Origin of the sequence: Nitrospira sp., assembly GCA_016788885.1 — a bacterium.
Taxonomy (GTDB): domain Bacteria; phylum Nitrospirota; class Nitrospiria; order Nitrospirales; family Nitrospiraceae; genus Nitrospira_A.
In genome coordinates, this window is the sequence record JAEURX010000014.1 from 56210 (window position 1) to 113880 (window position 57671).

Genomic DNA, 57671 nt, shown 5'->3' on the forward strand with positions numbered 1-57671 from the left:
AGAGGCGAATGCCCGTGCTCTGCAGCAGGGCCACGATTTGGCTTGCGGTCGGTTGCGCGGGATGCGCGAGGCGAAGTTGCTGCAACTCCGATCGGTAGCGTTTCCGGCGACGCCAGGTGGCGTGAATGGCCACGGCCGCGATAAAGGTGAGCAGCAGGGGATTCGGGGCCATGGAGAACAACCACCGCCACCATTCGTACAGCGCGAGGAGGGCAAGGCAAAACGGAAGCGACAACGCATCGCCCCAGGCACCGTGCAGAGCGCGGATCTGGTCGTCGACGGACTGGTTGGTCGAACGGCGGGGAGTCCACTGCAGCGGCGCGCGGCGGTTTTTCGAACTGAACAAGCGGGCGGGGCGGAACATTCCGGGTACCTCCTGTCGTGAACAGCCTTCTCCTGAGAAGGCATTGTAGGACAGGTCGGTGGAACGGGATAGCAAAGACAGAATTTCTGCAGCGGCGCGCTCGGTAGTTTTACCCGGGTGATGGAGGCGAAATTCTCATCGATGTCGGGGACCGTCGACTCAGCGCAGTCGTTGTAAGATGCCCTCGGCCACGACGGAATTCGGATCGCCGCCGACCATGAGATCCTTGTCTCCGAAATGGCTGGCCGTGCGCGTGGTGATCCGCATCTTCAGTCCTTCGGGCACGAGCGTGTATTCAAAGAGGGCCGCTTCCTGACGTTGGTCCATATACCCCTGCCTCGCGCGTTCGAACGACCCGACGATACCGACCGACAATCGGCCGGGCCCTTGTGCGAAACTCTTCACCGTCATCCGTTGCACGCCACCTCCCGGCGGGACGTATTCGATGTGTTGGCCGACCTGCGATAACTCCAGCTGTCGCGTGAGGCCTTGATTGTTCGTGTATGAGTACAAGGGGAATCCCTTGGCGCTGAAATCGATTTGCACGTCGGCCTGGCTACCGTCGGCGCTGGCGAGTCGGCCTTTCCACGCGCCGGACATGTCCGCCGCGTACAGCATCGCGGAGACTGCCATCACGCAAAGCAGAGTGGTGGCGAGTGCGAGCCAATGTTTGCCGGTCATGGGGCCGACCTCCTGAACGAGCAGTGGACGCGGACCTTCGTCCCCAGCGTCAGACGCTGAATGGTTGCTGTCGCAAGAACTTTGCGACCGTCCCGAGCGTAAAGAGATTGGGCGTTTGGCTGGAAGGCAGCCCAGCTGTGACGGCCGCATGAAACTTGGCATAGTTCCCGCGATAGGCCGCGTGATTCCAAACCTTCAGCACCTGTTCGGTGAATGCGCCGTTGTGGTCGCCGTCCATGGAGGTCTGGTTGTCCTGACAGCCTGAAATCAGAATCACGGAGGCGTTGAAGTCTTTCGCGATTGCGGTCAGGCGCGGGCTGACGGCGAGTTGCGCCAAGACGCTGTCCGGATCCACGGCGGCAGCCTTGCCGGCGGCTTTGGCGACGTCGTGTTGGAGCTTGTTGTAGAACCGTTGGTGTTCCCGATAGGTCCGGATGGCGACCGCAGGAGGCATCATCTTCGAGCGGCCGGCCGTAGTGGCACCATCGGTGGGCCGTGGGATTGCACGGGTGACGGTGCCGCTATGGCAACTGTCGGACAGCACGAGAATGCGCACGCCTGCCGCAAAGCGGCTGAGTTCACAGTACAACTCATCGTCGATCAATTGCCCATCGTACAGACACCAAGTCTCATCCTGTTTGTCTGTCTCTTCCCCCGTGACATCGGGCACCTGTCCGCCATGACCTGAATAGGTGAGAAAAAACAGATCGCCCTTCTTCAACTGCTTGGCGGCCTTGCGAATGGCGGCCAGCGTCTGCGCACGTGTGCCCTTCTTGGTCAGCAACACCGTGGGCTTCATGCCCTGCGATTTGGCGATGGCGGCCATGTCCTTGGCGTCGAATTCACACGCCGTCAGGTCGCCGCTCCAGCCACCATAGGCAGCGGGGCTGACTGCGTTGAGGCCGATGTGCAGGGAGAGGGCTTTGGGCTTGCCGGACGTGGATGTGGGAGTGTTGGCCATATGGACCTCCTTGGCGGACGGGAATGGATGAGGATAAGAAGTGTGATGATCGAAAATATGCCGGTACGGTAGTCCTTGAGAAGACATCTGTCAACGGAAAGAAGGGGAGAAATGCTGGTATTTCAAGCGGGTCGGAGGGGGATGCTGTGACGTAAAAAAAGCGACTCGGCCTGAAACTGTGACCCCGGATGTCACACCGCAGTGATAGGGTCGGGAGCCACGATGAAGAGTGGATTGCGAAGGGCTGATGGCTGGAGGGGGAGACTGTGGCGTGTCGTTCGGGTATCTCGGGAATGTTCAGCGCTCAATTCTCAATGTTCAATCGAATCTCGGCTAGCAAGACGGGAGACGCGTCACCAGGCAGAGGCCCTAGGTGCAATCCTAGGGTCCATTTGTCGGTGTTCTCCGATGACGGCTATCCCCATCCTTGCTACAGTGCGGCGCATTGCGAGGGGGCATGAACTGGAACGAAGAAGCCCGAATCGATTGCCACTTCTTGTTCAAATGTCCGCAGCGATGGGACCGCCTGCAGCCGACGGCAGAGGAAAGAGTCCGGCACTGCACTGAATGTGATCGGGATGTCCACCTGGCGTTGACGGAAGAAGAGTTCATCCGGCATCGCGAAGCAGACCATTGCATCGCCGTACCGGTACTGTGGCCAGAAAGGCAGGTCGATCCTGACGGTTCGCAGTATGTCGTTGGCAGGGCAGATCCGCCATATGGGCCAGAGTCTGAGCCACGGTAGTAACGGGGAAAAGCGGCACGCTACGCAACTGAGAAAAGGAGGTGCACGTTCATGTCAGCACGAGAACTGAACCGACGAACTCTCGGCAAGACGATTGTGGCGCTAGGTATGCTGGCGGCCATACAGCCGTTTAGGCCATTGGTTGCGGCGGAAGAAACGAAGGTCCAGAGGTGCGCTAAGTCAGCTGATGCCGCGTCTAGCCAGAAGCTCCCGTTCGTCTGCTTCTCTAGGCGCACGGCCGAGGGGGACCTTGTGACGTTTTTGAAGAAGTGGCCGACGGCATAGAGCGATGTGATCGCTGCACTACCTAAGAGCTGAAAGAAGGAGATGAATTTATAGTCTCCCAATTGTTGGTGCCACCAAGATAGCAGTCAGCGAACACGTTGAATTCAGCAGCCGGCATGCTTGCGAATAGCACTCGAAAAGAACCAAAGATGTAAATCGATATATCAATGATGCCTAATTATCATAATGACGCTGAGGCTCAGCCGTGCCAGTACTTCGCACACAGCTCAAATGAGCATGGCGATTGGCATCGGTTAGCGGAGCATCTCACTAGCGTCTCAAAGATCGCAAGAGAATTTCTGCAAGGACGGAACGGCGCTGAAGAAGCGGCGCTCGCTGGTTTGTTGCACGATCTCGGGAAATATGGCGACCGCTTTCAGGCACGGCTGCACGGCAAAGATAAGGGGTTGGACCATTGGTCGCAAGGGGCGTGGGTAGCTTTGGCCGAACATGGTGCCATTGCGGCTGCGTTGGCGATTCAGGGGCATCATGTCGGCCTACAACGGGCCAATGTGGATGCCTTGCGTCGGATGAATCCCCAAAGTCTCATTCAAAACCACCCATTTCGTCTTGCCCTGAGCGATTCAGACCACATTCGTCTCAAGCAACGCGCTGAGGCAGAGGGGATATCGCTCAAGACTCCCGCACAAACAATCGTGGCACACCAAAATGGCATGGCACAGGCCGTGTCCGCCATGCTGGATGTGAGGTTGCTCTTTTCGTGTCTGGTGGATGCTGACTTTCTGGACACCGAGTCGCACTTCGATGGTGACGCATACGGGAAGCGTCCACGCCCTGAAGGACCGAAGCTGGATGTCAGTGCGGCACTCGCTGTGCTTGATGCATATATGGAGGCGGTGCGCGCCTCCACTAGTGCGCAGGTGGCGGTGCGGCAGGCACGGGAGGCACTGTGGAATGCAGCAGTAAGTGCAGGCCAGGCAGAGCCTGGCTCCTTTACGCTGACTGCGCCGACCGGTTCCGGCAAGACGCTAGTGATGCTCAAATTCGCCTTGGAGCATGCGAAGAAACACGGATTGAAACGAATCGTTTTGGCAGTCCCTTTCTTGACAGTCATTGAGCAGACGGCGTGTATTTACCGAACGGTGTTCAAGGCATTTCCGAATAATTTTGTGCTGGAACATCACAGTCTGGCTGGGCTTGGGGCTGAAGCTGAACAACGAGATGCGGAAGGAGTAAACGAACGTCAACGCCGTTTGCTTGCAGAAAACTGGGACGCGCCAATCGTGTTGACCACCAACGTCCAGTTGCTGGAATCGCTCTTTTCTAACCGGCCGTCCAGTTGTCGCAAGCTGCACAATCTCATGGAATCGGTTATCCTGTTTGATGAAGCGCAGAGCTTGCCGCAGCACTTGGCTGTACCTACCTTGGCTGCGCTATCTCACCTGTCGGCGGCCTATCGCTCTACCATAGTTTTTGCCACCGCGACTCAACCCGCATTCGATACTCTCAACGAAGCAGTAAAAAAACACGCCGTGCAAGGCTGGCACCCGATCGAAGCCATACCGGAACACCCGGCACTATTTGCGGCACTGAAACGAGTCGAAGTGAGTTGGCCAAAAGGTGGCGAAAAACGAACGTGGACTCAACTCGCTGATGAATTGGAAAAGGTGGATCAGGCCTTGGTAGTGGTTAACCTTAAACGCCATGCCATTGCTCTGCTCCATGAACTGACTGAGGCGAAAAGCGTGTTCCATCTCTCAACCAACTTGTGTGCCGAACACCGGCGGGCCGTGATGGATAAGGTCAGGGATCAACTTGCGGCCGGACGTCCCTGCCGCCTCATTTCAACCCAATGCGTTGAGGCAGGGGTGGATGTGGATTTCCCCATTGTCTTCCGTGCCGTAGCGCCGCTGGACTCAATCGCACAAGCTGCAGGACGCTGCAACCGAGAGGGCAGGCTCAATGAACAAGGCCGGCTTGGTAAAGTTGTGGTTTTTGACCCTGATGAGCAAGACGGATGGAGGAAGCGGTTTCCCACACATAGCTACTATCAGGCGACTCAAGTCACACAAACCATGCTCAATCTCCACGACAGCAATCTGGACATTAACGATCCCGAGGTATTCCAGGCCTATTATCGCCGGCTCTATGATCTGAACGATCCTGCCAGCCAGAACGTCGATCTTACAAGAGCGATTCAGGAGCTCGATTTTGTGGAGATTGCCAAAGCCTACCGTCTCATTGTTCAGGATGCCATTCAAGTGCTGGTGCCATGGGTGGGCAGATACGACGAGTTTTTGGAATTACGAACAGAAGCTGATCAACGAGGCATAAGCGCCAATTGGATGCGCCGCGCCCAAGGGCTTGCTGTCAGTGTCTATCGCACCAACGACGGCCCCCCTGCCTGGGCAATTCCGGCAAATCTTCGGCGCGGTGGTGTTTCTGACGAGTGGTTCATCCTTGAGGGAGAGTTTTACGACGATACGCTTGGGCTGAATCCGCCCAAGAGCGAACAGGTCTTCATCGCATAGGGGGAGTTATGGCTAACGGCACACATACATTGGAAGTCTGGGGCGATTTCGCATGCTTCACCCGCCCGGAAATGAAGGTCGAGCGTTTCTCCTATCCGATCATCACGCCTTCTGCGGCACGTGGCATCTTTGACGCTATCTACTGGGATGGCCTACGCGAACGGCAAGGCACGGGAAACATTATGCGTCCCTATTTCCACTGGCAGGTTATACGCATTCAGATATTGGAACTGCCGCATTTCATTGCTCTGCGGCGCAATGAAGTGAAAGGACGAGTGCCTGGTACAACGACGCTAAACAAGTGGATGGCTGGGAAGAAGTCACCAGAAGCTTTGTGGGCAGATGGAGACGATGAAAGTACTGGCCGCACACAGCGTCAAACTATGGCGCTCAAGAATGTGCGCTATCGGCTCACTGCGCAAATCGTTCCCAAGTCCGGTTTCGCCTCCGACTACGGCAAGTTCAACGCCTGTTTCGAGCGTCGGGCTAAGCAGGGAAAATGTTTTCAGCAACCTTATTTCGGCTGTCGGGAATTCCCCGCGTTCTTTGAGTATGTCGAGTCGTCGGATTCCAAAGTCCCGCCACCCGCTGCCCTGGATCAGCATCTTGGCCTCATGCTCTATGACGTGTACGACCTGCACAAGGATGCCGTGAAAGATAATGACAAACCATTCATCACGCTGTTTGACGCTCACATACGCAACGGTGTGCTGGAAGTTCCGCCGTTCGGTAGCTCGGCAGTAAAGAAACCGGAAAGGACATAGCCATGCTGCAAGCATTGATGAGCTATGGAGAGGGCCTCGACTCTGAGCCTGGGTTTAAGACCCGCGAAGTGCGTTGGTGTGTTGAGCTGGGCGCTGATGGACGTTTTCTGAATGTGTTGCCGCTGGGTGATGGCAAGCGCGGCGCATCGTATCTCCGTTGCCCTGATATGCACAATATGAATGCTGGCGGCAAATCACATTTTTTGGTGGAGATGGCCCAGACAGTCGTGCTTCTGTTCAAGGGTAGTGAAGGGCAGGACAAGATTGAAGGAGCGCACGCTAAACACCAATTTTTTGTTGAAATGCTGCGCTCGGCATCGAAGGTATCTTCGCATCTTACTGCCATCGCGAATGCACTGGAAGATGAATCCAGTCTGGGCGAAATACGAAAGTCCCTGTCAGAAAACAAAGCCAAGCCTGCTGACTGGCTTGGCTGGCGGGTAGACGGTATTGATCCGCGCGAGGATAAAACCATTCAGGCTTGGTGGCGAGAATGGCGAAAGAAGGATATGCAGAGAGGCCGACCTGGTTCAACGCCTTCTGGCGCGAGCGATATGGTTTGCTTCCTCACGGGTAATACCACACAACCCTTGCCGACTCACCCTAAGATTACAGGGTTATCTGGTGTCGGTGGCTTGAGCATGGGCGATGTGATGGTGGGCTTCGATAAAGCCGCGTTCGGTTCTTTCGGCCTGGATCAGTCGGCCAATGCTGCTATGAGCACCGAAGCAGCTCAGAAGTATGTGGATGGCCTCAACGACTTGATTCGCCACCATTCCCGCAAGCTCGCCAATGCTTTGGTTATTCACTGGTTCAAGGTGCAGGTTGCCCCACAAGACGATCCATTGGAATGGTTGAACGGCTTCGAGTCGCAAGAACAAACGGAAGCGGCTGCACTGGGGGCTGCGCGTCGTCTGCTTGAATCCATCCGCAAAGGCGAACGCGTTGATTTGGGCAACAACCGGTATTACGCACTGGCGCTTTCAGGCGCATCAGGGCGAGTGATGGTGCGCGACTGGATGGAGGGGCGTTTCGAGGATTTGGTGTGCAATATCGAGGCGTGGTTTGCCGATCTCGCCATTGTCGCTCGTGACGGCAGAGGGCAAGCTCATGATCCTAAGTTCATGGCGGTGTGCGGGGCATTAGTGCGCGAACTGAAGGACTTGCCCGCCCCTACCAGCGCTACATTATGGAAAGTTGCAGTGCAGCGGCTGCCCATCCCGCAACCGTTAATGGCGCAGGCACTGGCGCGATTCCGAACAGATCTGGTCGATAAAGACCAGCCCCCGTTCAACCACGCTCGCATGGGGTTTATAAAAGCCTATTTTGTTCGACTTCAACCTGGAGGTGCCCACGCCATGACCGCATATCTCAACTCCGATCATCCAGAGCCCGCCTATCACTGTGGACGGTTGTTGGCAGTGTTTTCTAACTTACAACGCGCCGCGCTTGGTGATGTAGGGGCAGGTGTCGTGCAACGTTATTATGCTGCTGCGAGCCAGACACCGGGACTGATTCTCGGACGCTTGACCAGCAATGCGCGTAACCACTTGGGCAAGCTCGAAGGCGGCTTGGCTTGGTGGTACGAAAATCAGATCGCGGATGTGATGGGGCACTTGGGCGATGGTGCGCCACGTATTCTTGACCTTAACGGCCAGGGTCTATTTGCTCTTGGTTACTACCAGCAACTTGCCGCGCTGCGGTCAGGCAAGAACAGCAACGAGACCGAACAAGGAGAAAACCAATGAGCGTCATTCAGAACCGGTATGAATTCCTCTATCTCTTCGACTGCGAAAACGGCAATCCGAACGGCGACCCCGATGCTGGGAACTCGCCACGCATTGACCCGGAAGACATGCACGGGCTGGTTTCCGACGTGGCCATCAAGCGGCGAGTGCGGAATTATATCCAGATTGCATTTGGCAATACCACGCCGAACGCCATCTTCGTAGAACACGCGACCAATCTAAACAAGCCTATTGCACTGGCTCACGAGAAGGCGAACGGTGGTGTTCCGAAAGATGGAGAATCTAATAAGGCACAGGTAAAAGGAGCGCGTGAGTGGCTATGTAGCAACTTCTTCGACATCCGGACATTCGGTGCAGTTCTCGCTACTGGCCCGAATGCCGGGCAAGTGCGAGGCCCGGTGCAGGTGGCCTTTTCTCGCTCCGTTGATCCAATAATTCCGCTTGATCTTTCTATTACACGAGTCGCGAAAACTCCGACGGGAAAAGAGATTAAATCAGACGCGAGTTACGAGAAACACGTTGAGTGGGAAGCTGCGCAGCCGGAAGATTCCCTCCGCACCATGGGTCGCAAGGCCCTCATCCCCTACGGCCTCTATATTGCCAAAGGGTTCGTGTCTGCCAATCTCGCTCAGGGAACCCTATTTTCAGACGACGATCTCATTCATCTGTGGGAGGCTCTGGCAGGCATGTGGGATCACGACCGTTCTGCCTCCAAAGGCATGATGTCCAACCGGGGGCTGTATGTGTTTAAGCATGTGGGCACGGACAACAATGTCGAACAGCGTAAGCGTCAAGCCATGCTTGGCTGTGCCCCTGCACAAGCGTTATTAGACCTCGGCCGCGTCATCGACGTGAAGCGCAATGAATCGGCGATGAAAGAAGACAAGATTGGAAGCCCTCGCAAGTTTGCGCATTACACAGTAACAACGAATACGGCCAACCTGCCGAAAGGTGTGGAGTTATGGGGGTGGGATGACAGCGTGGGTAAGCTTGCGAAGCTATCGTAGGCTAAATGATGTCGCAGGATGACGCTGATTGGGAGTTGATCCCTATTTCCGCGCTGAATCACTATGCCTACTGCCCTCGGAGATGTGCGTTGATTCATGTGGAGCAGACATACTCTGAAAACGTGTTTACCATGCGCGGTCACGACCTTCATGAACGAACCGACCAGGAAGGGGCAAGTGGTTGGGAGGAGGGCGTACGAGTGGAGCGTGCCTTACCGCTCTGTTCCAAACGATTAGGTTTGATTGGAAAAGCTGATGTCGTCGAATTTCACGGAGCGATTCCCTATCCTGTCGAATACAAATCTGGACCGAACCGGCGATACGAAAATGATGACGTGCAGCTTTGCGCTCAAGCACTGTGTCTAGAGGAAATGCTAGGCAAAAATGTTGAGCGAGGCGCCATCTTTCATCACAAGTCCAGAAGACGACGTGAAGTATTATTCACTCCGGCATTGCGAACTCGGGTGGAAGAAATCGTGACGGCGATTCGATCTATGCTAGTTGACAGGATTCTTCCCTCTCCAGTGAATGACCAACGTTGTGAACACTGTTCCCTACGTGAGGCCTGCATGCCGGCCGTGATTGGCGAACGGCAACGCGCAGAGGCGTTGATCCGTCACCTGTTTGTTCCGCAAGACCCGCGCTGAGTCTCCGATGCATCAATTGCTGAATACGCTCTATCTGACGACCGAAGGCGCTTATCTCCGGCTCGATCACGACACGCTCCGAATCGAGGTCGAGCGGGAAACCAAACTACAGGTGCCGATCCATCACCTGGGCGGTATCGTCTGTTTCGGCGACGTGTTGGTAAGTCCGGCGGCGCTGGCGCGCTGCGCTCAGGACGGCCGGTTTGTCGTGTTTCTCGACCGGAACGGCCGCTTTCAGGCGCGTGTGGAGGGGCCGGTTTCCGGCAATGTGTTGCTGCGCTGTGCCCAATATGCGGCCATGCGCGATCAAGCGACCACGCTGACCATCGCCCGCAATGTGGTGGGAGGAAAAATTCAGAATAGCCGGCAGATTGTGTTGCGGGCCGCCCGAGAAACCGATCAGCCGGACGACGGCAACGCTTTACGCCAGACCGCCGAGGCTCTCGCCAACGTGCTCGGTCGTGTGCCGCTTTCCGAAGACCTTGACCACCTGCGCGGGCTCGAAGGGGAAGCGGCGCGACACTACTTCTCAACGTTCGATCGCATGGTTCGAGAAGATCACCCCACCTTCACCATGAATGGCCGGAACCGGCGCCCGCCGACCGATCCCGTGAATGCCCTGCTGTCGTTTCTCTATGCCCTCTTGATGAACGATTGTGTTGCGGCGCTGGAAGGAGTCGGCCTCGATCCGCAAATGGGGTTTCTGCATGCGTTGCGTCCAGGCCGGGCAGCCTTGGCCTTAGACTTGATGGAAGAGTTGCGGAGTGTTTTTGCCGATCGACTCGCACTCACGTTGATCAACCGCAAGCAGGTAGCGGCCAATCAATTTCATGCGCGACCGGGCGGGGCAGTGCACCTGGAGGATGCCGCCCGCAAAGAGGTCATCGTCGCCTATCAAAAACGTAAACAAGAAGAGATCACGCACCCGGTGTTGAATCAAAAGATGCCGTTAGGTTTGGTTCCGCATGTGCAGGCTCGTCTTCTGGCCCGCGTGCTGCGAGGAGACCTTGAGGCCTATCCGCCGTTTTTGTATCGGTAGGAGGGTGGCATGAATATGTTGATCGCCTATGACGTGGCAACAGAGTCAACTGGCGGGCGGAGGCGCCTGCGGAAAATTGCGCAGGCCTGTCAGGATTTCGGGCAACGAGTACAGAAATCGGTGTTCGAATGCACGGTCAATGAGATGCAATTTGAAGAACTCCTTCGGCGTCTTCTCGAAATTATCGATGAGAAAGAAGACAGTTTGCGGGTGTATCGATTAGTCGAGCCCAAAGAAAAGTATGTGCAGGTGTTTGGTGTGGACACGTCAGTCGATTTTGATGAGCCACTGGTGTTGTAAACGCGAACCAGCAGCGCTGCTCAATAGGGCGTGGGATCGCGCAGGCGAGAAGGTTACGAATTAAAAGGAGAATTTCTCAGGTGACACGAAACCATTGTCGCCGATTCCAAATGATTCCATCAGGTTCGCGCCAAGTCGAGGTAAACCTGGCTGGAAATCATAGGTTTTTGTTAGCGCGGTAGCGCCCGTCCTTAGTGACGGGCGAGGATTGAAACACTAAGTCATCATGTTGTGCTTCTAACTCCTTCACCGTAGCGCCCGTCCTTAGTGACGGGCGAGGATTGAAACATGGGGCTGCTCAAGCTGATGCCGGAGCTGAACTGTAGCGCCCGTCCTTAGTGACGGGCGAGGATTGAAACGTCAACGAGGGGAGCTCGCCGTCTGGCGCATCTGGGTAGCGCCCGTCCTTAGTGACGGGCGAGGATTGAAACCCCTTTTTCGTAGCAATCCCGAAAGGGAGTCTTGTAGCGCCCGTCCTTAGTGACGGGCGAGGATTGAAACAGACTCACACATCTATATCGATCACGCGCATGTCGTAGCGCCCGTCCTTAGTGACGGGCGAGGATTGAAACTGTGCGGTGCCGGGCTGATCCGGCATGGCAATCCGTAGCGCCCGTCCTTAGTGACGGGCGAGGATTGAAACTCAGGTGGACTAGCGGCAGGAGCAGACTTGTCGAGGTAGCGCCCGTCCTTAGTGACGGGCGAGGATTGAAACGCCGTACCGCTGGACGTGCGGCCAATGCTTGGCGAGTAGCGCCCGTCCTTAGTGACGGGCGAGGATTGAAACGCCTGCCCAAACGTCTCATTCGCCCAGGCCGTCAGTAGCGCCCGTCCTTAGTGACGGGCGAGGATTGAAACTCGCTCTCGCCTGTCAAACGATCGTAGCAACGCTGTAGCGCCCGTCCTTAGTGACGGGCGAGGATTGAAACATCGTGAATCATTTGCATCTGTTCGAGCAGATGAATGTAGCGCCCGTCCTTAGTGACGGGCGAGGATTGAAACACGGTATCAACTGGCTCATTCCTCGCGTTCAGGGTGTAGCGCCCGTCCTTAGTGACGGGCGAGGATTGAAACCGGTATCTGGTCCGTGATGGATGGCGGCGCCGCCGTAGCGCCCGTCCTTAGTGACGGGCGAGGATTGAAACTGCTTGTGAATCACCCGCGTGTAACGCTTCAGCAGTAGCGCCCGTCCTTAGTGACGGGCGAGGATTGAAACAATTCCAGATCGCCACCGGCGTGACGGTCACCGGCCGTAGCGCCCGTCCTTAGTGACGGGCGAGGATTGAAACTCAGTGATCGGCCCGCACCACTGACAGGGCTCGCCGTAGCGCCCGTCCTTAGTGACGGGCGAGGATTGAAACTGATTGCAGCCTTACGCGAACCAGGTCCGCCACTGTAGCGCCCGTCCTTAGTGACGGGCGAGGATTGAAACTCCTATAGGCTTAGATTAGGGTTTACTGCATAGAAGTAGCGCCCGTCCTTAGTGACGGGCGAGGATTGAAACCCTCTCGTGGGCGATCACGAACGAAACAGCGTACAGTAGCGCCCGTCCTTAGTGACGGGCGAGGATCGCCGTCAATCAGAGGGGTATGCATTTCTAAGGTTCCGGCCAAAATGGTGGCACTCACCAGCTGTCTTGTATGCTTTCGGCGGGAGACTGTGACCCTCACGCCTCCGATTCTTCAATCTCCTCGATCGACTCCCTGAGCGCGGCCACGAAGGCCTCCGGCGCAGCGAGGGCCGCTTCGGTGAGTTGAAATTCTGAGACCAGCACCCCATCCTTATCGACGACGATCAACCGATACCCCTGTTTCACGATGCGACCTTTCTCTGCGATGTTCGCAGTGCGGGTGGACGTCACTGACTGCGTGCGTCGCTCTTAAGGTACCGTATGAAAGGGGCAAACGTCATGCGAGTGTCGGGGCGTCGAATGCCCTGTTGGTCTTCGCCGGCCATGCCTGGTAGGATAGGGGACGTTGAGAACGAATTGACCGTCCAAGGAAAGGATGCCTAGCTTGAATACAGCCAAACTCATAGCCGCATGTCTCGTGCTTGTGCTGGTCGGTGTGCCGACGATGTCTTTCGCGAAGGCGCGTGGGGGCTCAGGGGGAGGATTCTCCAGCGGGTCGCGTAGCAGCGGGTCATCGGGAAGCATGGGGAGTCGCGGATCGCGAACCTACCAGGACAACGGCGCCAAGCCGATTGAACAGTCGACGACGGCCAGGCCTTCTGCCACGCCTCCGTCCTCATCCGTCGGGAACCCGTCCCCCATGTCGAGACCGGCACCCGCCGCGCAGCCGTCATGGATTCAACGCAATCCGCTGTTGGCCGGGATTGCCGGTGGTCTTGCCGGGACGTGGCTGGGGCACATGATTTTCGGGGCGACCGAGACGAGTGCGCGCACGACGGAAGGGGCCGAAGGTGAGCAGGCTGCCGGAGGAGCCGGGTCCAACGGCATGTTGCTGCTGTTCATGGTGATGGGCGGCGGTGCGCTCTGGTGGTACATGCGGTCGCGTCGTACGCCGGCGCCGAATTTTTCCGGGCTCTCTCGCACGAGTGCCGCGAGTGGTTCTCTCCTGGCCGAATCGTCTCGTGCAGGTTTGGGGACGGCGGTTGTTGACGACGAGATCACGTCGTCGGACAAGGCCGCGTTTCAGCAGGCGCTGATAGATATTCAAACCGCCTGGAGCCATCAGGATCTGGCGGGGTTGCGGCGCCTGGTGACGCCGGAAATGTTGGAGTATTTCAGCACGGGTCTTGCCGAGCAGGCCAGCGAGGGCATCGCCAATCATGTGGAGGACGTGGAATTGGGCCGGGCGGAGGTGTTGGAGGCCTGGAGCGAGGGGGCGACGCAGTATGCCACCGTCAGATTGTCCTGGTCCGCCCGTGATTACAGCATTTCTGTAACGAAGCAACCGGATGAAGTCGGATATGTCGTCGAGGGGAATGCTCAGCAGACGGTGGAAACGACGGAAGTGTGGACCTTCATGCGGTTTGGCACGGGGAAGTGGCTCCTCTCCGCAATTCAACAGGTTGCGTAGCGCACGGACCAGATCCAGAGATTGAGCTGATGTGCAACGGGGGCAGCCACGCGGGTGGCTGCCCCCGTTGTGTGTGTGATGCTCAGCCCATCACGGCTCTTCCGACGATCGTGACCGGGGCGAAAGCCCGGCTTCGATCGGCAGGAAGGTCTGAGCCTGTGAAATGGCCTCCATCAGTGCCACCCGCTCCCGATCCGTCTCTTGCGACGGTGGCAGGCTATGCGCAAACGCTTCCGCGGCGTCCACCAATGCCTGCAACGCCGCTTCGACTTCCATCGATGCCTGTGCGGGTACGCCTGCGGCCAGCCGGGCTAACGCTCGTCTCCGTCTCGGCCCGACATAGATCTGCGGGGCCACGGGATTATCCTTCTCCAGTTCCGGTCGTCTCGATATCGACATGCGTCTTCTCCTCTGAGCCAGCTCATCAGTGCTGGTTCACTGTACAAGATCACGGGCGGCATTTGCACCGGGGCGGTCCCTCTGGGGCAGTCGTTGGTTGGTTCTCACGTGGCTTGACTCCCATTTTGGCCGGCTCCTATAATTCGGCGGTTTTCCGGCGACAATCAACTGATTTGGCGTGAAGAATGGCCGAGTTTACTCATTTCAATGAATCGGGGCGGGCGCGGATGGTCGATGTCGGGGCGAAGGCCTCCACGGAGCGTCTCGCGACGGCGCAAGCGATGGTGTTCCTTCAACCGGAAACCCTTGAAAAGATTCAGCAGGGAAAGATCGCCAAGGGCGATGTGCTCTCTGTTGCGCAGGTGGCGGGCGTGATGGGGGCGAAGCGCACGCCGGATTTGATTCCGATGTGCCATCCGATCCTCCTGACGAGCGTGGATATCTCCTTTCACGAGGTGAGCCAGCCGAACGACCAAGGGCGTTGTTCCATCACGATTACGGCCACGGCCAAGACAAATGGCCCCACGGGCGTGGAGATGGAAGCGATGACGGCGGCGTCGGTGGCCGCGTTGACGATTTATGATATGTGCAAGGCGGTGGACCGGGGGATGAGCTTCGGCGACATCTGCCTGGTGACGAAATCGGGTGGAAAGTCCGGCACCTATCAACGCCCGGTTCCAGTGTAAGTAGGGTCTGTCCGTTGCCTGAGATGATGGAGTCGCACATGGTGACGGTACGACTGTTCGGCATGACGAAACTGTTGGCGGGTAACCAGGGGACCCTGTCCCTGGCCTTGCCCGAGGGCAGGCGGGTCAAAGACCTCGTGGCCGTGATCGATGCGGCCTATCCGAAGATCGGCGAGTTGCTGCACAAGAAGAAGGTGCTCGTGTCGGTCAATCAGGATATCGCCCACGAAGACCTGGAAGTGCAGGACGGGGATGAAATTGCCCTGCTGCCGCCGTTTGCCGGCGGGAGTGACGGATGCTGAACAAGCCTGCCAGCGGCGTGCTCGCCGTGTGTGGCGGCCCTGCCGGACAGGCTTGTTGAGCATCCTTCCTGAGAGAACCAGCGGCGAAACCGAAGGGAACGAATCGATGAGTCTTGAACAGGTCACCAACGCCGACCAGCCCCTCACCGACGATGAGGCGATGTTGGTCCGAGTGCAGCGTGAGGATTTCTCGATCGATGAAGAGCTCCGTCGCGTGCGCGCGCGTTCAAAGCGCATCGGCGGGATTGCGATATTTTTAGGTACGGCACGGGATCGTTCCAAAGGCAAGGATGTGGACGGCATTACCTTCGAACATTACGAAGGCATGGCCCAGAAGAAGCTGCGGGACATCCGCGAGCGGGCCCTCAAAGATTTCGGCGTGATCGAATTGCTGATCCTGCACCGGTATGGCGAGATCGGCATCGGCGACAACATCGTGTTGATCATTGCCGGTGCCGAACATCGGGCGGAAGCCTTTCAGGCCTGTAAATGGGCCATCGACGAACTGAAACAAATTACCCCCATTTGGAAGCTCGAACACACCCCCGATGGAGAGGTGTGGGTCGAGGAGCACCCATAGCCCTTCCCAAGGGATGTCGTGAGAGGAGAGGCCCGCGCCTTCGAGTCTCGATGGACCAAAACACGCTCGATACACCAGTCCCGACCATATACGACCGCTTGGGGCGCCCGCTTCGCAGCCTGCGCCTCTCTGTGACCGACCGCTGCAATCTTCGGTGCAAGTATTGTATGCCCGAGGACGACTATGCTTGGTTGCCGCGCGACACCATCCTGACGTTTGAGGAGATGGCCGAACTCACCGCGGTCTTCACCGAGTTAGGCGTGGACAAGGTGCGTCTCACCGGCGGCGAGCCGTTGTTGCGACGCGATTTGCCGCGGTTTGTGCGGCAACTGTCTGAAAATCGCCGGATCAGCGAAATCGCCCTCACGAGCAATGGCGTCCTCATGGCGGACCAGGCCGCCGACCTGTCGTTTGCCGGGTTGAACCGTGTGACGATCAGCTTGGACACCCTGCGGGCGGACCGGTTCCGCACCTTGACCAAGCGTGATCTGCACCACCAGGTGTTCGACGGCATCAAGGCCGTCATTCAGGCCGGGTTCCCCTCGCTGAAATTCGATACGGTCATTATCAAGGGGTACAACGACGACGAACTCATCGACCTCATCGAATACGGCAAGACGGTGGGGGGCGAGGTGCGGTTCATTGAGTATATGGATGTCGGAGGGGCCACGGATTGGTCCATGAATCAGGTGCTCTCCCGGGCGGACATGTTGGAGCTGATCGGTCATCACTATGGCGGAGTCACGCCGTTGGTGGAGAACAGTGTGGCACCGGCCGAACGGTTTCAGCTGCCTGACGGCACCGTCTTCGGCATTATTCCGTCGACCACGACACCCTTCTGCCGCTCCTGCGATCGCAGTCGGCTGACGGCTGACGGGATGTGGTACCTCTGTCTGTATGCCAAGGACGGCCTTGATCTTCGCGCTCCCCTCCGGCAAGGGCGTACCCGTGACGAATTGAAAGCCTTGATCACTGCCGCGTGGGAAGGGCGGGCGGATCGCGGCGCTGAGGAACGCAAAGCGCTTGAAGCCTTGGGGCTGCGAGAACAACGTCTCATCGAAATCAACCGGCTCCGTGAAGATCCCCACCTGGAAATGCATGCGCGCGGGGGATGACCGCCGGTACGTGCTGCTCCCGTTGCCGGATCGGCCATACAGTTCCCTCGGAGCAGTGGATGTTTGATCCCCATACCCTGACCATTCTGAGCCTTGGATTCGTGCTGGGGCTTCGTCACGCCCTGGATGCGGACCATCTGGCCGCTCTTTCGACCGTGCTGGCGGAACGCCCTACCGTACAGGCCTCGACGGCCATCGGGTTTTTTTGGGGGCTCGGGCACACCCTGATGCTGCTTTGTGTCGGGACGGCGCTGATGGCGCTCAACCTCACGATTCCTGAATCGGTGGCCAGCCTCTTCGAGTTTGCCGTCGGCGTGATGCTGGTCGTGCTGGGTCTCTCGTTGGCCCGCCGCATCTACCAAGAGCAATGGCACCTGCACCTCCACGAACACGGAGGACACGCGCATGTGCATCTGCACAGTCACCGCGTGCAGGCGGATCATGCGCACGGACACTGGTATCACGGTTCGCTGCGGCCCCTCTTGATCGGCATGGCCCACGGACTGGCCGGGTCCGCGGCGTTGATGCTGATTGTGCTTTCGACGGTGACCGGGTTTGGCCAAGGCATTGGCTATATCGTGGTGTTCGGTGTCGGCTCCATTTTGGGAATGGTGGGGGTCGGCGCAGTGCTCAGCCTGCCGGTGATCTATTCCGTGACGGTGGGGCCCAAAGCGTATTGGATGGTGCAGGGGCTCGCCTGTCTTGCCAGCATCGGGTTAGGTCTGCTGATGATGGTGCGGATCGGCCTCGGCAGTGGATGGTCATAGCGCCGACAGGCGACCGTTCCATAGACTCGCCCCGCGTATCATGCATGACATGCCTGGGTCCTTCTCCTCGACCGTGCAAATCTGTGTGCGCCTTTGTCGGAGGTATGCTATTCTGCCGCGCAGTGCGCAGCATTGATCCATTAGCCTGTGGGTGGTTGCCGGGATCGGGGCGCCGAGCCGGAAGGCTAGGGCCATGAATCTGCGGGTCTTGGGCTGTCATGGTTCGGGACAACTCGTCAGCGGTGAACGCGGTCCGGTGCAGTGCGGCACCTGCGGTTTCCTGCTCAATGATCGGCTGGTCGTGGATGCCGGCACGGTCGGTTCCCGACTGTACCTCGAGGAGCAACGGCGAATTCGGGTGGTCCTGCTGACTCACCTGCATTTCGATCATATTCGCGAGTTGCCGACGTTGGCCGACAATCTGGTCGGTGAGATTGATGAGCCGGTGATCATCGCCGCCATACCCGAAGTGTTGGATGGACTGCGCCGACACATTTTCAACGGAGTCGTCTATCCCGATTTTTTCCAGTTGCCCGACCCCGCCAAACCGGTCTTCGTGTCCTGTGAGTTGCGCCCCGGACGGGAGACCCAGTTGTGCGGATTTGGCGTGACGCCGATTCGAGTGAACCATGTGGTCCCGACGGTGGGATTTCTGCTGCGTGACGAGGACCGGACGCTGCTCTATAGCGGCGATACGTATCACACTGAGGAGCTCTGGCAGGTCGCCAAGGGGGTGTCCGGGTTGAAGGCCGCGTTTATTGAAAGTTCGTTTCCCGACGAGATGAGTGAATTGGCCAAAGTGGCGAAGCATCTCACGCCGGCGCTGTTGGCTGAGGAGTTTGCCAAAATCGCGCGACCCGAGTTGCCGGTCTTCGCGTACCATCTCAAACCGCGTTTTCGCGATCGGATCCGTCAGGAGCTTGGTCGACTGGGTATTCCGCAGTTGACCGCGCTTGAAGAGGGCCAAACCCTTGTACTATAGGTGAGCAGGATGGCGTGGTTTAAAAAAGGAAAAACCGAAGAGGCCGAGCCCCCCAAGCGCTCCAAGGCGGCGGAGGGCATGTGGCTGAAGTGTAACCATTGCCGGGAGATCGTCTATCGCAAAGAGGTGGATCGAAACAATAAGGTCTGCCCGAAGTGCGACTATCATTTCCCGATCTCGGTCATCGAACGCATCAATCTGTTGGTCGACCTGGGCACGTTCAAGGAGTGGGATCCCGAACTGGAGCCACAAGACCCGCTGCAATTTCAGGACACACGCACGTATAAGGACCGGATCAAGGCGCAGCAGGAAAAGACCGGCCGCAAGGACGCCATGGTCATCGGCCAGGGCGCGGTCAACGGCCGCAAGGTCGCGCTGTGTGTGTTCGATTTTGGATTCATGGGCGGCAGCATGGGGTCGGTCGTCGGCGAAAAGATTTGTCGCGCGGTCGATCGTGCACTCGAGGGGCGCATGCCGTTGATTCTTGTGACGGCGTCCGGCGGCGCACGCATGCAGGAGGGAATTCTCTCGCTCATGCAAATGGCAAAAACTTCTGCGGCGGTGGCGAAGCTCGGTGAAGCGAAGCTCCCGTTCATTTCGATTCTGGCCGATCCGACCTTCGGCGGCGTCACCGCGAGTATTGCCATGTTGGGGGATGTCATCATTGCCGAGCCGAAAGCGCTGATCGGATTTGCCGGGCCGCGCGTGATCGAGCAAACGATCAAACAGCAATTGCCGGACCAGTTCCAACGAGCCGAATTCCTGCTCGATCACGGCATGATTGACATGATCGTCGAACGCAAGCAGTTGAAAGAAGCGGTCAGCACGCTGGTCGGACATTTCTAGCAGGATGCGGAACCCGTCTGCCGGTGCAGACGAGTTCCCTCGTATGGCCATGATGACGTATCCCGCCACAGTGCAGTTCCTCTACGGCCTACAACAGCACGGCATCAAGTTGGGGTTGGAGACGATTCGCGCGTTGCTTGCCCGGGTGGGTGATCCACACCGTGGGTATCCGGTGGTACACATCGGCGGGACCAACGGGAAGGGGTCAACGGCGGCGATGACGGCTTCGATGCTGCAGGCGGCTGGGCATCGCGTGGGACTCTACACGTCACCGCATCTGGTCGATTTTCGCGAACGCATCCGGGTCGACGGCGTCATGATTCCGGAAGCGCGTGTCAGTGCGTTGGTTGAGGTCTTGCGCGAGGCGGCGGCGCCTGATCTGGCCCCGACCTTTTTTGAATTCACGACGGCGCTCGCGTGTCGATATTTTGCGGAGTGTCGGGTGGATGTGGCGGTGCTCGAAGTCGGATTGGGTGGGCGATTCGATGCCACGAATGTGGTGACCCCGCTGGCGTCGGCGATTACCAGCATCGGCCTCGATCATGAGGCCTACCTGGGCTCGACCATCGAGGCGATTGCGTTTGAGAAGGCCGGGATCGTGAAGCCGGGAGCGCCCGTTGTGCTCGGTCGGATGGATGCGCCGGCCCGGCAGGTCATCGAGGAGCGCGCGTCACACGAGGGCGCACCGGTCTATAGTCTCGACCGCGAGTTTCGCTGCGACGGTGATTCAACGGCGGATTGCGGGTACACCGGACTGAAGCGGGCGTATCAGCATCTGCACTGTCCGCTGCAAGGGCGGTTTCAGCTCGACAATCTGGCCTGTGCCCTGGCTCTGATCGAGTTGGCTCACGACGAGGGCTTGGTGGTGCCGGAGACGGCCGTGCGGACGGGCCTGCAGCAGGTGGCCTGGGAGGGCCGCATGGAAGTGCTTGGGCAGGGACCGATGATCGTGGTCGACGGCGCACACAATCCCGCCGCGGCGCGTGTGCTTGCCGATGCGCTCGCCGACTGGCGCCGTGCACACCCAGGCGGCCACGTCACGCTCATCGTCGGAATGATGCGCGATAAACATCCGAAAGAATTCCTGGCCCCGCTGCTGCCGTTGGCCGATACCCTGATTCTCACCCAGGCCGATCTCCCGCGCGCCTCCACCGGTGCTGAACTTCGTGCCTTGCTCGCGGAGGTTGCGCCGAGTGCATTGGTGGCGCCGACGCCGGCGGATGCGATGGCGTTGGCCAAACGTTCCGCGACCCCGTCCGATCTGATTTGTGTCACGGGCTCCTTGATGCTGGTCGGCGAGATCAAGGCCCTTTTCCGAGGGTGTTCCCTCTCACCTGTTCGTGGTTGAGATGGGGCCAGACCGTTACCCCGTGCATACGCCTTGGTCCGCAGCCGGCCGCTCGGCACTCGGGCTGGTGGCGTTCCTCCTCAGTGTCCTGCTCATGGCGCCGCTGCTCCTGCGTGACGTCGTGTGGGCGCAATCGACGGTGACGACGCCGTCACCCACCAATCAGCCCCTCACGATCACTGCCGAGCGAATCGACCACCTCCAAGAACAAGACGTGTATGAGGCCGATGGATCCGTGGTCATCACGCAGGGAACGCTGCGACTGACCGCCGATCATGTGACTATCAACTCGCTGCCCGGCACGCTCGTCGCGACCGGACATGTGCATTTCCAGGATCCGTATTCCGATCTGAAGTCCGAACGGTTGGAGTTGAACGTCAATACTGAGGCCGGGGTGGTGACGCATGGGTCGATGTACGTCCGGCCGAGCAATTCGTTTTTTACCGGGCGCAGCATCCGGCGACTGTCTGAGGATCACTATCGCATCAAGGACGGAACCTTCACGAATTGCGACGCGAAGGACGGGGAAGTGCCGGCCTGGCGGTTCACGTTCGAGGATCTCGATGTGAATACCGGGGAGAGCATCGGGATGAAGCGAGCCTGGCTCTGTATGCAGGATACGCCGATCATTCCCGTGCCGACGTTGACCTATCCCTTGGTGAACCGGCACAGCGGATTTCTCATTCCCACGCCGGGATATGACAACCGGTTCGGGTTACACTACCAGCAGGGCTATTTCTGGGCGATCAATCCCAGTCAGGATTTGACCATCGCGCCCTCGTATTACAACAACCTCGGCTACGGCAGCGACTTTACTTATCGCTATTATCTGAACCGTCGGTCGAGCGGGCAGTGGTTCGCGAGTTTTCTGCAGCAAACCAAATTGCCGAATGTGTCGGGGGTGGATCAAGTCAACCAGGATGAGCGGCGGTTGCGCGGGATGATCAGCGGCCAGCACTCGCAGCAGGTGACGGAGACGCTGATGGTGCGCGGGCAGGCGTCGTTCGTATCCGATCGGCAGTATCTGCAACAACTCAGCAATTCAGGTACTCAACGGGCATCCCCCAGCGGTGAATCGACCTTGCTGGCGACGCAGCGGCTTCCCTACGGAAGTGCCTATTTCCTGGGCCAGTATCTGCAGCCGTTGAACTCCGGCGGTCCCGACACGTTTCAACGCCTCCCTGAAGTGGGGTACGTCCTGCCGAACACTTCACCGTTCGGGATGCCGTTGCTCCTGAACCTCGATACGAATTTCGTGAATTTTTATCGCGAGCAGGGATTCGCGGTGAATCGCATGGATTTCATGCCCGGGGTGACGACCGATGTGATGGATGTCGGACACGTGATCGGGTTGACGCCGCATTTCAAATTTAAGGAGGTCTATTACACACGCGGCATTCAGGAAGCCAGTCCGCTGCATCGCGAAACGTTTTGGGCGGCCATGGATGCCACCTCAAAATTGAGTCGCCGGTACACCGGCGGGGAGGGTGGAAGTTTCCTCCATACGATTGAACCGAGCGTGATGTATGAATACGTACCGGGCAGCGATCAAAGTAAGATTGCGCAGATCGACCAGATCGATGACATTCCCAAGAAGAACCTGCTGACCTACTCCCTCCGGACCAAGTTGCTGGAGCAGAAGGTGAACGGGCAGAGTTTCAACTGGCTGGACCTGACGGTGGCGCAGAGTTACCACGTGGGGGCGGTGCAGACCCGTGCGAGGGAATTTACGCCCGGCGTGTTGCCGTTCCTGGGCACCTTGACGCAGCCCTTGCAACCGGCCACGGTGGACGTGCAGGGGCGAAAAATGTCCGATGTGTGGCTGCGGGCGGTGATCGGCAATACGGCGCCCGAGTTCCTGCGTCCTCCCGGACAAACCGAAGCGCTGGGAAAAAACATCACGGCTGGTCAGATCCTGCCGCCGATGAATTCGTATCTGACGGTCGATGCGTTTGTGGATCCCTATCGCGGGACGTTCAGCCAGTGGAATACCGATTTGCGGGTTCAACAATCGAATTACTGGTACTTCGAAGTCGGGCAACGATTCAGCCACGATGGGAACCGGGTCCGGCGCGGTGACATTTGGAACCCCATCTCCTTCAATGAGGTGTATGCGCCGACCAAGGAGATTCAGTTCGCCACGCTCGGCGGCGGATTCCGGACGCCGTGGGGATGGACCATCGGTGCCAAGGGATATTACGATGTCAAAGGTGGTCGTAGCCCGGAATACGACGTCGTCGCCTTGTATCAGAATCCGTGTAAGTGCTGGTCGCTCGGTCTCTACTATCTGCAGTTCCCGGATCGTCAGAGTTATTCCTTCATGCTCAGCATGACCGGCATCGGGTGGACGGAAAACTTCGGCACGATTGTGGCCAAGACCATCTTAGGTCCTCTGTTGGTCGGAGACCGAGGCTTGCCCTGGGCGGCACCGGGAGGCCCCTATGGCCGGGTGACGAATCCGTTACCTCTGCAGTCCATGCCCATGGGACGGTATTAGTCGCGTCGTCTCTCAGGCCGGCCTAACCCATTCCGATCAGCAACCAGGAGGCGGAGTGATGCTGATGAAACAGGGGCTCAAGGGTTTTTCCCTGACGGCAGCATTGTGCTGCTGGTTCATCCTGCAGTGGACGACTCCGCTTCAGCTTCACGCAGCAGAACCACGCTCGCACTTGCAACGAGCGGCGGTGTTCCTGCTGGCCGCCGACTATCGTCAGGCCGTGGAGGCTTGCCAGGCGGAAGTGCGGGAGTTTCCCTCGGCGCGAAGTTATACCTTTCTGACCTATGTGTACCATGCGCTCGACGGATATGTTGAGCAGCTGGCGCGTACCGATCAGTGGGTGCGCGTCGAACAGGTGTACGTGAATCTGGCTGCCGCGCGAATCGAAGACTTGCTGGATCCGCCGGATGTGTTGGCGCGCATCGCAAAAGAGGTGATCCAGCAGGCTGTGCAACGGCAGGCTGATGTGTCGGCTGCGATGGCCGATCGGTTGGATCATGCACTGGTGACGCAGTTGTGGCGAGAACAAGCCGCCTGGCGCCAGGCGAGACCGGACGATTGGTGGGCCAGCGCACCGCCGCAGTGGCAGTGGGAGCGGCCCTAATTTGACTCTCCGTAAAACCCTGGTATAGGATGCCCAGAGGTGCCCGGAGCCGCTTCGGGACAGGAACAGCGAGGTCAGTGTAGGTTCGTTGGGAGAAGGAGGCGTACTGTGGCAGGCGATGCGTTGAAAGTGACGGATGCGACGTGGGATCAGGATGTCATGAAGGCGTCCGAGTTGGTCATGGTGGACTTTTGGGCGGTCTGGTGCGGACCTTGTCAGATGGTCGCTCCGATCGTCGATGAACTTGCAACAGAGTATGCCGGCAAGCTGAAGGTCCGCAAACTCAATACCGATGAAAATCCTGAAATTGCCGGCCGCTATCAAGTAATGAGTATTCCGACCATTTTATTCTTCAAGAACGGCCAAGCGGTCGAACGGCTTGTGGGTGCACGCCCGAAGCGCCAGTTCAAAGAGTTGATCGATTCGTTGCTCGCGCAACATTCCGGCGCTGCTTAGCCGCAGACTATCAGCGGCATGCTGACCGAGCTGCGCATTTCGAATTTCGGCGTCATCGAGCAGCTGGCCGTCACCTTCGGCTCCGGTTTCATCGTGTTCACCGGTGAAACCGGGGCCGGAAAATCTCTTCTCATCGATGCGGTGACTCTCCTCGTCGGGGGCCGTGCCTCCGCAGACCAGATTCGCGCCCAGGCTGACGAGGCCGATCTGGAAGCTGCCTTTCAATTGCCCCCTGGGCATTCCCTCCTTCTGCTGCTTCAAGAGAAAGGATTTGCGCGTCCCGGTGAGACGGAGATGGTCATCCGGCGTGTCATCTCTCGCACGGGCCGCAACCGGACGTATCTAAACGGCAATCTGTGCCCCGTTCATCTGTTGGAGGAACTGGGCGGTGCATTAGTGGATGTGCACGGGCAGCATGAGCAACAGTCGCTGCTGTCGCCCGCCGTTCAGGTCGATGCGTTGGATGCCTACGGCAGACTCCACCCCCTTCGTCAGGAATACCAGACCGCCCACAAGGCATGGAGCGAACAGGTGGCGCAGCTGGAGGCGGTCTCGACGCAGATTGCTCGTCGGCGCGAGCGAGAGGACCTGCTGCGATTTCAATTCCGGGAGATTTCCGAAGCCGGTATCGAGGCGGGTGAAGAGGCGAAGCTTGAGCAGGAACGGCCGCGACTGATGCACAGCCAACAACTGGGAGAGTGTGCGGATCAACTCCACGAGGCGCTCTATGCGGGAGAGCAGAGCGTCTTGAGTCAGCTGGCGTCTGCGCGCAAGCTGCTCTCTCGAATGGAGTCGATCGATAGTAGCACGGCCGACTGGGCAAAAATTGTGGATGACGCGATCGTTCCCCTGAAAGAGCTGGCCGCGCAGGTGCGCCACTATCGTGATCAGGTGGAAGCGAATCCGGCGCGATTGGCGGAGATCGAACAGCGGCTCGATCGATTACAACGCCTCAGCAAGAAATACGGCGGATCACTGGAGGCTATGTTGGATCTGCAGGAGTCTCTCCGCGCCCAACTGGATCAGTTGGATACCGCAGAGTCGCACCTGCAGGAATTGACCCGCGCCGTTGAGGCGAGGCGGCAGAACGTCAGTGAGGCGGCGGAGCGGTTGACCCGCAAGCGCAGTGAGGCGGCCAAGAAGCTTACGGCAGCGGTGACCAAGGAGTTGGGCGCTCTCCGGATGGAACGGACTCGTTTCCTGGTAGAGGTCTCGCGCGTGTCTGGTGATGAGCCATACGGGCTGACTGGACAGGATGCTGTGGAGTTTGTCTTCTCGGCGAACCCGGGAGAACCGCTCAAGTCATTGGCGAAGGTCGCGTCGGGAGGAGAACTGTCTCGCGTCATGTTGGCCTTGAAAACGATCCTGGCCGACACTGATCGGGTCCCGGTACTGATTTTCGATGAGGTGGACGCGGGGGTTGGAGGGGCGGTCGCCGAGGTGATGGGCGCGCGCCTTCGAGACCTCAGCCGTCACCATCAAGTGTTGTGTGTCACGCATCTTCCCCAAGTCGGATCGCAGGCCCATGCCCATTACGTGGTCGAAAAACAGGTTCGGCAAAAGCGCACGTTGACGCAGGTTCGGAAGCTGACGTCCGAGGAGCGTGAAGCGGAAATTGCGCGGATGCTGGCCGGGGTGACCGTGACCAAGACAGCCAGGGCAGCGGCCGCGGAGATGATTGAAAGCGCGAAAGACCGGCGGTCGTGACCGGGTCAGCTTGCCGGTGAGGTTTTGGCGATGGCAAGGGCCGGGAGTGAGGATTTGCATTCCCGCACGACCTGTGCAAACAGCTCCGCCAGTTTCGGATCAAAACGCGTATCCGCCTCGAGCAAAATTTGTCGGATCGCGTCCTCAATGGATGTCGGCTGGTGTCCGGGTATGTCGACCGTGAGGTTGTCGAACGCCTGTGCGATGGCGACGATACGAGCCAGGAGCGGAATCCCTTCCCCTTCGAGCCCGTGAGGGTTCCCTACACCATCGAACCGTTCGTGATGGTAGGACACGATTTGCCCCACCTCTGCCTGAAAGCCCAGCGGCACGAGCATGCGAGCTCCGGCCTCTGAATAGTCTCTCACTCGCACGCCGGTTCTGGGGGCGTCATCGTCATCCGGCGAGTATTTGTAGTTGGCGAGGCTGATCTTGCCGATGTCGTGCAGGAACGCGCCCAGTGCCAACGCCTTTTGGTCGGGAAGGGGCAAGTTTAATTGATTGGCGAGGAGCGAGGCATAAAAGCTGACCCGGCTGCAGTGGTTCAGCAATTGTCGATCTTTGGCTTCGAGCAGATCGGAGAGCAGCGGGATCAGCGCGGTGACATCCGCCGCAGGGCCGACGGTCTCGCTCGTCGTCGTGCCGATTGCGAAATAGTTGGTTTGTAGATCCTTCCATGCCTGCACCGCTTCTTGCTCGCTGCCCCACAAGGTCGCCGAGGTTCTCAAAAATGATCGCAGGTAATCCAACCGCTGCTTCTTCTCCAGCGTTTGGTTGATCAACGTGATCAACTCGGTGACGTTGAATGGCTTGAGCAGATATCCGGCCGCTCCGTGCCGAATGCCCTCCATCGCCGACTTCAAACTGCCGTAGCCGGTGATGATAATGACCTCGATATCCGCGTAGTCCTGTTTGATGTCTTGTAAGAGGTCGATGCCCTGGCGGTCGGGAAGTTTCTGATCCAGGGTGATCAGGTCGATATGCTGGTCTTTGAGCACCCGGAGGGCGGACTTGGCGTTGTCGGCTGAGTGGATCGTGAAGAAGGGACGAAGTATGACTTTCAGCGCGTCTCGCGGTCCAGTCTCGTCATCGACGACGAGAACCGATGGTTTACCCCCGACGCGTTCGCTTGATGACTGAGTGCCCATTCAGAGTGCTCCCGAGTGCATTGCAAACTGTCACGGTTATCAAAACGCAAAACGTGTACCGCCTGAATTCGCTGTGATTGGGAATATATAGCAGGTCCTTGTCACTCAGGCCACTAGATATTTACCGTAGGGTGTTAGCCTTGAGGAAATGAGACCAATGCCAGGCACGGTTGTGCCAGACTGTGTCACTCCTGAGGCAGTGCCGGCTCTGAATGTCCTCCGGTATCAGGCCTGCTGATTCCCAAGGTGTCCATGCGATATTTCAACATGCGGCGGCTGATGCCCAGCATGGTGGCCGCATGCGTTTGGACGTATGTGGTTCGCTTGAGCGCATCCAGAATGATTTCGCGTTCGAACTCCATCACGGCCTTTTCCAGCGACATGCGCCCGGCGAGTGTGTCATCACGAAGCGAACTCGAGCGGGTGTCGGTTCGTAGGATATTGGGAAGATGTTCGGGCGTGATGACCTGTGAGCCTTTCGACCAGATGAACGCCTGTTCGATGATGTTCTCCATCTCACGGACGTTTCCGGGCCATGGATAGTGCGAGATGAGTTCCAGCGCATCCTTGGTGAATTCTTGCGGCGGGCGTTTTTCTTCTTCGATGCGTTTCGCGAGAAAGTGTTTGGCCAATAGGGCGATGTCCTCGCCGCGTTCGCGCAGGGGAGGCAGGTAGAGCGCGATGACGTTGATGCGATAATAGAGGTCTTCGCGGAATTGGTTTTTCCGAACCATGTCATCGAGATTCTTGTTGGTTGCGGCAACAATCCGGACATCGACCTTGATGGACTGCACGCCGCCGACCCTGGTGAATTCCCGCTCCTGCAGGACGCGTAGCAGCTTGGCTTGTGTGGCCGGGCTGAGGTCGCCGATTTCGTCGAGGAACAGGGTCCCGGTATTCGCTAATTCGAACTGCCCCACACGTCGGGCCGTGGCATCGGTGAACGAGCCTTTTTCGTGGCCGAAGAGTTCACTTTCGATGAGTGTTTCCGGCAAGGCCGCACAATTCAGGGCGATGAATGGGCGATCGCGGCGTGCGCTGTTGTAGTGAATGGCTTTGGCGACCAGTTCCTTGCCGGTGCCGCTCTCGCCGGTGACCAGGACGGTGGTGCGACTGTCTGCCACCTGTTCGATCTTTGCGTAGATCTCCTGCATGGACGGGCTCTTGCCGATCAGATTGTGGAATGCGTAGCGTTGCACGACCTGGGCGCGCAACTGGCGGACTTCCTGTTCCAACTCCTTCTTGCCCAGGGTGCGTTCGATCACGATTTGGAGTTCTTCGACATCGAACGGCTTGGAGAGATAGTCGGCGGCTCCGAGTTTCATGGCGTCGACGGCTGTTTTCACCGCTTTGGTCCCGGTCAGCATGATCACAGGCACGGTGCGATTCTCGGTGCGCATGGCCTGCAGGGCCGACAGCCCATCAGCGCCCGGAAGGATGACATCCAGGAGAACCAGATCGGGGGCTTCGGCCTTGAAGATGCGGAGTCCCTCGGCGGCATCGGGCGCCTCCAGGATCTCATAGGTCGGTTCCAGCACTGTTCTCAGCGAGGCGCGTACTCGTGGCTCATCATCGACAAGTAGTACTCGTTTCTTCATGTTACTCCCGTGCTGCTGAACCTGCGGCGCCTGCATCCGACACCGGAAGATTGACGGAAAACGTGGAACCGACCCCGACCCTGCTTTCGACTGTCAGTGTCCCGCCATGTTCTCGGACGATCTGATGCGCAGTGGTGAGACCAAGACCGGCCCCATCGCCCGCACTGTTTGAATGTTTCGTGGTGAAAAATGGATCGAAAATATGCTCCAGATGTTCGGACGCAATGCCGCAGCCCTCGTCCTCGACCTGCAGTTGAACCCAGGGCGTGCGGCCGCTCTGCGCTACCGGTCGCGTGTGGATGCGGATGTGGCCATGACCTGTGGACATGGCGTCGATGGCATTCAGGAGAAGATTCAACAGGACCTGTTTGATTTGTTGGCGATCGAGCAAGAGAAGGGGCAAATCCGGAGACAGAAGGGTCTGCAATTCAATACCGCGCCGCGTTGCTGTGGACGAGACGAAGCCGATGCATGACGCCACAAGCTCGTTCAAGTCCACTTCCGATGGTTGGGGGATCATGTAGCTGGCGTAGTCGAGAATTTCATGGAGGAGGCGTTCGATCCGGTGAATGTCTTCGAGTGCAAGCGTGCTGAACTCTTTGATGAAGACCGGATCCTGCTGTCGTTGGGGCGCCAGTTGGACGAACGTCTTGATGGAGGTGAGTGGGTTTCGGATCTCGTGGGCAAAGCCGCCGGCCATAATCTCCAATGAGCGGAGGCGATCGGTACGTCTCATCAGGGTGGACGAGCGGCGGAGATCATCCTGAGCCAGATAATGGTCCAGCGTCGTGCCTGCGATGCGCGCCATGGTTTCGATGAGAGCCCGCTGGTCGTCTTGGGAGAACGTATCATCCGCGATTGGCCCAAGGGTGCAGAGGCCGAGCAGTGTTGTCTTGCTCCGGAATGCAAGGCAGAGCATAGCGCTGGTTGCAGTCATGGCTTGGCCCGATGGCGACACGGGAGAATCATCTGATTGGATGACTGAATCTTTGTCGGCAAGCGCCTGTAGGAGCGGGTGATCACCTGCCAGCAGAAGGGGCAATGCAGAAGAGCCCTCCTGTCCACACGACGCGTTCAATCGATAGTGGCTACCGTCGGTTTCCCGTATCCATAAGGCACCCTGTGGGAGCTGTGCCTGTTGAGAGAGGCCGGCCAAGATGACATCGCCCAGGCGCGGAAGATCGGATGTCCCTCCCACGGCTTCGGAAAACTCGTTGATGATGTTGAGTATTTCCACAGAGCCTTGAAGAGTGGAGCGCTGCCGACTGGACGGGTGGAGTGTCATAGTCCTGCACAGGAAATGCCAGGCTGCACACCTGGCTGCTCACGGTGTCGCCAGACTACTGCACGTTTTGTGCTAGTGAGTGAAGTATATATGTGAGGTATGGATTCAGCCAGCGGAATCAGGTTTTTCGGCGGCGGCGAGAAGAAGCTGGCCCGAGAGTGCCCGCAAGACTCGCGGCGGGACAGGCGTGATCTGTGCCAGGTAGCTGCTTACGCTGTCCTCTTCGAAGGCGTGCAATTGTCCGATGCGGAGGCCCATGCAGCACTGGGCCATCCGATTCAGGGTCGTGCGAGCCTCTCCTGCGAAGGCATTCATTCCAAGTTCCGGTAGAGATGGGCGGTACAGGCGCGCCACATCTGCCGAGGGCGTAAACGCGCTGACGACGAGTCTTCCTCCGGGCTTGAGCACCCGGAACAACTCCCGTAGCGCGTGAAGCGGAGAGTGCGCAAAGCTCAACGAGAGAGTTGCGACAATACGATCGAAGGAGTGATCGGCAAACGGCAGCGCTTCTACGGAGCGGCTGAGTGTCCACTGACGTGTGATCGGTGTGGCCCCCGACATACGACCGGAGAATAATTGATCGACGTGTTGGAGGGCGTTTGCGGTTGCCTCGCGTGCGTGGACTAGCGCGGGGGGTGAGAAGTCAACACCGACATAGTGGAGTCGCTCGTCGGGTCGCCAGGTTTGAGCACGAAGCCGGTAGGAGAGATTGAGCAGCAGCAACCGCGCGAATGAGTGCATGCCGCATCCGACATCGAGGAGTGTGAGGTTTCCTTCAAGTGGCTGGAGCAGTTGGTAGACCTGATCCACCGCATGCCAGTGTGCGGGGAGTTCATCCATGGTGTAGGTCAGGCCTGAGTAGGTGTTCCAAAGGCGTTCGCGTCCGGCAGTCCCCAGTGAGTGCGTGATGCGTATGCGATCCTGTTCTAAGCGAGCACGAGTGGATGCGGCCTGGGAGACATTTGATGGGGTGACGGACTCTCGCGGTGCGTGCCCCGGATGACAGAGTTGTGCCAGATACTGGGATCCAGCGGCGAGTATCGACGGCGCAAACCCGCCGGTCATGTGAGCTGGAGTGGGAAGGCTCACTGTCCTGGCTCTTGGGCTGAGCGTACTCAGTGCATTGTCCAGGGTAGGAGATGACGGTGCAGGAATGGAACAATCGACTGCCGCGTCTCCTGTCGTGAGTATGACCACGTCGGTGGCGCAGTGCGAGAGCTCTCCCTGGAGTGAGGCCGTAGTTGCATACTGCGAGACAACTGCATCGGCCAGGAAGTGGTCGATATCTAACGGTAGCCCTAACAGATTCCCCAATCCCAGACTGGTACCCGCGAGGTGTTCTTGCACTAGATCTCGCTGATGGAGGGTGACAAGACACCGTTGGAGGTCGAGTGTGGGATTGAGGAGGATCAGTTGATGCATGCGTCTGTGCCAATCTTGGCGTCGCAACGCGATTCTTCCGAGGAGGTCAGGCGCGATCAGCGTGAGTGGCGTCCCCGGCCATTGTCTATGGATGTAGGTCATGACCGCATCGAGATCGTCCTCCAGGGAGGTGAAGGTCGTGTGGGAAGGATCTCCGTCGCTGAGGCCAATGTGCCGACTGTGATCGTATCGCAAGACTCGAAGTCCGGTATTGGCAAGGGCGTAGGCAACGGGCACATAACTCTGCTGCGTCGTCCCGTATCCAGGGCAAAGCAGGACCAGGGGGGATTGTGCCGTTGTGGCATGGCTCGACCAGTCATGCGATAACGCAAGTCGATGCCCTGCATGATTCTGTACCGTGTGAGTCTCCGTGAAGATGGGGGCATCTGTAAGAGACATAAACCGGTCATGAAAGAGACTGCTGTGTTCAGCGATGATGTTTCGAAGGTGGTGCTCCTGCGCAGGAGACAGATGGTTGAACCGTACCCCGATACAGGCAGTTCTGTGCCCGACCTGACTGAGAGGTGAACGCGCGGCCTGCCGTCGTGGCCGTCTCCACACAATACGCACTGCCCACGGTTCCGGGGTCGCGTGTGGTTCATGGTTCTCGGGGGAAGGCTGGCTTGGTTCGATCGGTCGCACATAGAGCGTGGAGTCAGTTTCCATTGGGTCGAATCCCTCAGGTAGCTCGAGGCATGCCCCATCCAGGCTGAGATTCATCATGCGCCCGTGGAGTCGGCTGGTCGAGTCGTGTGACTCTACAAACTCCACGGGATGGGGAAATGTGACTCGAGTCGTCTCTCGGCGTTCCGTTGTGGGCTCCGCGAGAGATAGAAGGGGTGGGGATGCGGGCTCGACTGCAGTAGCGGAAGGAAGGATCAAACCCTCGAAGGTGACGGTTGTGGAACCGTCCTGTAGACCTTCGAGCAGAGAGCGGAGCACGTTGCGGTCCCGATCGACGTTGATTGTAAACGAAACGGCGAACTCCTTCATGGTGGGGAGTGGAACGCTTGCCTGGTCCGGGGAGCGTTCGTGCACGATACCTTGTAACTCAAGGAAGCTTACCGGTGTCTTAATGACGATATAGGCCGGTTGTAGATGAATCGATGCCGAGATGTCACGAATGGTGAAGAGTGCTCCACCGGTGCTCATATTGCGCAAGACGCCACGAAGGGTGGTCCCGCCGATCGACAATTGAACGGGAAGGGACAATGGCCGCCGTTCGGATCGGCGCCGCTCAGCCCTGGTAGGGGATGACTGTTGCATTCGGTGTTGCGCTCTCGTGCCGGCGCGAGACAGGTCCCTTGGGGCAGATGCCTGGTGTTCGGAAACGGAGACTACGGGGGGATGTTCTGCCCAGGCAGGAATATGGACCGAAATGGTGAGGCCTCTGTCTCGGGCGTGCTCGATGTGAATGCTGCCCCCGTGGGCCTGAACAATTCTGTGGGCATGGAGGAGTTGTTCTGCCGACACCTGGGGCTGTGGTGCATCGTTCGACGGCGCCTCTCTGTCTGTCACTGCTCCGCGGATCGTAAAGCTCACGAATGCAGGTGTGGTGTCACCCTGTGTCGCGCTGTTGCCCTGGGCAGTCGATCGGCTGCTGAGGTCGATGGTTCCTGTCTCTAGGATAAGGTGGGCGGGCTCGTGACCAGTCGAGACGCACTGTCTTGCAAAATCGATGAGGATGTGTGCGAGGTTGTTGATGTCTACGTGTGAACCCCAAATAGCCGGGAGCTGTTCTCCCAAATAGCTCGTAAGCCTGATTCCTTCCCCGTCCTGACTCCGTTGGGCCGTCTGCGCAACGGTGTGGAGAATGTCGTTCAAATTAAGGGCGGTCAATTCGGTGGGGTGGGCATACATGACCTGAGCAAGTTGATGACTCAGCTGGTTTGCGTGTGAGGCTTTGGCGACCATCGTTTCGACATGCTGTTCAATTCTGCTGTGCTGGATGGAGGTCAGCAACCGCTGGGAGTCCTGGAGTAGGGTGGTAAGAGGCTGTTGCAATTGGCGAGACACTCGAGCGGCTTCACGCGTGAGTGTGAGTTGCCGATCGGTTTCCTGAAGGCGAGATTCCAACTCCGTCAGACGATTCTGTTGGGCTTTCTCATGCGAGAGGTCGTGGAGTAGCCCGACGGTGCCCAGATAGCGGTTGGCGGAATCAAAGAGCCCCTTTGCCGATACTTCAACGCTTACCGACAGGGACGGAGCATCAGGAATCGGCTTGCGGTGAAGTGTGAGTTCCAGTTTCCGTGTGGAGCGACTTCCCGCCCGACGTTCGTTCAGCCGGAACCGCGCCATCTGTTCCTGTTGCGGAGGGAGCAGCATCGAATAGTGCCGACCTGCGAGTTCTTCTGGGCCATACCCGAGTAAGGTCGTCACGGTCGGACTCACATAGACAAATCGACCTTCCGCATCAAGCTCATATAACAGGTCGTCGAGCGTTTCAATGAATCGCAGATGTCGCTGGAACGTGTGGTCCAGTTTCATCTGGAGGTCACGTTTTTCGACGGCTTCCTGCACGGAGAACAACAGTTCAGTGATGAATCCAGGCGATTGCTTGAAAAGCAGGAAGTCTGCTCCGTTCTGGAGGGCTTGGACGGCAGTGCCCGAATCACTCTCGTTCGTCTGGAGCAGGATCGCTGAATAGGGAGCATTGCGGCGCAGGCGGGCGATCAGGTCCATGCCGCGCTCCGGGGCCAATTCCTGATCAATCAGGATAATGTGCCAGTCTCCCTGCTGACTGAAGGTCAATGCGTCATCCGAAGAGTAGCCGGCTTCGATGCGACAACCGGAGAAAAACGCGCGCAAGCTGGTGGTCACCAGCTTGATTTCTTCGGGGTGTTCGTTGATGAGGAGGATGTTGAGCGACGATTCCGGCAAGGACATGGAGGATCTCATGCTCGTCACGCAGAGGTGCGATCACGGTGCCCGGTGCCTGCGCTGCAAGAACTCGGGCCTGCACCGCCATACAGTGATGAACATGCTTTCCCGGGCAAAGGGACTTTTGAGACCGCGGAAGGCAGGTCAATGTGCATGGATGGTTCAATATCATACACCTTCTTGAGAATCCCAGTCCGCTGCCAGAGGGGGCGGTTCTACTTCCGTAGGGGCGATAGGCGGAATGAGTCAACAGAATCAGCCATAGGTGGCTTCTTATAGAGGCGGTCCGACAGGGAGTGGAACGAAAGGTCGGAGTGGGAGGAAAATGTGTGCGGGCTGGGCCACCGCAGAGCAGCCTGTGCGGTGGCCCGCTGCGCTGCGCTTAGTGCGCCGCCGCAGTGTTTGTGCTTTGCGGACAGACTCCCGGCGTCATGTAGAGCAGATAGTTTCCCATCCCGTGCTGAATGTTCGGGTTGTGCAAGGGGTGGTGGTGAACCATCACCATTTCATAGTCATCCTGTTTGGTGACGGTGAATCCCTTTCCGTCCCGATAGACTTGATGGGGGAGGAAGTCTCGGAAGGTCCCATCCGCATCGACTTCGGGAACGGTGCGGAGGAGCGTCTGCTGAGAGGTTTTGTTTTCAAGTGCGACCATGAGGAGCTCGTCGTGGCCGTGAGGATAGGCGAACTTGACGCAGCCGTCCATGTTGAACTTCAGTGGCGCCGAGAGCACCGAGACCCCGGGCTTAATTTCGATGCCTTCGTCCGTTTGATCTGCTCCCCGTTGTGCGAATTTGCTGTAGCAGACGATGTTGACGCCCACCTGGTAGACGTCCATTTCCTGTACTTTCGTGCCTTTTGGCGCGACATACATCGTGAACCGAGCCATCACATCCTTCGTGGGAGGCGCCTTATGGTAAAAGGCCACCACTGACATGAGGTTTTGCCCCTTTCCGAGCTTGACCCCATAGCCTTCGGGAAAACGCGCTTCGGTCATTTCCAGGCCGGCTCCGGCGAAAAACAGGGGTTCGCCGTCGCACGACACGCTGGGTTTGTCATTGTTCAGCATAAGAATGTGATGGAGATAGTTCTTGGGGAGTGGCTTGCCGTCCTTTGTAAACACCTCAGACTTGTACCCGATCATGTAGGTGTCGTCGGGCAACTGAAAGACCTTCTTGGGCATGCTGGATGCCAAATCACCATCGTGGCCGGTGGGGAGGTCGACCGGGCCGAAGGTTAACGTGACGGTGTGATCGTCGACGGTCAACGTGGTTTGCCCCAGGCTTGGCATGGTGGGGACGGCGTGATGCGCGTGCCCACCGTCGGCGTAGGCTCGACCGGTAATTCCTAAGAGTAAGACCATCAGTAATAGCACACGATTCATAGCGCCTCCTCGTTGTAACAAACCGGCCTGTGGTGAAAGTCGATGAAACGATGTGGGCAAGCGCCATCCGTCGGCTACGGAGCCGGAGGGGGCGGGGTGAGTCGTTTCCAGAGATACGTGCCGCCATGCTGCCGGGGCGGGATATTATTCCTGTTGCCGACACGCACATACCACCAGATCCCTTTCGCCTCCCTGGCATCCTCCGAGAGGATCACTTCGAAGGCGCCTTCCCGGTCGTTCCCGGTTTGTTTCCAGGTGCCTTGCCAGCGGCGATCATCGTAACTCGTGGTGGTGAATTGCCCCTCTTGCCAGGTGTACGGGCCATTCCCTTGTCCGTCTAGGGTCGCGACATATTTCTTGTTGTCTTCGATTTCCGTCACTTCCCATTGCCCGCTGAGATCGATGCCGTTCGGCACAGGCTGTTGGGTATCCGACGCCCGGTGAACACGAGCAGAGGTGTCGGCGGCCGGCCCGTTGTCGCTGTCGTGATGGCGAGTGGACTCGTGCCAGGCCACCAGGATCCAGCGACCATCTCGCCGCTCCATGACACCTGTTTCGCGCAGCGGGAGGATCATGCGCTGGGTGAGATCCGCAGGGTCGGCATAACGGATATAGTTCAATTCCATCGCAAACCAGGCGATATCACCCTTGCTCCACATCTGCAGGCTGGTGATAGGAATGTCCAGTTTGGTGACGGAATCGAATTCGCTGCGCATGTCGCTGGCGAGGTCAGGCCATCCTACGTATTTTCTTCCGTCGAGTGTGTACCCGATGGCATCGGTGTCATGGGACATGTAGTGCGACATCGTGGCAAGGTCCCGCTCGGCGTTCGCTCGCACCAGGGCGCGCAGGGTGGCCTCGGGCCCGACAGGCTCTGCCGCTGCTGCCGCGGACATGCCGAGGAGTCCGAAGAGCCCGCTCAGCAACAGGCAGCTCAAGATCGATCGAGGGGTTGTGGAGGCGGTGCAGGGTTGCGTGCTCATTCGTCTGAAAGACTGCGGATCACGGGACTCGTGAGATTACGAGCCATGATGAGGTGAGGCTACCTGCTGCCTTGAGGTGGTGTCAATGCCTATTTGCCTGCTTCGTGGTGTCAACCACGGAACAGGTGACAACGGTGACGTTATCGATGCCGCCTCGCTCAATCGCCGCTCGGATCAGTGCCTGGGTCGAGTCATGGGCATCGTGAAGGCGGGGGCGCACGATGTTGAGAATCTCCTCGTCGGTCAGCATAGTGGTGAGACCGTCGGAACAGAGTAGCAGCAGGTCTCCGTTCTGCAGATCAGAGGAAAAGAGGTCGCTTTCCAACGTCGGCCCAACTCCCATCGCGCGGGTCAACACGTGCCGATCCGGGTGATGCGCGGCTTGGGCGGGTGTCAGCCGTCCCTCTCGGATGGAGTCTTCAAGCAACGTATGGTCTCGCGTGAGTTGGATGATGGTGCCGGCCCGGATCAGATAGGCGCGACTGTCGCCGACGTTCAGGACGAGGAGGCGTGGGTGAGCCAACGGCAGTAGATGGGCCATCACGAGTGTGGTGCCCATGCCATAGACGGCTCGGTTTCGTTCGGCGTGAGATCGGACGGCCGTATGGGCTTGTTCAGCCATCGTGGTAAGGAGAAATCGTCCCTGTTGCTCCGCGTGGTTGTGAGCGCTATCGATGCCGCGGCAGAGGGTCGGAGCGAAATCCGCGAGGATGTCGACGACCAGACGGCTCGCCACCTCTCCACCGGGGTGGCCACCCATGCCGTCTGCCACGGCCCACAGCCGACGTCGATTGTCGACCAGGAACGAATCCTGATTGGTGGTCCGGACCAATCCTGGATCGGTTTGTCCATAGCCCGCCCACTCCCACTGATTCTGCTGATGTTCCATGTTATCCGTGGTGGGTCGGCCAGGGAGGTCCGTACCGCAAGGCGAGTTGGTCGTAGAGGGAGGTCGCCAATGGCTCCAGGTTTCTCGTGTCGGCGGCATTGTAACGGACGAGTTGATCCAGCGCCGCGTCGTTGCCTGCGCGGGATTGATGCCAGAGTCGAACGGCTTCCATGCCATCAAGTTCCAGCAGGTCGGATTCTCGCGCGATGTTCAACTCCTTCTCGATGGATTTGAGTCCGCCGCGTAACCCAACGCGTCTGGCAGCAAAGCAGAGATCAAAGTGCGGAAGCCCGACTTGCAAGCCGGTGAAGCAGGTTTGCAGATAGGGCATGTCGAAGACGGTGCCGAAGAAGGTGATCAACAGGTCGGCTTGATCCAGTTCCTCTTGAATGGCAGCCTGGGTCAGGGAGTCGCCGTGGATCAGCGTGCGCATGTGTCCCTGACGGTACAGCCCCACGACGGTCACGTGCCCCTCGCGGGCCGAGAGCCCGGTCGTCTCAATGTCGAGGTAGAGGGCCCGTGCGCCGAAGGTGGGAAACAGCCTCCAGTGGTCGCGAGCGTGCAGGCAGTCGGCAAAGTATCGTGCGTTGTGGCGATCCAGATGAGTTTGGGCAAGGGCGAGGTCCGCATCGTACGCGACTTTACGGGAAGGAGAGATGCCCGGTACCTGAGGTTCCCGACGGAACGTATCCCAGTCGGCGATGCCGCCTTCCCAGAGTCGCCGTTCAGTCGCGGGACCGATGCCGTTCAAATGCACGAAGGTGGAGTTCAGCATAGGCAGTCGAGACGCACTGTGAGTGGGATTGTAGCCTTGATTTCAGGGCATAAACAAGTTAGAGTCCGCGACTGGTGCGGAGTTTCGTCACTCTGGTGTTGCGCGAGTATTACGGCGAGGATGAGGGGTATGAGCACGAACGGCACAATGAAACGCATTCGAATCACAGTCGGCGGTGTCAAACTGGAGGCCGAGCTGAAGGGCACCAGAACGGCCGAAGAGCTCTATCGGGCCTTGCCGGCGGAAGGGCCATTGAATGTGTGGGGCGAAGAGTTCTATTTTAAAATTCCCGGCGTGAAAGATCATCGCGAAACGGCGACGACGCAAGTCAAAATCGGCGACGTGGCATTCTGGGGAGCCGGCCAGGTTCTGGCGATTTTCTTCGGTCGTACGCCCATGAGCATGGGGGCTGACCCTGTCCCTGCCGACCGGGTCAACGTCGTGGGACGGGTGCTGGGTGATGCGGCGACGTTGCGACAGGCGATGAACGCGAACACGATCCGGGTAGAACGAATCGAGCCGGCATAGCCCGTTGCGTAAAATTCTCTGAGGCTGATTCGAGAGGAGCGGTTTTATGAGGCTGGCCAAAGAGCGGGTTCACCATATGGCAGACTCGGTGGTCGCTCGATTGCACGAGTTGCAGTTTCTTGAGATCAGCGGAGATCGGAAGGCGCTTCGGGAGTCGTTGGAACACACGATGACTGAGGAACTGATGGTCGAAGATCGGTTGAACGCCGAAGTGCGCCGGATGATGCAACCCTACGAACGGCAAATCGAGCAGGGGCAAGTCGACTATCAGAAGATGTTTACGATGATCAAGCAGAAGCTGGTGCGTGAACGGGGGATCATCCTATAACGTTTTGGTCGGTGCCCGGACGGCGTCCTCACCGGAGGTGGTGCAGACAATGATCAGCGACGATAAAGCCAGTCACCTGGCCCATCTGGTGCTCGGTGCGCTGAAGAAGAGCCCGCAGTGTCGGCTGACCGAGGATGACGGGAAGGTCCTGCGCGAAATCAAACGCGTGGTGGCGGCGGAACTTGCGTTGGAAGAAGAGATCGACAAGAAGGTGCGCGCGAGACTGGCGTCCTATACCAGGCAGATTGTCGAGGGCAGCCCGGAGTGGGATGTGATGTATCGAAAAACCACTGAAGAAGAGCAGAAAAGGCGGGCGAAGCCGTAACGCGCCGGTGGATCAGGGCAATCGATATCCCCATCTTGCGTCTCACGTGAGTGAGCGGTCTGGAATGTCGGAATATCGCCGCGTCAGGGTCGCAGAGCCGAAGGGCAGCGGCGACCATATTTGAGAGGTTGTGTCATGCGAGTCAGTTTCTGGATGGCCCTATTTGCACTCACGCTGTTGATGGGGGCCTGTACCCATTCCAAGCCGAAACCGCTGGTTCCGTTGGAGTTGGCTTATGGGGCCAAACCCGACACCATTGCACTGAACGGCCAAGCAACCCAAGCGTTTCTGGCTGGTCAAATGGCGGAAGCCAAGAACCTGTTCGCTCAGGTGGTAGCAGCTGCCCCGGATTCGGGGCAAGCGCACTATAACTACGCGCTCAGCTTGAATGCCTTGGGGCAAACTGATCAGGCGCGGCAGGAATTTATCACCGCGGCGAATCTTGCCCCTGGGGATAAGGTCATCTGGGACTCGCCGGCGCTGCGCCCGTTCGGAAATCCCGAAGCGCCCAAGGGTCCGTCGAGAGAACATCCGTACGGCACGAGCCGGCCGACGATCGGCAGTGGCCCGCGTTAGCCGACGGAAGACATATTCGTTAAACAGAAGGACATCCCGCGTATGGCAAGTGAGTTAGCAGTGGGGGAGAAAGCTCCGGATTTTTCCCTGCCCGATCAGGATGGGAAGCCTGTGACGTTGAAGAGTTTCAAGGGCAAGCAGGTGGTCTTGTACTTCTATCCCAAAGACGATACCTCCGGCTGTACCAAAGAGGCCTGCGATTTTCGTGATTCCCTCACGCCCCTCACCAAGGCCGGCGCCGTGGTGGTCGGCGTTAGTAAGGATGGGAAGGCTGCACATCAGAAGTTTATTGCCAAGTATGAGTTGCCCTTCACGTTGTTGAGTGACGAAGACGCGGCGATCTGCACAGCCTATGGAGTCTATAAAGAGAAAAGCATGTACGGACGCAAGTACATGGGGATTGAGCGGAGCACATTCGTCATTGACGCGAGCGGCCGCATCAAAGCCGTGTTCCGGAAGGTCAAGGTTCCCGGGCATGTGGACGAGGTGTTGGCCGCGGTAACGGCGTAGCAGGAAGACGGGAACCGCGCCGTCGGCGCGGGCAATGGTGATGGACCCGCTGGAAAAAACGTCTCATGCCTGTCGTGCCGCCGCGTTGTCGCTCGTGCCGGGACTGGGCCATTTGTACATCGGCGAAAAACGCGGCGGGCCGCTGCTCATCGCGGGGCTCGTACTGATCGCCCTGTGGATGGGGCTCTTCTCGTTTGCCCTCGTGCCGTTGCTCGGGCTGATCGTGTTTTGCATGGGCGATACCTATCTCACCGTGAGCCGAGACCGCGGACTCCTTTCGTAACGACGCATCATGTGCCGATACCCACATCTCCCCCAAACTCTGCCTCTCGTGTCTCGTTTCGGGCTGCGCACACTGCTGCTGGTGCTGCTTGCATGGGCAAGCGTCTGTGCGAACGGAGAGGCAGCAGACAAGATTCCTGGTCTGCTGACCGTCCGAGACGCATTGACCCTGCCCAATCATCCGGTGCGTATCGATGCGCGACTAACTGCGGCGGGCCAGAGCGACGATCGGCCGCTGGCGGGCGTACTTCTTCATCTGCGCATCGATGGGAAGGCCATCGCGTCCCAAACCACCAACCAGGCCGGGCAGGTGTCCTTCGACTATCTGCCGAAGATGCGGGGGACCAATGTCATCAACTTGTCGGTCGATCCGGCAGCGACCGTATCGGCGGAGATGCGCGAAACCACTCTCTGTGTGTGGGAGCGCCGGCGGCCGATTGTGTTGGTCGAGTTGGAGTCGCTCATGCAGCCGGGGGCTGCGTCCTCCGCGCCGTCTGCCCCAGCGGGAAGCGTCGGGAGGCCCGCGGCAGAGCCGGTGCCTGATGCCGCGGACGAACTCTCGAAATTGACGCAGTATTACTACAATGTGGTCTATGTGCCGGGGAGTGAGTCAGCTTCGATGGGGAATGATGCCGCTCACACGCTGCGGCAGTGGTTGGTCTCGCATAAATTTCCACCGGGGTTTGTAGCGGTTCCGGGAACCGGCGGCCTGAGTGCGACGTTGGACGGTTTCAAGCAAGACGGATGGACGACGATGAAGTCGGGCATCGGGCGCACGCGGGCCTTTGCCGATACGCTCCTGCAGCATCGCTTAGAGGTGGTCGTGGTTCCGGAACTGCCAAAGGGCGAACTGCCGCGCAAAGCCAAGGGGGCTCACGATTGGAAAGACGTGCGAAAGAAGCTATGAGCAGGACGGAGTGCCGTTCTTGCTCGCGTACCACGCGGCTTCGGAACGCCCTCCCATGGGCAAAGGCCTCGCGCCGCGAACTGGGGTTGGGAGGGTAAGCATGCGGCGCAGTTGAAAGGGATACTCCCTTCTGCTCACCTTGGAGCAGCCGTGGCAATTCACTCCGCGGGCGAATCGTGTTATGTTGGGCGCCCGTCAGGGCGTGATCTCATTGAAGGAGCAGGAGCCGGTATGTTGTTAGAAGGTAAAAAGGGACTGATTATCGGTGTGGCGAACAAGCATAGCATCGCCTGGGCCATTGCACAGGCTGCCGCGCGCGAAGGCGCGCAGATGCTGTTCAGTTATCAGAACGAACGGTTGCGCGAAAACGTCGAAGAATTAGTCCAGACCCTCCCGGGCGCGTCGGCCTGCGTCTGTGATGTCGGAGATGACAATCAGATCGCCGCGATGATGAAACAGGCCTCAGAGAAACTCGGGCGGTTGGATTTTGTCGTCCATTCACTCGCCTTTGCGCCGCGCGAAGAATTGACCGGCGAATTTGTGAACACCACTCGCCAGGGATTTACGACGGCCCTCGACGTGAGCGCCTATTCTCTCGTTGCCGTCACGCGGGCGGCGATGCCGTTGATGACGGAAGGTGGTTCAGTCGTCACGCTGACCTACCTCGGCAGCGAGCGCGTGGTTCCGCACTACAATGTCATGGGCGTCGCCAAAGCCGCGCTTGAAGCGACGGTGCGGTATTTGGCCCACGATCTGGGACCGAAGAATATCCGGGTGAATGCCGTCTCTGCCGGACCGATCAAAACGCTGGCGGCGCGCGGTGTGTCCGGGATCAGCAAAATGGTCGATCACCATCGCGCATTCGCGCCGCTTCGGCGGGCGACGGAGCAGGGCGAAGTGGGCGACACGGCGCTGTTCCTCGTGAGTCCGTTAGGTCGCGGCATCACCGGAGAGGTGATCTACGTCGATGGGGGATACCATATTCTCGGCTCCCTGGCTTCTGTCGAATAGGAAGCCGACAATCCTGTCCGCCCGATCCCTGCTGCGCGTCGTCCTTGACTCATTCAAGGTGCGGCGGGCATGGAATCGGGCGGTGCTTTCTCCACTCATTCTTTTCCTCTGCCTGTTCATGTTCGACTCGGCGGGCCTGCCAATGCCTGCTCTCTCTGCCCAGCTCACCGCCAGAGAGGAAGATGGATTGATCGGAGCCGTTCAATCAGTTGAAACCATAGACAGTCTCCTGTCGCAAACCGACCGCTACGACCTGCAGGGTCGTATTCTCGAACGGGTTCAAGGCGGGAAAGAGGCATCCCAAAGCTTGTGGCCCCTGCGGTTTACCTATGTCTACGACCAGGAGGGAAGACGTCTGGCTGAAGTGATACGTGATGCACGAGGCGAGCTCGTGAAGGAGACCCGCGCCGTCTATGATGCGCAGGGGAATCGGTCCGCCGAGTTAGCGGCATGGGGCGACGGGACGTTTGAGAATGTGTCCCTCTATGAATACGACGAGTCGCGTAAGCTCCGGCGTGGCCTTCATTACAATGCGGTGCAGGTCGTCAACCGGAACCTCTATGCCTATGATGCCGCCGGACGCCTGATACATGAACGACTCGAGCGCAATTATCGATACGACGCGGACGGACATCAGGTGGTGACGACCACTCGTTTTGATGTGGGGCACGACGTCGCGATCACTTACGACGATCGCGGGCACGTGCGGGAAAAAGTCGTCTCGGATTTGCGAGGACGGAAACAAAGCCATTCGGAATTTCGCTACGATGAGCATGGCAGCCAGGTCGAGGAACGCAGCTATGATGCCGGGGGACGGCTCACCGATCGCAAGACATACCGGTATGAATATGATTCGGTAGGGAATTGGATCACAGAGATGTTTGAGTGGTGGGAACTGCATGACACTGATCCCCGGATCAAACAATCACATGTCCGCGAGCGTCGGATCACCTACTACTAACATTGCCGGGACAATACTCACGCTCAGGTTATGTCAGCATTCATGATGGAACGGCTGTTCGGGGTCTGTCGTAGTCTGTGGCGGATCCTGGATGCGCCAGGCACGGTCGGGCGGAGGACCATGGTACATCAGTCGAATCTGTTGAGCTGTGTTGTGGGCGTTCTGTTGCTCTGCGCTGGCGGTCACGCGCAAGTCTTGGCCGGAGAGGATTCAACGCCGCTACAGACCCGCGGCCCTCTTCGACAGTCGACTGACAACTCGCGATATTTCGCCGACGCGGAAAACCGGATCGTCTACGTGACCGGGTCTCACACGTGGGAAAACTTTCAGGATGTCACCGAGGTGTTCGACTATCCGGCTTATCTCGATCGGCTGACGGCTCTGCATCATAATTTTATTCGCTTGTGGGTCACTGAATCGATCCATTCGGACGGCGGGTGGCTCCTGAATCCTCCGGCCAATGAAAAGGATATCGCGCCGCTTCCGTATCTGCGGACTGGGCCCGGCCTTGCTCTGGACGGCCGGCCACGCTTGGATCTGTCCCGGTTCAATCCTGCGTATTTTGAACGGCTTCGCGCCAGGGTCCGGCAAGCGGGGCAGCGCGGCATCTATGTCTCTGTGATGTTCTTCCAGGGATTCAGCGTGGTCACGCCGGGAGCATGGAAGGCGCACCCCCTGAACGGTGGTAACAATGTGAACGGCATCGACGGCGACGCCAACGGCGACGGGCTGGGTTTGGAGGTGCACCGATCGCCTGGAGCTCCGGTGCTGCAGATTCAGGAAGCCTATGTGCGGCAGGTACTTGAGGCGCTGCACGACTTGGACAACGTCTTGTACGAGGTCGTGAATGAAGCGACCCCAGAGTCGGTCCCCTGGCAATACCAGCTCATTCGTTTTGTCAAACGGTATGAGCGTGAGCGAGGCTTCATGGCACATCCGGTCGGCATGACCTTCTTTCAACTCGGCGAATTCGGGGGCGGCGACAATCGCACCCTGTTCGAAAGCGAGGCCGACTGGATCTCGCCCGGCGGGTACACCAAATATGCGCGAAATCCCCCGGTCGTGGATGGACGTCACGTGCAGGTGCTGGATACCGATCATATCCACGGGATCGGCGGCGATCAGGACTACGTCTGGGAAAGCTTCATGCGAGGATATAACCCGATTTATATGGATCCATTTGATGCGGTCCATGAGTTGACCATTGGGGAGCCGGTGCTCAATGAGCCGCAGCACGAGCGCGCGCGAGTGGCGATGGGACAGGCGCGCCGGTGGGCCGATCGGCTCGACCTGAAGCGTGTGACTCCGCAGAGCGAACTGGCCTCGACCGGCTACTGCCTTGCTGATCGAGGGCGTGAGTACTTAATCTATATTCCTGCTGGCGGCGTGACCTCTGAATCCGACGAGGGGAAGGCGACTCGACCTGTGACCGTCAATTTGACCGGCGTAAGCGGCCCCTTCACCGTGGAGTGGATGGAATTCGAAACTGGACGCACGAAGCAGGAGGGTCTCCTCATCGGCGGGAGCGAGCGTATGCTCACTGTGCCTTTCTCGGGCGGGTCGCTGCTGTATCTTCGGAAGGCACGATAGGGACTGCTGCCGGCAGCTTCGGAGCAACGTGCCGCAAAGAAGTGGTTCTGTAATTTCTGCAGGGAGGGGAGAGACCCAATGAAGTTCATGAAACAACTTATGAGATCCCCCTATATTCGAAGAAAAATTTATAAAGAATATGAGGAGTTAAACTACAGTCAATTAGGCGAGCAGCAAGTCATTCTTAATGTGCTGAGCAGAATGCCAGGCTATAAGAATATTTTGCCTCACACGTATTTGGATATCGGAGGATTTGACCCTATTCAAGGAAGCAACACCTATCGATTGTATCAGTTAGGCTGGCGGGGCTTGATAGTGGAGCCCAATCCGGAAAAGACCAAACATTGGGACAAAGTTCGACCGAACGATAAGGTGATCACAGCTGCAGTCGTGCCAGATTCCTGGAACGAACAGTATGTCCCAATGATGTGCGAAGGCCATCACGACGCAAGGGAAAGCATTTCAAGGGCGATCAATCCAAAAATCCGTGCATCGGCAACAGCTGATGTGGCCTACAATGCCAAAACAATAAAATTCTGTGACCTTCTCGATGAGGCCAAGAAGGCGCAACTCTATCCAACAGTTTTGAATTTAGATATTGAAGGCTTTGAAGAAGAAATCGTCTTGAATTCCAGGCTGGCTGAAAGTTCGATCCCTCTGTTGTGCATTGAACATTTCTTGAACGAATTTACGACGGACTACTCGGCTCTTGCATATGCGGAGTCAAGATTGGTTCGGCATTTACAGGACAACTACTTTCTCGTGAGCATTTGTGGGATCTCGTTGATTTTTGCACGAAAAGATCTGTACCGACCATTCTCATAGTAAAGGAAAAGAGAAGGAAGCCAGCCGTCTCCCCTGATTCAGGTGTGACTTGCCACGCGCAGTATGCCGATCGCGTGAGAAGGCGCCGATCCCAGTTGCCCGATGAGTGGAAGTTGTGAGTGCTGGAACGATGCGGCGATTTGACCTCGACGGCTTGCTCCAGCTGAAGCGATCCCTGCTACGGCGTCAGTGGCCCAGTGATAGGGCTGCCGGGTTTGGCCTCGATTGAGGGGCCCGCGCCTTCTTGCGGCAGGATGCGGAAATGCGTGACGGCAAATGAAACGGCTTGCCCGACGATGAAATTGCAGCGGCGAAACTCTTCTTTGTTCATGCGCGAGCGGAGAATCAGGCCGTCAGAGGTTTCGATCTCCAGTCGGTATGCGACCCCTAAAAAATAAATATGGCGTAGCTTAGCCTGTTGACGGTATCGACGGGGGTCTTCCGCAACCTTCACGTAATAGGGACGGAAGCCGACCTGCAACTTCTGGCCGTCGGAAAACCCCGGTGCGGGAAATTCGAGCGAACCGACCTGTACCTGTTCGCGGCGTACCAAACCTTCCACGATATTCATTGAGCCGATAAATCGGGCCACGAATTCCGTCGCGGGTTCTTCATACACATCTGCGGGCGAGCCGGCCTGCTCCAGCTTGCCTTTGGAGAAGACGATGATGCGCCCGGAGACTTCCATCGCTTCTTCCTGATCGTGGGTGACGAACAGGCTGGTGACGTTCAAATCCGTATGGAGGCGAATGAGCCACTCGCGCAGTTCCTGCCGCACCTTGGCATCGACGGCGCCGAACGGCTCATCCATCAACAAGACCGACGGACGCGGCGCCAAGGCGCGGGCGATGGCGACACGCTGCCGCTGCCCGCCAGACAGTTGATGCGGGTAGCGGCCGCCGAGTCCATCCAGGCTCATCAAGGCAAGCAGTTCTGCGACACGCTGTTCGATATCCGGCCGGTTCCACTTTTTGATCTTGAGACCGAAGGCGATGTTGTCGAAAACCGTGAGATGTTTGAAAAGGGCGTAATGTTGAAACACGAAGCCAATGTTGCGTTCCTGCACGGTGAGGTCGTTGACGCGCTTCCCATCGATGAAGATGTCGCCGGAGGTTGGGACCTCCAGGCCTGCAATCAACCGCAACACCGTGGTTTTTCCGCTTCCGCTGGGCCCAAGCAAGCCAAGCAGTTCGCCTTCGTTTACCACGAACGAAACATTGCCGACCGCTGTTCCGGAACCGAATTTTTTGGTGAGCCCGCGGACCTCTATTTTCACCGGCTTACTGCGCTCCTGCTTCCGCGACGGTCGTTTCCGCTCGGGCCTTGGCGATTTCCAGCACCGTGAGAATCGCGAAGGAGACGGCGAGCAGGGTCAATGCCACGGCATTAGCCGCCACGTAATTGAAATCGACATAACTTTGATAGATATGCAAGGTGGCGGTCTGCGTCAGCAACAGGATATTGCCGGAGACCACCAGCACGGCGCCGAATTCGCCGATCGCCCGTGCGACGGTGAGGGTGGCGCCATAGACCAGCCCCCACCGTAAAGCAGGGAGGGTCACCTTGAGAAAGACCTGCCACTCTCCCGCCCCCAACGTCCGTGCGGCCTCTTCTTCTTCGGTCCCCAATGTCTGCAGCAGCGGCGTGAGTTCCCGCACCATGAAGGGAAACGTGACGAAGAGCGTGGCGAGAATCATTGCGGGCAACGCGAAGAGGATCTTGATATGCGCCTGGCCGAAAAACGCGCCCAGCAGGGTATCCGGTCCAAACAGCAGGATCAGCATGAATCCGGCGATGACCGGTGAGACGGCAAAGGGTAGATCGATCACACCGCTGACCAGACTGCGGCCCCAGAACTGTTGGCGTGCCAACACCAGCGCCGTGAGTGTTCCGAAGATCAGGTTGAGCATGAGCACGATCAGCGTGATTTCCGCAGTGAGGGTAAATCCGTGCAGCGCTTCCGGCCGTGAGATTTCCGTCCAGAACGCCGCCAGCCCCTCGCTGAAACTCTGGCTGGCCATGTAAAGGATCGGGCCCACCAGAAGGACCAGAAAATAGAGCCAGACGATCCCGATCAACAGCCAACGCATGCCTGCACTCCCGTTCCACTCAACACGATCACAACCCGGTTCGCCTTTCAGTGCGCAGCAGTCGGTGCTGCGGAATCGTGGCTTGGTTCTTCATGCCGGCTCATCCAGCGAAACAGTTTCGGTAACCGTTCACCTGGACGCCGGGTCAGCCGCTCCAATAGCAGCAGCACCACAAATGAAATGAGCAGAATCAACACCGAGACGGATGTCGCCGCTTGGGGGTTGTAGCTCTCGATTTCTCCGTAGACGTACACGGACGCCACCTGCGTCTTCATCGGGATGTTGCCTGCGACGATCACGATGGAGCCGAATTCGCCGAGTGCGCGCACGAAGGTGAGGAACACGCCGGTCAGCAGTCCGGGCAGGACCGACGGGACGGTCACCTTCCAAAAGGTCGTCCAGGGACTCGCTCCGAGGGTGAATGCCGCTTCCTCCTGATCCCGTTCGAGACCCATCAATACCGGCTGCAGGGAGCGAATCGTAAACGGCATGGTGACAAACAGCATGGCCAGAATGATGCCGGGCTGGTTATACAGCACCGTCAGGCCGCCCTGCTGGAGCCAGGTGCCAAGGACACTCGTGGGGCCATAGATCGCGGCAATCATCAATCCGGCGACGAGGGTGGGGATGGCAAACGGCAGATCGACTAACGCGTTCAACAGCCAGCGGCCGGGAAATTCGTAGCGCACGAGCACGAGTGCCGAGAGAGTGCCGAAGATGGCGTTGATGACGGTGGCAATCGCGGCGGTTTCAATGGTCAACCAGAGTGCGGCCGACGCTTGTGGAGCGGCCAGATCCTGGAGAAAGCGATCCCATCCCGCAGCAAACGATTGTTGTGCGAGCGCCGCAAGCGGGAGAAAAATCAAGAGCAGCACATACCCCACCGCTGCGGACCGTAGCGCGACTCGGACTAAGAGATGCGAATTCAACGATCGTACCTTGCCCTATCTCTTTGACACATCTTCGACGATCTTCGTCCACACCCCTTGCGCGCCGAAGAGTTTGTTGCTCACTGAGTCCCATCCGCCGAGGTCCGCGATGGTGAACAGACGGGCGGGTTGAGGCAGCCCTGTTCCTGCCGCAGGAGCCGGCGCAGTTCGGTCCAACGGGCGGAATCCCAATTCGACGAAGGCGGCTTGCGCCTCCGGTCCATGCAGAAACTCCACGAATGCGTCGGCCAGATCCTTGGCTTTATGCCGATCGGCATAGGTATCGACGACCGCCGCCGGGTTTTCGATCCACACCGTTTCGGCCGGCACGATGATTTCATAGGGGCGTCCGCTCTTCACGCGCGGCAGCAATTCGTTTTCATAGGTCACGATGACATCGCCGACGCCACGTTCGAACGTCGTCACCGATTCGCGGCCGCTTTTGTCCATGACTTTCACGTTGCGTTGTATGCGGGTGAGCAGGTCGATCGCTTGCGTCGCGGCCGTTTCAGGAGCAACCGGTTTTCCCGCCCGTTGCTCGGCAAGTTTGAGCCCCGCGCCATAAATTGCGATCACATCCCACATGGCGCCGCCGGAGGTTTTGGGGTTGGGATACAAGACTTCGACACCGGGACGCGCCGCATCTTCCCAGCCCTTCACGCCCTTGGGATTGCCTTTCCGGACGCCCAGCGCGACGACCGAGGCGGAGATCATGCCCCCATGCGGAGCCTTTCTCCAGTCATGCGTAATCAAGCCGGCTTTGGTGATTTGATCGACGTCGCCTTCCAGCGAGAGCACGGCAACATCCGCATCGAACCCGCCGATGATGGCGCGCGCCTGGGCGCCGGAAGCTCCATAGGAACTGCGTACGCGGACATCCTGCCCGGTTTTTTGTTTCCAATGCTTTTGAAAAGCGGGGATGATGTGTCGCTCGTAGGCTTCCTTCGGCACGCTATAGGCCGCCAAAATCAGATCGCGCGTTTCCGCGGCTTGCGCTGGTGCGGCGGCTGTCAGCAAGGCTCCATACGTGATCACTGCGACAAACAGGCTCGTCACTGCGTGGCTGATGGTACGCATCAGGATCCTTCCACCAGATTGTTATGGGCGAATCGACTCAACGTATAGTGGTCGAGAATATTGGCAATGGCATCGCGCACTTCCCCCATGGCCTGTTGTAACGGGCAGAACGGTTTGGCGGCATAGGGGCAATCGGCGCATTTTTGATAGGCGGTTTTGCTGACACAACTGATCGGCGCGAGCGGGCCATCCAAAATACGGATGACTTGGCCCAGCGTGATCTCTTCCGGCGACTTGATCAGCGAGTACCCGCCACGAATCCCACGCCGGCTCGCCAGCAGTCCGGCGCGTTTGAGCGCGAGCAGAATTTGTTCGAGAAATTCCACGGGAATATTCTGGCGCTCGGCAATCTCATGGCGCTGGAGCACGCGGCCCCCGTAGGTCTCGCAGAGCTCGAGCAGTGCCCGGAGCCCATATTCACTCTTCTTGGAGAACTTCATGGCCTAGATAGTTGTCTAGTGAGTTGCTCAAGATTTGGCAGAATAAACCAGTGCGTCTCACAGTTCAAGCGATTCAGTGGCGAGATTGCCGGGAACAAATCCGCGCATGTTCATGAGGTGCTGGCGCTGCAACCCATTGAAAACGGAGGTGCAGTTTCTTGACACCCTGTCACGGTTCTTGCTAGCTTCAGGCCTGCTTTTCAACCGTCACCACGAGCAGCCAGCGGCTAGATCTGGACACCCGGTGAATTTCCAAGACCTCATTTTGACCCTGCATCGCTTCTGGGCTGACCGCGGGTGCGTGATTCACCAACCTTATGATTTGGAAGTAGGTGCGGGCACATTCCATCCCGCCACGTTCCTCCGTTCCCTCGGGCCGGAACCCTGGCGCGCCGCCTACCCGCAAGCCTGCCGCCGTCCGACCGATGGCCGCTATGGCGAAAATCCCAACCGCATGCAGCACTACTACCAGTATCAGGTCGTGCTGAAACCCGCTCCCGACAATATTCAGGGCCTCTATTTGGAGAGTCTCAAGCAACTGGGCATCGATCCGAAGAAACACGACATCCGGTTTGTGCAGGACGATTGGGAATCGCCGACGCTCGGCGCCTGGGGTTTGGGCTGGGAAGTGCGTCTCGATGGCATGGAGATCACTCAGTTTACGTATTTTCAAGAAATCGGGGGCATTCCGCTCAATCCGATTACCGGCGAAATCACCTATGGCACCGAGCGTATTGCGATGTATCTCCAGCAGGTCGATAACGTGTACGACCTCCAATGGACCGACGGCGTGACGTACGGCGATGTGCATCATCGGAGTGAGGTCGAATTTTCACGCTACAACTTCGAAGAGGGCGAGGTGCCCATGCTGATGGCCACCTTCCAGGCGTTCGAGGGGGAATGTCAGCGTCTGCTCGAAAAGAAGTTGACGTTGCCGGCCTACGATTACTGCATCAAGACCTCGCACATGTTTAACCTGCTGGATGCACGCGGGGCGATCAGCGTCACTGAGCGGACGTCCTACATCGCCAGGGTGCGGGCGTTGGCGCGGCGCTGCGCGGAATCGTACGTGGCCGACCGGGAGGCCATGGGCCATCCCTTGATCAAGCAACCGGCTCGGGCAGGTAAAGGAGCCACCAACCACTCACCGGTCACCACCAAGTAGCCTGCGGACCCTATCCCACGATGCCAACCAAGAAATCCAAGACCAAGACTGTTTCACGCGCGAAGAAGGCTGCGCCTGCCTCACGCGCCAAGACTCCCGCGACGACCGAATTGTTGCTTGAAATCGGCACCGAAGAGTTGCCCTATCAGTTTGTCGCTCCGGCCTTACGCGCGTTGCAGCAGGGGGCGGAGACCTTGCTGAAGGATTTGCGCCTGACGTATGGCGCTGTCCGGACGATGGGGACACCGCGGCGGCTCGTGTTGCTGGTGGAAGGGCTGGCGAGACAACAGGCCTCGGCCGTCAAGGAATCCATGGGGCCGTCAAAAGCCGTGGCCTTCGATCAGTCGGGTCAGCCGACGAGAGCGGCCATTGGGTTTGCCGCGGGTCAAGGCGTGCCGGTTGAGTCTCTGCAAGTCCGGCAGACGCCCAAAGGCGACTATCTGTTTGCGGTGAAGCAAGAGAAGGGCCAGGCCGTGGCTGCGGTCCTGACGCAGGCCTTGCCGCAGTTGTTGGCCAAGTTGTCGTTCCCTAAGGCCATGCATTGGAACCAGACCGGGGTGCGCTTTGCTCGGCCGGTGCGTTGGTTGATAGCGCTCTGCGGGGGCAAGGTCCTGCCGATTCAGTTCGCGACGATCAAAGCCGGCAATTTCAGCCAGGGGCATCGGGTGCTGGGTGCGAAGGTGTCCAGTTCGAAGGGATTTGCCGTCAAGTCCATCGCCCACTATTTGAAAGAGACCGAGCGCCACAGCGTGATTGTGGACCAGGACCGGCGCCGAGCGATGATTCTGGACCAACTGGCCTCGCTGGCCAAGTCCGCGCGCGGGCACCTGCACCAGGACGATGAGTTGCTGGAGCAGGCCGTGTATATGGTGGAATGCCCGCTGACGATTCTAGGGTCCTTTAAACCGCATTATCTCGCGCTCCCGAAAGAAATTCTGATGACCTCCATGAAAGAGCACCAGGGGTATTTCTCCCTGGTGGACTCGAACGGCGCGTTGTTGCCCAATTTCCTGGCGGTCACGAATATGAAGTTGTCGAATATGCAGTTGATCCGGGAAGGCAACGAACGGGTCCTGGCCGCCCGCTTGGCCGATGCGAAATTTTTCTTCGACGAGGATCGCAAGACGTCGCTGGCGGATCGCGTGGCCAAACAGCTCGCGGTCACATTCCACCAGAAACTCGGTAGTTTGCATCAGAAGACGCAGCGCGTCATAGCGATGGCGGCTCATGTGGCCGGGCAGCTTGGTGATGATCGAGTGATTCAGGACTGCCGGCGCGCGGCGGAACTCAGCAAGGCTGATCTGCTGACGGGTATTGTCGGCGAGTTTCCGACCCTGCAAGGAATCATGGGCGGGGAGTATGCGAAACACGACGGGGAGTCTTCGGTCGTCAGCACGGCGATTCGCGAACAGTACATGCCACGGGCGATGGAGGGGGAGTTGCCGGAGTCATTGGCAGGGAAGGTGCTTTCCCTGGCTGACCGGTTAGACAGCATTGCCGGATTTTTCATGGTCGGCCTGGTTCCCAGCGGGTCTGAAGATCCCTTCGCCCTCAGACGCCACGCCACGGCGATCGTGCGTATTCTCATCGAGAGCCGGTTGCGGCTCAATCTTGCGCAAGCGGTGCGGGCCGCGCAAGAAGGATTGACCGCTCAGAACGTGACGGCCGCGCCTCATACTGGCAAAGGCGGAGCGCCGGACGTCATCGGTTTTTTATATGAGCGGGTCCGCTTTTATGGAAAGAGCGCACACCAATTGCGGGACGACGTCATGGAGGCCGTGCTGAAATCCGTCGATCGCCGTAACGTCGATATGGTGGATCTCTTCGACAAGATGCAGGCGCTGCAGCAGATTTCCACGCGGGCTGAGTTTGATCCGTTGATCGCCGGGTTCAAGCGTGCACACCGGCTGACGGAAAAAGAGCAATGGGATCGGAAGCCGGTCGAGTCCGATGCGTTCCGCGAGACCGCCGAGTCCGCCCTGCATCAGACCGTTCGCAGCAGCCATGACGATTATCGCTCGGCCATGGGCACCGGGCAGTATGGGCAGGCGCTGGATGTGTTGGTCCGCATGAAAGGACCGATCGACGATTTTTTCAATGCGGTGATGGTCAATGCCGAAGATCCGCTGATCCGCGGGAATCGACTGTCGCTCTTGAAGGAGGTCGACGATTTGTTCATGTCGTTCGCTGATTTCTCCCAGATTGTGGTACAAGGGACATAGCGGATGGTGAACGTGTGGACGCGACTTCAGAGAGCCTTCCTGAGTCACCCGAGGCAAGCGCGGCGGCCCAAGTAAGGGCGACCAAAGTCCGACGGTTTGCGTCCGGCATCAGCGTCGTCATGATGGTGGTGTGCAACGCGGTGTTTCTCTTCGGCATCTGGGTGACCGGCCTGAATTTTGAGCGGCTGGTACGGACACCGGATATCTATGATTCCAGACAAGACATTTGCCTGCGACTGGCCTACCAGCATGTGCCGGGATCGGGAAACCCCGTGCAGTTCTGTTCGGAATGGCTCAACCTCGCCGATCCGACCGGGAAGACCCATACGTTTCAGAAAGACGCGCAACTTAAGCAAGGCGCAGACGGAACGTTTTATTTCGACTATGGACCGTTCGTGGATTACCGGCTGTTTGCGGTCGGCGCGTTCGTGGTGGGGATCATCGTGTGCGGCATTCGCGTGACCAGGCACGTCGTTAACCGCTACCGCATGCGATTGGAAGCCGCCGCCCGCCAATCAGTTCCGACTCATTGACCTCATAGCAGAAGGAGAGCGTCGCGTGGCCAAGAAATACGTCTATTACTTCGGAGATGGAAAAGCCGAGGGCAAAGGCAACATGAAGGAACTCCTCGGCGGCAAGGGTGCCGGACTGGCCGAGATGACGAACCTGAAAGTCTCCGTGCCCCCCGGATTTACGATCTCCACGGAGGCCTGCGTCGAATACTACAAGCGTGGCAAGGCCTATCCTCCCGGCATGATGGAGGAGGCGTTGCACGCGCTGAAGAAGATCGAACGGTCGATGAAGGCCGGGTTCGGCGATCCGGACAATCCCTTGCTGGTGTCGGTGCGTTCGGGGGCCCGCGCCTCCATGCCGGGCATGATGGACACCGTGTTGAACGTCGGGTTGACCACCACGACCGTGCACGGGCTGGCGATCAAGACCAAGAACGAACGGTTTGCGCAGGACAGCTATCGTCGCTTCATCAGCATGTTCGGCAGCATCGTCATGGGCATCAACCGCGAGCATTTCGAGGACATTCTCAAGCACAAGAAGCGGGATCTCGGGGTGACGCAGGACACGCATCTCGATGCCAAGGCACTCAAGGAACTCGTTGTCAGTTTCAAGGAACTGGTCAAAGAGGAAACCAAACGGGATTTTCCCGACGATCCGCTCGAGCAACTGCGCATGGCCATCAATGCGGTGTTCTCCTCCTGGTACGGCGCGCGGGCCGTCACGTACCGCCGTCTGTACAACATTCCAGAAACCTGGGGCACGGCGGTGAACGTGGTGGCGATGGTCTTCGGCAACATGGGCGAAACCAGCGGCACCGGCGTGGCCTTCACGCGCGATCCGGCCACCGGTCAGCGGCAGTTCTTCGGCGAATGTTTGACGAACGCGCAGGGCGAGGATGTCGTCGCCGGTATCCGGACTCCGTTGCCGGTGAATCAGCTCGAAAAGTTCATGCCGCAGGCCTACAAGGATTTGGAGACGACCTATAAGCGGTTGGAGCGTCACTATCGGGACATGCTCGACCTGGAGTTCACCATCCAGGAGGGCAAGCTCTACATGTTGCAGACCCGCGTCGGAAAACGGACCGGCGTAGCGGCGGTCCGGATCGCGGTCGATATGGTGAAGGAAGGGCTCATCACCAAGAAAGAGGCGCTCCAGCGCATCGGGCCGGATCAGTTGGCGCAGTACCTCTATCCCATTTTCGATGCGAAGGAAGAATCGCACTGCACGCCGCTCGGCAAGGGGTTGCCGGCTGGACCGGGAGCTGCGGCCGGGAAACTCGCGTTGACAGCGGACCGTGCGGTGGAAATGAAGGCTGCCGGTGATCGCGTCGTACTGGTGCGGCAGGAAACCAGCCCGGACGATATTCACGGCATGAATGCCGCCCTGGGCTTTCTGACTGCGCGCGGCGGCATGACGTCCCACGCGGCGGTGGTCGCCAGGCAGATGGGCAAGGTCTGTGTCGCCGGTTGTGAGGCCATTGAAGTGGTGGACAATCAGACCGTGCGGATCGGCACCCAAGTATTCCGCGAAGGGGAGTATCTGTCCGTCAACGGGTCGACCGGTAACGTATATGGCGGTGACATTCCCGTGGTGGAGTCCGAGGTCATCCAGGTGCTGCAGGGCAAAATGGAGGCTGCGGCGTCGGAGAAGTATCAGCTCTTCGAATCGGTGCTGAAGTGGGCCGACGGCGTGCGCAAGTTGAAGGTCCGGGCGAATGCGGACGTGCCTGATCAAGCCCGCATTGCGCGGAGTTTCGGCGCTGAAGGCATCGGTCTCTGTCGGACCGAGCACATGTTCTTTGCCGAGGACCGTATTCAGATCATGCAGAAGATGATCCTCGCCAGGAAGCGGGAAGAACGGGAGATGTACCTGGATCAACTGCTGCCGTTGCAAAAGCAGGACTTCATCGGACTCTATCGCGAGATGAAGGGATTTCCGGTGACGATTCGGTTGCTCGATCCGCCGTTGCATGAATTTCTGCCGAAGCGTGAAGACCTCATGGTCGAAATCGCGCAACTCGAACTGACCAGCGGATCACCGACCGTGCTGGAGGAGAAGAAGCGATTGCTGGCCCGTGTGGAGGAACTGCATGAGTTCAATCCCATGCTGGGTCTGCGCGGCTGCCGCCTCGGGATTACGATGCCGGAGATCACGAAGATGCAGGCGCGCGCGATCATCGAAGCGGCCTGCGAGCTGGCCAAGGAAGGCACGAAGATCGTTCCGGAGATCATGATTCCTCTGGTCGGCATGGTGTCGGAAATGAAGGCACAAAAGGATCTTGTGCGCGAAGTGGCCACAGAAACCATGAAGCGCTACGGCGTGAAGCTCTCCTATCTCGTCGGTACCATGATCGAGTTGCCGCGTGCGGCCGTGACGGCCGATCGGATTGCGGAAGAGGCGGAATTCTTCTCCTTCGGGACGAACGACCTGACGCAAACCACATTCGGCTTCTCCCGCGACGACGCGGCGAAGTTTATCGACTTCTACAAGACCGCCAACATTCTCGAAAGCGACCCGTTTGCCGTGCTGGACCGGGAAGGCGTCGGTTCCCTCATGCGCACCGCGATCACCGGCGGGCGGAAGACCAGACCCACGATCAAGTTGGGCATTTGCGGCGAGCATGGGGGCGACCCCAGTTCCGTCGAGTTCTGCCATCAGCTGGGAT

At 58.4% G+C, this 57671-nt stretch carries 53 protein-coding genes and 1 CRISPR repeat array (2 of these 54 running past the window's edge); of the genes, 35 read left to right on the forward strand and 18 right to left on the reverse strand.

The window, feature by feature from the left end:
- From JNL86_04010 to JNL86_04020, 3 genes are all read right to left on the reverse strand, one after another.
- On the reverse strand, positions 1–364 hold the 5' portion of the coding sequence (locus tag JNL86_04010; protein MBL8042062.1) for a hypothetical protein. It extends 122 nt beyond the left edge of the window; the window shows 364 of its 486 coding nt (coding positions 1–364); the start codon lies at positions 362–364; the stop codon falls past the left edge of the window.
- Between the two features lie 159 nt (positions 365–523).
- Positions 524–1045, reverse strand: a complete 522-nt coding sequence (locus tag JNL86_04015; GenBank protein ID MBL8042063.1) for a hypothetical protein — start codon at positions 1043–1045, stop codon at positions 524–526.
- Between the two features lie 49 nt (positions 1046–1094).
- Positions 1095–2006 carry a caspase family protein gene (locus JNL86_04020; protein MBL8042064.1) on the reverse strand — a complete coding sequence of 304 codons (912 nt, stop codon included), beginning with the start codon at positions 2004–2006 and terminating at the stop codon, positions 1095–1097.
- 1197 nt (positions 2007–3203) lie between these two features.
- Between JNL86_04020 and cas3 the strand changes: the two genes are divergently transcribed.
- The 7 genes from cas3 to cas2 are packed head-to-tail and all read left to right on the forward strand — an operon-like array spanning position 3204 to position 11033.
- Complete coding sequence (gene cas3 / locus JNL86_04025; GenBank protein MBL8042065.1) at positions 3204–5528, forward strand: CRISPR-associated helicase Cas3'; 2325 nt, start codon at positions 3204–3206, stop codon at positions 5526–5528.
- An 8-nt stretch (positions 5529–5536) separates the two neighbouring features.
- Positions 5537–6292, forward strand: a complete 756-nt coding sequence (gene cas5c, locus JNL86_04030) for a type I-C CRISPR-associated protein Cas5 (GenBank protein ID MBL8042066.1) — start codon at positions 5537–5539, stop codon at positions 6290–6292.
- A gap of 2 nt (positions 6293–6294) precedes the next feature.
- Positions 6295–8040: a type I-C CRISPR-associated protein Cas8c/Csd1 gene (gene cas8c / locus JNL86_04035; protein MBL8042067.1), complete on the forward strand. Its 1746-nt coding sequence runs from the start codon at positions 6295–6297 to the stop codon at positions 8038–8040.
- A complete protein-coding gene (gene cas7c / locus JNL86_04040) occupies positions 8037–9047 on the forward strand; it encodes a type I-C CRISPR-associated protein Cas7/Csd2 (protein MBL8042068.1) in 1011 nt (336 codons plus the stop codon). Before cas8c ends, cas7c begins: the two co-directional genes overlap by 4 nt.
- 5 nt (positions 9048–9052) lie before the next feature.
- On the forward strand, positions 9053–9694 hold the full coding sequence (cas4, locus tag JNL86_04045; protein ID MBL8042069.1) for a CRISPR-associated protein Cas4: 642 nt from the start codon (positions 9053–9055) through the stop codon (positions 9692–9694).
- Between the two features lie 7 nt (positions 9695–9701).
- Positions 9702–10733 (forward strand): type I-C CRISPR-associated endonuclease Cas1, encoded by a 1032-nt coding sequence (gene cas1c / locus JNL86_04050; GenBank protein ID MBL8042070.1) that lies wholly within the window; start codon positions 9702–9704, stop codon positions 10731–10733.
- A gap of 9 nt (positions 10734–10742) precedes the next feature.
- Positions 10743–11033, forward strand: a complete 291-nt coding sequence (gene cas2 / locus JNL86_04055; GenBank protein ID MBL8042071.1) for a CRISPR-associated endonuclease Cas2 — start codon at positions 10743–10745, stop codon at positions 11031–11033.
- A gap of 178 nt (positions 11034–11211) precedes the next feature.
- Positions 11212–12609: a CRISPR direct-repeat array (repeat unit 37 nt; unit sequence GTAGCGCCCGTCCTTAGTGACGGGCGAGGATTGAAAC).
- A gap of 90 nt (positions 12610–12699) precedes the next feature.
- On the opposite strand, the gene JNL86_04060 is transcribed toward cas2, so the two are convergent.
- Entirely contained in the window at positions 12700–12849 is a 150-nt protein-coding gene (locus tag JNL86_04060) for a hypothetical protein (protein MBL8042072.1), read from the reverse strand.
- Between the two features lie 190 nt (positions 12850–13039).
- On the opposite strand from JNL86_04060, the gene JNL86_04065 reads away from it, so the two are divergent.
- The gene (locus JNL86_04065; GenBank protein ID MBL8042073.1) at positions 13040–14074 is read left to right on the forward strand and encodes a TIM44-like domain-containing protein; all 1035 of its coding nucleotides are present in this window, start codon (positions 13040–13042) and stop codon (positions 14072–14074) included.
- 90 nt (positions 14075–14164) lie between these two features.
- Here the strand turns inward: JNL86_04065 and JNL86_04070 are convergent, their stop codons facing one another.
- Positions 14165–14473, reverse strand: coding sequence for a hypothetical protein (locus JNL86_04070; GenBank protein ID MBL8042074.1), 309 nt, complete (start codon positions 14471–14473; stop codon positions 14165–14167).
- A 185-nt stretch (positions 14474–14658) separates the two neighbouring features.
- Between JNL86_04070 and moaC the strand changes: the two genes are divergently transcribed.
- From moaC to recN, 12 genes are all read left to right on the forward strand, one after another.
- Complete coding sequence (gene moaC, locus JNL86_04075; protein ID MBL8042075.1) at positions 14659–15159, forward strand: cyclic pyranopterin monophosphate synthase MoaC; 501 nt, start codon at positions 14659–14661, stop codon at positions 15157–15159.
- 38 nt (positions 15160–15197) lie between these two features.
- Positions 15198–15461 carry a MoaD/ThiS family protein gene (locus tag JNL86_04080; GenBank protein MBL8042076.1) on the forward strand — a complete coding sequence of 88 codons (264 nt, stop codon included), beginning with the start codon at positions 15198–15200 and terminating at the stop codon, positions 15459–15461.
- Positions 15462–15567: 106 nt separating this feature from the next.
- On the forward strand, positions 15568–16041 hold the full coding sequence (locus tag JNL86_04085; GenBank protein MBL8042077.1) for a molybdenum cofactor biosynthesis protein MoaE: 474 nt from the start codon (positions 15568–15570) through the stop codon (positions 16039–16041).
- Positions 16042–16091: 50 nt separating this feature from the next.
- Complete coding sequence (gene moaA / locus JNL86_04090) at positions 16092–17156, forward strand: GTP 3',8-cyclase MoaA (GenBank protein ID MBL8042078.1); 1065 nt, start codon at positions 16092–16094, stop codon at positions 17154–17156.
- A 59-nt stretch (positions 17157–17215) separates the two neighbouring features.
- Positions 17216–17923, forward strand: coding sequence for a hypothetical protein (locus tag JNL86_04095; protein MBL8042079.1), 708 nt, complete (start codon positions 17216–17218; stop codon positions 17921–17923).
- Between the two features lie 193 nt (positions 17924–18116).
- Positions 18117–18905, forward strand: a complete 789-nt coding sequence (locus JNL86_04100) for a 3',5'-cyclic-nucleotide phosphodiesterase (protein ID MBL8042080.1) — start codon at positions 18117–18119, stop codon at positions 18903–18905.
- 9 nt (positions 18906–18914) lie between these two features.
- A complete protein-coding gene (locus tag JNL86_04105) occupies positions 18915–19751 on the forward strand; it encodes an acetyl-CoA carboxylase carboxyltransferase subunit beta (GenBank protein ID MBL8042081.1) in 837 nt (278 codons plus the stop codon).
- Positions 19752–19794: 43 nt separating this feature from the next.
- The gene (locus JNL86_04110) at positions 19795–21099 is read left to right on the forward strand and encodes a bifunctional folylpolyglutamate synthase/dihydrofolate synthase (GenBank protein MBL8042082.1); all 1305 of its coding nucleotides are present in this window, start codon (positions 19795–19797) and stop codon (positions 21097–21099) included.
- Between the two features lies 1 nt (position 21100).
- Positions 21101–23596, forward strand: a complete 2496-nt coding sequence (locus tag JNL86_04115) for an LPS-assembly protein LptD (protein MBL8042083.1) — start codon at positions 21101–21103, stop codon at positions 23594–23596.
- A gap of 58 nt (positions 23597–23654) precedes the next feature.
- Positions 23655–24200 carry a hypothetical protein gene (locus tag JNL86_04120; protein ID MBL8042084.1) on the forward strand — a complete coding sequence of 182 codons (546 nt, stop codon included), beginning with the start codon at positions 23655–23657 and terminating at the stop codon, positions 24198–24200.
- Positions 24201–24308: 108 nt separating this feature from the next.
- Positions 24309–24656 (forward strand): thioredoxin, encoded by a 348-nt coding sequence (gene trxA, locus JNL86_04125; GenBank protein MBL8042085.1) that lies wholly within the window; start codon positions 24309–24311, stop codon positions 24654–24656.
- An 18-nt stretch (positions 24657–24674) separates the two neighbouring features.
- A complete protein-coding gene (gene recN / locus JNL86_04130; GenBank protein ID MBL8042086.1) occupies positions 24675–26363 on the forward strand; it encodes a DNA repair protein RecN in 1689 nt (562 codons plus the stop codon).
- Between the two features lie 5 nt (positions 26364–26368).
- Here the strand turns inward: recN and JNL86_04135 are convergent, their stop codons facing one another.
- From JNL86_04135 to JNL86_04170, 8 genes are all read right to left on the reverse strand, one after another.
- Entirely contained in the window at positions 26369–27511 is a 1143-nt protein-coding gene (locus JNL86_04135) for a response regulator (protein MBL8042087.1), read from the reverse strand.
- Between the two features lie 185 nt (positions 27512–27696).
- Entirely contained in the window at positions 27697–29109 is a 1413-nt protein-coding gene (locus JNL86_04140) for a sigma-54-dependent Fis family transcriptional regulator (GenBank protein ID MBL8042088.1), read from the reverse strand.
- A 1-nt stretch (position 29110) separates the two neighbouring features.
- A complete protein-coding gene (locus JNL86_04145; GenBank protein ID MBL8042089.1) occupies positions 29111–30394 on the reverse strand; it encodes a hypothetical protein in 1284 nt (427 codons plus the stop codon).
- Positions 30395–30499: 105 nt separating this feature from the next.
- Positions 30500–34702, reverse strand: coding sequence for a PilZ domain-containing protein (locus tag JNL86_04150; GenBank protein ID MBL8042090.1), 4203 nt, complete (start codon positions 34700–34702; stop codon positions 30500–30502).
- Positions 34703–35078: 376 nt separating this feature from the next.
- A complete protein-coding gene (locus tag JNL86_04155) occupies positions 35079–36080 on the reverse strand; it encodes a hypothetical protein (protein ID MBL8042091.1) in 1002 nt (333 codons plus the stop codon).
- A 74-nt stretch (positions 36081–36154) separates the two neighbouring features.
- On the reverse strand, positions 36155–37018 hold the full coding sequence (locus tag JNL86_04160) for a nuclear transport factor 2 family protein (GenBank protein MBL8042092.1): 864 nt from the start codon (positions 37016–37018) through the stop codon (positions 36155–36157).
- Between the two features lie 127 nt (positions 37019–37145).
- Complete coding sequence (locus tag JNL86_04165) at positions 37146–37952, reverse strand: serine/threonine-protein phosphatase (GenBank protein ID MBL8042093.1); 807 nt, start codon at positions 37950–37952, stop codon at positions 37146–37148.
- Position 37953: 1 nt separating this feature from the next.
- A complete protein-coding gene (locus JNL86_04170; GenBank protein ID MBL8042094.1) occupies positions 37954–38727 on the reverse strand; it encodes a ribonuclease H-like domain-containing protein in 774 nt (257 codons plus the stop codon).
- 129 nt (positions 38728–38856) lie between these two features.
- Here JNL86_04170 and JNL86_04175 point away from each other — a divergent pair, with 129 nt between their 5' ends.
- From JNL86_04175 to JNL86_04225, 11 genes are all read left to right on the forward strand, one after another.
- Positions 38857–39255 carry a hypothetical protein gene (locus JNL86_04175; protein ID MBL8042095.1) on the forward strand — a complete coding sequence of 133 codons (399 nt, stop codon included), beginning with the start codon at positions 38857–38859 and terminating at the stop codon, positions 39253–39255.
- Positions 39256–39301: 46 nt separating this feature from the next.
- Positions 39302–39583, forward strand: a complete 282-nt coding sequence (locus JNL86_04180; protein ID MBL8042096.1) for a DUF507 family protein — start codon at positions 39302–39304, stop codon at positions 39581–39583.
- A 49-nt stretch (positions 39584–39632) separates the two neighbouring features.
- Positions 39633–39908, forward strand: coding sequence for a DUF507 family protein (locus JNL86_04185; protein MBL8042097.1), 276 nt, complete (start codon positions 39633–39635; stop codon positions 39906–39908).
- Positions 39909–40043: 135 nt separating this feature from the next.
- A complete protein-coding gene (locus tag JNL86_04190; GenBank protein ID MBL8042098.1) occupies positions 40044–40484 on the forward strand; it encodes a tetratricopeptide repeat protein in 441 nt (146 codons plus the stop codon).
- A gap of 42 nt (positions 40485–40526) precedes the next feature.
- A complete protein-coding gene (bcp, locus tag JNL86_04195; GenBank protein MBL8042099.1) occupies positions 40527–40994 on the forward strand; it encodes a thioredoxin-dependent thiol peroxidase in 468 nt (155 codons plus the stop codon).
- 34 nt (positions 40995–41028) lie between these two features.
- Entirely contained in the window at positions 41029–41277 is a 249-nt protein-coding gene (locus JNL86_04200; GenBank protein ID MBL8042100.1) for a hypothetical protein, read from the forward strand.
- 48 nt (positions 41278–41325) lie between these two features.
- Positions 41326–42183, forward strand: coding sequence for a hypothetical protein (locus JNL86_04205; protein ID MBL8042101.1), 858 nt, complete (start codon positions 41326–41328; stop codon positions 42181–42183).
- 231 nt (positions 42184–42414) lie between these two features.
- A complete protein-coding gene (locus tag JNL86_04210) occupies positions 42415–43194 on the forward strand; it encodes an enoyl-ACP reductase (protein ID MBL8042102.1) in 780 nt (259 codons plus the stop codon).
- 82 nt (positions 43195–43276) lie between these two features.
- The gene (locus tag JNL86_04215) at positions 43277–44155 is read left to right on the forward strand and encodes a hypothetical protein (GenBank protein ID MBL8042103.1); all 879 of its coding nucleotides are present in this window, start codon (positions 43277–43279) and stop codon (positions 44153–44155) included.
- A 42-nt stretch (positions 44156–44197) separates the two neighbouring features.
- Positions 44198–45745 (forward strand): hypothetical protein, encoded by a 1548-nt coding sequence (locus JNL86_04220; protein ID MBL8042104.1) that lies wholly within the window; start codon positions 44198–44200, stop codon positions 45743–45745.
- 78 nt (positions 45746–45823) lie between these two features.
- Entirely contained in the window at positions 45824–46570 is a 747-nt protein-coding gene (locus JNL86_04225; GenBank protein MBL8042105.1) for a hypothetical protein, read from the forward strand.
- 178 nt (positions 46571–46748) lie between these two features.
- Here the strand turns inward: JNL86_04225 and JNL86_04230 are convergent, their stop codons facing one another.
- From JNL86_04230 to JNL86_04250, 5 genes are read right to left on the reverse strand one after another with little or no spacing between them, the layout of a single operon-like run.
- Positions 46749–47846 (reverse strand): ABC transporter ATP-binding protein, encoded by a 1098-nt coding sequence (locus JNL86_04230; GenBank protein MBL8042106.1) that lies wholly within the window; start codon positions 47844–47846, stop codon positions 46749–46751.
- Positions 47847–47850: 4 nt separating this feature from the next.
- Entirely contained in the window at positions 47851–48660 is an 810-nt protein-coding gene (locus JNL86_04235; GenBank protein MBL8042107.1) for a sulfate ABC transporter permease, read from the reverse strand.
- Positions 48661–48707: 47 nt separating this feature from the next.
- Positions 48708–49589, reverse strand: coding sequence for a sulfate ABC transporter permease subunit CysT (gene cysT / locus JNL86_04240; protein ID MBL8042108.1), 882 nt, complete (start codon positions 49587–49589; stop codon positions 48708–48710).
- Positions 49590–49604: 15 nt separating this feature from the next.
- A complete protein-coding gene (locus JNL86_04245) occupies positions 49605–50666 on the reverse strand; it encodes a sulfate ABC transporter substrate-binding protein (protein ID MBL8042109.1) in 1062 nt (353 codons plus the stop codon).
- Positions 50666–51106: an Rrf2 family transcriptional regulator gene (locus tag JNL86_04250; protein MBL8042110.1), complete on the reverse strand. Its 441-nt coding sequence runs from the start codon at positions 51104–51106 to the stop codon at positions 50666–50668. The genes JNL86_04245 and JNL86_04250 overlap by 1 nt, the downstream gene beginning before the upstream one ends.
- A 244-nt stretch (positions 51107–51350) precedes the next feature.
- On the opposite strand from JNL86_04250, the gene JNL86_04255 reads away from it, so the two are divergent.
- The 4 genes in view from JNL86_04255 to JNL86_04270 are tightly spaced (at most 25 nt apart) and all read left to right on the forward strand, a layout consistent with a single transcriptional unit that may run on beyond the window.
- Positions 51351–52271, forward strand: a complete 921-nt coding sequence (locus JNL86_04255) for a glycine--tRNA ligase subunit alpha (protein ID MBL8042111.1) — start codon at positions 51351–51353, stop codon at positions 52269–52271.
- 20 nt (positions 52272–52291) lie between these two features.
- A complete protein-coding gene (locus JNL86_04260) occupies positions 52292–54493 on the forward strand; it encodes a glycine--tRNA ligase subunit beta (protein MBL8042112.1) in 2202 nt (733 codons plus the stop codon).
- Positions 54494–54507: 14 nt separating this feature from the next.
- Complete coding sequence (locus tag JNL86_04265; GenBank protein ID MBL8042113.1) at positions 54508–55026, forward strand: hypothetical protein; 519 nt, start codon at positions 54508–54510, stop codon at positions 55024–55026.
- A gap of 25 nt (positions 55027–55051) precedes the next feature.
- A protein-coding gene (locus tag JNL86_04270) for a pyruvate, phosphate dikinase (GenBank protein ID MBL8042114.1) crosses the window boundary here: on the forward strand, positions 55052–57671 show its 5' portion. Its footprint extends 230 nt past the window's final position; the window shows 2620 of its 2850 coding nt (coding positions 1–2620); it begins with the start codon at positions 55052–55054; its stop codon lies off the right edge, out of view.

Coding starts and splice junctions, on each gene's coding strand:
- JNL86_04015 (MBL8042063.1), bottom strand. CDS start 1,045: ATGACCGGCAAACATTGGCTCGCACTCGCCACCACTCTGCTTTGCGTG.
- JNL86_04020 (MBL8042064.1), bottom strand. CDS start 2,006: ATGGCCAACACTCCCACATCCACGTCCGGCAAGCCCAAAGCCCTCTCC.
- cas3 (MBL8042065.1), top strand. CDS start 3,204: ATGATGCCTAATTATCATAATGACGCTGAGGCTCAGCCGTGCCAGTAC.
- cas5c (MBL8042066.1), top strand. CDS start 5,537: ATGGCTAACGGCACACATACATTGGAAGTCTGGGGCGATTTCGCATGC.
- cas8c (MBL8042067.1), top strand. CDS start 6,295: ATGCTGCAAGCATTGATGAGCTATGGAGAGGGCCTCGACTCTGAGCCT.
- cas7c (MBL8042068.1), top strand. CDS start 8,037: ATGAGCGTCATTCAGAACCGGTATGAATTCCTCTATCTCTTCGACTGC.
- cas4 (MBL8042069.1), top strand. CDS start 9,053: ATGATGTCGCAGGATGACGCTGATTGGGAGTTGATCCCTATTTCCGCG.
- cas1c (MBL8042070.1), top strand. CDS start 9,702: ATGCATCAATTGCTGAATACGCTCTATCTGACGACCGAAGGCGCTTAT.
- cas2 (MBL8042071.1), top strand. CDS start 10,743: ATGAATATGTTGATCGCCTATGACGTGGCAACAGAGTCAACTGGCGGG.
- JNL86_04065 (MBL8042073.1), top strand. CDS start 13,040: ATGCCTAGCTTGAATACAGCCAAACTCATAGCCGCATGTCTCGTGCTT.
- JNL86_04070 (MBL8042074.1), bottom strand. CDS start 14,473: ATGTCGATATCGAGACGACCGGAACTGGAGAAGGATAATCCCGTGGCC.
- moaC (MBL8042075.1), top strand. CDS start 14,659: ATGGCCGAGTTTACTCATTTCAATGAATCGGGGCGGGCGCGGATGGTC.
- JNL86_04080 (MBL8042076.1), top strand. CDS start 15,198: ATGGTGACGGTACGACTGTTCGGCATGACGAAACTGTTGGCGGGTAAC.
- JNL86_04085 (MBL8042077.1), top strand. CDS start 15,568: ATGAGTCTTGAACAGGTCACCAACGCCGACCAGCCCCTCACCGACGAT.
- moaA (MBL8042078.1), top strand. CDS start 16,092: ATGGACCAAAACACGCTCGATACACCAGTCCCGACCATATACGACCGC.
- JNL86_04095 (MBL8042079.1), top strand. CDS start 17,216: ATGTTTGATCCCCATACCCTGACCATTCTGAGCCTTGGATTCGTGCTG.
- JNL86_04100 (MBL8042080.1), top strand. CDS start 18,117: ATGAATCTGCGGGTCTTGGGCTGTCATGGTTCGGGACAACTCGTCAGC.
- JNL86_04105 (MBL8042081.1), top strand. CDS start 18,915: ATGGCGTGGTTTAAAAAAGGAAAAACCGAAGAGGCCGAGCCCCCCAAG.
- JNL86_04110 (MBL8042082.1), top strand. CDS start 19,795: ATGGCCATGATGACGTATCCCGCCACAGTGCAGTTCCTCTACGGCCTA.
- JNL86_04115 (MBL8042083.1), top strand. CDS start 21,101: ATGGGGCCAGACCGTTACCCCGTGCATACGCCTTGGTCCGCAGCCGGC.
- JNL86_04120 (MBL8042084.1), top strand. CDS start 23,655: ATGCTGATGAAACAGGGGCTCAAGGGTTTTTCCCTGACGGCAGCATTG.
- recN (MBL8042086.1), top strand. CDS start 24,675: ATGCTGACCGAGCTGCGCATTTCGAATTTCGGCGTCATCGAGCAGCTG.
- JNL86_04135 (MBL8042087.1), bottom strand. CDS start 27,511: ATGGGCACTCAGTCATCAAGCGAACGCGTCGGGGGTAAACCATCGGTT.
- JNL86_04140 (MBL8042088.1), bottom strand. CDS start 29,109: ATGAAGAAACGAGTACTACTTGTCGATGATGAGCCACGAGTACGCGCC.
- JNL86_04145 (MBL8042089.1), bottom strand. CDS start 30,394: ATGACACTCCACCCGTCCAGTCGGCAGCGCTCCACTCTTCAAGGCTCT.
- JNL86_04150 (MBL8042090.1), bottom strand. CDS start 34,702: ATGTCCTTGCCGGAATCGTCGCTCAACATCCTCCTCATCAACGAACAC.
- JNL86_04155 (MBL8042091.1), bottom strand. CDS start 36,080: ATGAATCGTGTGCTATTACTGATGGTCTTACTCTTAGGAATTACCGGT.
- JNL86_04165 (MBL8042093.1), bottom strand. CDS start 37,952: ATGGAACATCAGCAGAATCAGTGGGAGTGGGCGGGCTATGGACAAACC.
- JNL86_04170 (MBL8042094.1), bottom strand. CDS start 38,727: ATGCTGAACTCCACCTTCGTGCATTTGAACGGCATCGGTCCCGCGACT.
- JNL86_04175 (MBL8042095.1), top strand. CDS start 38,857: ATGAGCACGAACGGCACAATGAAACGCATTCGAATCACAGTCGGCGGT.
- JNL86_04180 (MBL8042096.1), top strand. CDS start 39,302: ATGAGGCTGGCCAAAGAGCGGGTTCACCATATGGCAGACTCGGTGGTC.
- JNL86_04185 (MBL8042097.1), top strand. CDS start 39,633: ATGATCAGCGACGATAAAGCCAGTCACCTGGCCCATCTGGTGCTCGGT.
- JNL86_04190 (MBL8042098.1), top strand. CDS start 40,044: ATGCGAGTCAGTTTCTGGATGGCCCTATTTGCACTCACGCTGTTGATG.
- bcp (MBL8042099.1), top strand. CDS start 40,527: ATGGCAAGTGAGTTAGCAGTGGGGGAGAAAGCTCCGGATTTTTCCCTG.
- JNL86_04200 (MBL8042100.1), top strand. CDS start 41,029: ATGGTGATGGACCCGCTGGAAAAAACGTCTCATGCCTGTCGTGCCGCC.
- JNL86_04210 (MBL8042102.1), top strand. CDS start 42,415: ATGTTGTTAGAAGGTAAAAAGGGACTGATTATCGGTGTGGCGAACAAG.
- JNL86_04220 (MBL8042104.1), top strand. CDS start 44,198: ATGATGGAACGGCTGTTCGGGGTCTGTCGTAGTCTGTGGCGGATCCTG.
- JNL86_04225 (MBL8042105.1), top strand. CDS start 45,824: ATGAAGTTCATGAAACAACTTATGAGATCCCCCTATATTCGAAGAAAA.
- JNL86_04235 (MBL8042107.1), bottom strand. CDS start 48,660: ATGCGTTGGCTGTTGATCGGGATCGTCTGGCTCTATTTTCTGGTCCTT.
- JNL86_04245 (MBL8042109.1), bottom strand. CDS start 50,666: ATGCGTACCATCAGCCACGCAGTGACGAGCCTGTTTGTCGCAGTGATC.
- JNL86_04250 (MBL8042110.1), bottom strand. CDS start 51,106: ATGAAGTTCTCCAAGAAGAGTGAATATGGGCTCCGGGCACTGCTCGAG.
- JNL86_04260 (MBL8042112.1), top strand. CDS start 52,292: ATGCCAACCAAGAAATCCAAGACCAAGACTGTTTCACGCGCGAAGAAG.